This window comes from Nonomuraea sp. NPDC050022 (assembly GCF_044460705.1).
GTDB lineage: Bacteria > Actinomycetota > Actinomycetes > Streptosporangiales > Streptosporangiaceae > Nonomuraea.
Genome location: NZ_JBITKE010000004.1, coordinates 888923 through 945799, shown reverse-complemented (window position 1 = coordinate 945799; position 56877 = coordinate 888923). Strand labels below are relative to the sequence as shown.

General features: G+C 69.8%; 48 protein-coding genes and 1 pseudogene (2 of these 49 only partly in view). 29 read left to right on the top strand and 20 right to left on the bottom strand.

The features are described from left to right. The 3 genes in view from ACIBO2_RS21265 to ACIBO2_RS21255 are tightly spaced (at most 49 nt apart) and all read left to right on the top strand, a layout consistent with a single transcriptional unit that may run on beyond the window. On the top strand, positions 1-207 hold the 3' portion of the coding sequence (locus tag ACIBO2_RS21265; RefSeq protein WP_358550324.1) for a VOC family protein. 420 nt of this gene lie to the left of the window's left edge; 207 of the gene's 627 nt are visible here — the last part of the coding sequence; its start codon lies off the left edge, out of view; the stop codon is at positions 205-207. A gap of 49 nt (positions 208-256) precedes the next feature. Beyond that, complete coding sequence (lysS, locus tag ACIBO2_RS21260) at positions 257-1879, top strand: lysine--tRNA ligase (protein ID WP_397298530.1); 1623 nt, start codon at positions 257-259, stop codon at positions 1877-1879. Positions 1880-1916: 37 nt separating this feature from the next. Beyond that, entirely contained in the window at positions 1917-2459 is a 543-nt protein-coding gene (locus ACIBO2_RS21255) for an AAA family ATPase (protein ID WP_358550320.1), read from the top strand. Positions 2460-2491: 32 nt separating this feature from the next. Here ACIBO2_RS21255 and ACIBO2_RS21250 read toward each other — a convergent pair whose 3' ends face one another. Further along, positions 2492-2983, bottom strand: a complete 492-nt coding sequence (locus ACIBO2_RS21250) for an Lrp/AsnC family transcriptional regulator (RefSeq protein WP_358437727.1) — start codon at positions 2981-2983, stop codon at positions 2492-2494. A gap of 113 nt (positions 2984-3096) precedes the next feature. Here ACIBO2_RS21250 and ACIBO2_RS21245 point away from each other — a divergent pair, with 113 nt between their 5' ends. From ACIBO2_RS21245 to ACIBO2_RS21235, 3 genes are all read left to right on the top strand, one after another. Then, positions 3097-3561 (top strand): DUF2000 domain-containing protein, encoded by a 465-nt coding sequence (locus ACIBO2_RS21245; RefSeq protein WP_358550318.1) that lies wholly within the window; start codon positions 3097-3099, stop codon positions 3559-3561. Positions 3562-3682: 121 nt separating this feature from the next. Then, positions 3683-4405, top strand: coding sequence for a glycosyltransferase family 2 protein (locus ACIBO2_RS21240; RefSeq protein ID WP_358550316.1), 723 nt, complete (start codon positions 3683-3685; stop codon positions 4403-4405). Between the two features lie 19 nt (positions 4406-4424). Further along, entirely contained in the window at positions 4425-5396 is a 972-nt protein-coding gene (locus tag ACIBO2_RS21235; protein WP_358550314.1) for a 2-dehydropantoate 2-reductase N-terminal domain-containing protein, read from the top strand. Here ACIBO2_RS21235 and ACIBO2_RS21230 read toward each other — a convergent pair. After that, complete coding sequence (locus tag ACIBO2_RS21230) at positions 5362-5889, bottom strand: DUF6886 family protein (protein ID WP_358550307.1); 528 nt, start codon at positions 5887-5889, stop codon at positions 5362-5364. The genes ACIBO2_RS21235 and ACIBO2_RS21230 overlap by 35 nt on opposite strands. A 106-nt stretch (positions 5890-5995) precedes the next feature. Between ACIBO2_RS21230 and ACIBO2_RS21225 the strand changes: the two genes are divergently transcribed. Together ACIBO2_RS21225 and ACIBO2_RS21220 are read left to right on the top strand one after the other, a co-directional pair. Next, positions 5996-6478 (top strand): hypothetical protein, encoded by a 483-nt coding sequence (locus ACIBO2_RS21225; protein ID WP_358550305.1) that lies wholly within the window; start codon positions 5996-5998, stop codon positions 6476-6478. Positions 6479-6593: 115 nt separating this feature from the next. Then, the gene (locus tag ACIBO2_RS21220; protein ID WP_397298526.1) at positions 6594-8489 is read left to right on the top strand and encodes a nitrate- and nitrite sensing domain-containing protein; all 1896 of its coding nucleotides are present in this window, start codon (positions 6594-6596) and stop codon (positions 8487-8489) included. 47 nt (positions 8490-8536) lie between these two features. On the opposite strand, the gene ACIBO2_RS21215 is transcribed toward ACIBO2_RS21220, so the two are convergent. Together ACIBO2_RS21215 and ACIBO2_RS21210 are read right to left on the bottom strand one after the other, a co-directional pair. Next, positions 8537-9277 carry an MBL fold metallo-hydrolase gene (locus tag ACIBO2_RS21215; protein ID WP_358550301.1) on the bottom strand — a complete coding sequence of 247 codons (741 nt, stop codon included), beginning with the start codon at positions 9275-9277 and terminating at the stop codon, positions 8537-8539. A gap of 9 nt (positions 9278-9286) precedes the next feature. Then, positions 9287-9430 (bottom strand): hypothetical protein, encoded by a 144-nt coding sequence (locus ACIBO2_RS21210; RefSeq protein ID WP_357653584.1) that lies wholly within the window; start codon positions 9428-9430, stop codon positions 9287-9289. Positions 9431-9877: 447 nt separating this feature from the next. Between ACIBO2_RS21210 and rho the strand changes: the two are divergent. The 3 genes and pseudogenes from rho to ACIBO2_RS21195 all read left to right on the top strand — a co-directional run. Further along, positions 9878-10930 (top strand): annotated as a pseudogene (gene rho, locus ACIBO2_RS21205) (transcription termination factor Rho); the annotation flags it as partial. A 43-nt stretch (positions 10931-10973) separates the two neighbouring features. Then, positions 10974-11990, top strand: a complete 1017-nt coding sequence (locus ACIBO2_RS21200; protein ID WP_358550299.1) for a putative RNA methyltransferase — start codon at positions 10974-10976, stop codon at positions 11988-11990. A gap of 141 nt (positions 11991-12131) precedes the next feature. Next, positions 12132-13898, top strand: a complete 1767-nt coding sequence (locus tag ACIBO2_RS21195) for a prolyl oligopeptidase family serine peptidase (RefSeq protein WP_358550297.1) — start codon at positions 12132-12134, stop codon at positions 13896-13898. An 88-nt stretch (positions 13899-13986) separates the two neighbouring features. Here the strand turns inward: ACIBO2_RS21195 and ACIBO2_RS21190 are convergent, their stop codons facing one another. Beyond that, complete coding sequence (locus ACIBO2_RS21190; protein WP_358550295.1) at positions 13987-15531, bottom strand: GAF domain-containing SpoIIE family protein phosphatase; 1545 nt, start codon at positions 15529-15531, stop codon at positions 13987-13989. Positions 15532-15651: 120 nt separating this feature from the next. On the opposite strand from ACIBO2_RS21190, the gene ACIBO2_RS21185 reads away from it, so the two are divergent. The 4 genes from ACIBO2_RS21185 to ACIBO2_RS21170 all read left to right on the top strand — a co-directional run bounded on the left by ACIBO2_RS21185 (position 15652) and on the right by ACIBO2_RS21170 (position 22723). Beyond that, positions 15652-19827 (top strand): HAMP domain-containing protein, encoded by a 4176-nt coding sequence (locus tag ACIBO2_RS21185; RefSeq protein ID WP_358550293.1) that lies wholly within the window; start codon positions 15652-15654, stop codon positions 19825-19827. Positions 19828-19830: 3 nt separating this feature from the next. Continuing rightward, positions 19831-20460: a response regulator gene (locus ACIBO2_RS21180; RefSeq protein WP_357957483.1), complete on the top strand. Its 630-nt coding sequence runs from the start codon at positions 19831-19833 to the stop codon at positions 20458-20460. Between the two features lie 164 nt (positions 20461-20624). Continuing rightward, entirely contained in the window at positions 20625-21275 is a 651-nt protein-coding gene (locus ACIBO2_RS21175) for an IS607 family transposase (protein WP_358550291.1), read from the top strand. Further along, positions 21272-22723, top strand: coding sequence for a hypothetical protein (locus tag ACIBO2_RS21170; RefSeq protein ID WP_358550289.1), 1452 nt, complete (start codon positions 21272-21274; stop codon positions 22721-22723). Before ACIBO2_RS21175 ends, ACIBO2_RS21170 begins: the two co-directional genes overlap by 4 nt. A gap of 32 nt (positions 22724-22755) precedes the next feature. Here ACIBO2_RS21170 and ACIBO2_RS21165 read toward each other — a convergent pair whose 3' ends face one another. Then, entirely contained in the window at positions 22756-23970 is a 1215-nt protein-coding gene (locus ACIBO2_RS21165) for an NYN domain-containing protein (protein WP_358550386.1), read from the bottom strand. A gap of 205 nt (positions 23971-24175) precedes the next feature. Beyond that, positions 24176-27610: a sigma factor gene (locus ACIBO2_RS21160; protein WP_397298521.1), complete on the bottom strand. Its 3435-nt coding sequence runs from the start codon at positions 27608-27610 to the stop codon at positions 24176-24178. Positions 27611-27806: 196 nt separating this feature from the next. Here ACIBO2_RS21160 and pyrE point away from each other — a divergent pair, with 196 nt between their 5' ends. Further along, positions 27807-28340 (top strand): orotate phosphoribosyltransferase, encoded by a 534-nt coding sequence (gene pyrE / locus ACIBO2_RS21155; protein WP_358550285.1) that lies wholly within the window; start codon positions 27807-27809, stop codon positions 28338-28340. Here the strand turns inward: pyrE and ACIBO2_RS21150 are convergent. Both ACIBO2_RS21150 and ACIBO2_RS21145 read right to left on the bottom strand, forming a co-directional pair. After that, the gene (locus ACIBO2_RS21150; RefSeq protein WP_358550283.1) at positions 28315-28716 is read right to left on the bottom strand and encodes a hypothetical protein; all 402 of its coding nucleotides are present in this window, start codon (positions 28714-28716) and stop codon (positions 28315-28317) included. The genes pyrE and ACIBO2_RS21150 overlap by 26 nt on opposite strands. Positions 28717-28815: 99 nt before the next feature. Next, positions 28816-29508 carry a DedA family protein gene (locus ACIBO2_RS21145; protein WP_357957488.1) on the bottom strand — a complete coding sequence of 231 codons (693 nt, stop codon included), beginning with the start codon at positions 29506-29508 and terminating at the stop codon, positions 28816-28818. A gap of 115 nt (positions 29509-29623) precedes the next feature. Here ACIBO2_RS21145 and fbaA point away from each other — a divergent pair, with 115 nt between their 5' ends. The 3 genes from fbaA (at position 29624) to ACIBO2_RS21130 (ending at position 32473) form a co-directional block, all read left to right on the top strand. Next, positions 29624-30646: a class II fructose-bisphosphate aldolase gene (gene fbaA, locus ACIBO2_RS21140; protein ID WP_358437675.1), complete on the top strand. Its 1023-nt coding sequence runs from the start codon at positions 29624-29626 to the stop codon at positions 30644-30646. Positions 30647-30680: 34 nt separating this feature from the next. Continuing rightward, positions 30681-31091 (top strand): DUF3151 domain-containing protein, encoded by a 411-nt coding sequence (locus ACIBO2_RS21135; RefSeq protein WP_358437672.1) that lies wholly within the window; start codon positions 30681-30683, stop codon positions 31089-31091. A gap of 98 nt (positions 31092-31189) precedes the next feature. After that, positions 31190-32473: an adenylosuccinate synthase gene (locus ACIBO2_RS21130; protein ID WP_358550281.1), complete on the top strand. Its 1284-nt coding sequence runs from the start codon at positions 31190-31192 to the stop codon at positions 32471-32473. Between the two features lie 121 nt (positions 32474-32594). Here ACIBO2_RS21130 and ACIBO2_RS21125 read toward each other — a convergent pair whose 3' ends face one another. Then, entirely contained in the window at positions 32595-33245 is a 651-nt protein-coding gene (locus ACIBO2_RS21125) for a GNAT family N-acetyltransferase (protein WP_358550279.1), read from the bottom strand. A gap of 87 nt (positions 33246-33332) precedes the next feature. On the opposite strand from ACIBO2_RS21125, the gene ACIBO2_RS21120 reads away from it, so the two are divergent. Both ACIBO2_RS21120 and ACIBO2_RS21115 read left to right on the top strand, forming a co-directional pair. Next, entirely contained in the window at positions 33333-33749 is a 417-nt protein-coding gene (locus ACIBO2_RS21120; protein ID WP_397298516.1) for a GNAT family N-acetyltransferase, read from the top strand. A gap of 71 nt (positions 33750-33820) precedes the next feature. Then, positions 33821-34729: a glycerophosphodiester phosphodiesterase family protein gene (locus tag ACIBO2_RS21115; RefSeq protein ID WP_358550276.1), complete on the top strand. Its 909-nt coding sequence runs from the start codon at positions 33821-33823 to the stop codon at positions 34727-34729. A gap of 30 nt (positions 34730-34759) precedes the next feature. On the opposite strand, the gene corA is transcribed toward ACIBO2_RS21115, so the two are convergent. Continuing rightward, complete coding sequence (gene corA, locus ACIBO2_RS21110) at positions 34760-35869, bottom strand: magnesium/cobalt transporter CorA (protein WP_358550274.1); 1110 nt, start codon at positions 35867-35869, stop codon at positions 34760-34762. Between the two features lie 372 nt (positions 35870-36241). On the opposite strand from corA, the gene purD reads away from it, so the two are divergent. From purD to ACIBO2_RS21085, 5 genes are all read left to right on the top strand, one after another. After that, positions 36242-37462 (top strand): phosphoribosylamine--glycine ligase, encoded by a 1221-nt coding sequence (purD, locus tag ACIBO2_RS21105; protein ID WP_358550272.1) that lies wholly within the window; start codon positions 36242-36244, stop codon positions 37460-37462. After that, complete coding sequence (locus ACIBO2_RS21100; RefSeq protein ID WP_358550270.1) at positions 37459-38295, top strand: phosphoribosylaminoimidazolesuccinocarboxamide synthase; 837 nt, start codon at positions 37459-37461, stop codon at positions 38293-38295. Before purD ends, ACIBO2_RS21100 begins: the two co-directional genes overlap by 4 nt. A 78-nt stretch (positions 38296-38373) precedes the next feature. After that, positions 38374-39639, top strand: coding sequence for a UDP-N-acetylglucosamine 1-carboxyvinyltransferase (gene murA, locus ACIBO2_RS21095; RefSeq protein ID WP_358550268.1), 1266 nt, complete (start codon positions 38374-38376; stop codon positions 39637-39639). 201 nt (positions 39640-39840) lie between these two features. Next, positions 39841-41130, top strand: coding sequence for a GTP cyclohydrolase IIa (locus ACIBO2_RS21090; RefSeq protein ID WP_225300073.1), 1290 nt, complete (start codon positions 39841-39843; stop codon positions 41128-41130). A 259-nt stretch (positions 41131-41389) separates the two neighbouring features. After that, on the top strand, positions 41390-42325 hold the full coding sequence (locus tag ACIBO2_RS21085; RefSeq protein ID WP_358550266.1) for an EamA family transporter: 936 nt from the start codon (positions 41390-41392) through the stop codon (positions 42323-42325). Between the two features lie 35 nt (positions 42326-42360). Here the strand turns inward: ACIBO2_RS21085 and ACIBO2_RS21080 are convergent, their stop codons facing one another. Both ACIBO2_RS21080 and hisC read right to left on the bottom strand, forming a co-directional pair. Beyond that, positions 42361-43197, bottom strand: a complete 837-nt coding sequence (locus ACIBO2_RS21080; RefSeq protein WP_397298512.1) for a nitroreductase/quinone reductase family protein — start codon at positions 43195-43197, stop codon at positions 42361-42363. A 375-nt stretch (positions 43198-43572) separates the two neighbouring features. Then, positions 43573-44634 (bottom strand): histidinol-phosphate transaminase, encoded by a 1062-nt coding sequence (gene hisC, locus ACIBO2_RS21075; RefSeq protein WP_358550262.1) that lies wholly within the window; start codon positions 44632-44634, stop codon positions 43573-43575. Positions 44635-44747: 113 nt separating this feature from the next. Here hisC and ACIBO2_RS21070 point away from each other — a divergent pair, with 113 nt between their 5' ends. Further along, entirely contained in the window at positions 44748-46118 is a 1371-nt protein-coding gene (locus tag ACIBO2_RS21070) for an ATP-binding protein (protein ID WP_358550260.1), read from the top strand. Between the two features lie 147 nt (positions 46119-46265). Then, entirely contained in the window at positions 46266-47180 is a 915-nt protein-coding gene (locus ACIBO2_RS21065) for a MerR family transcriptional regulator (protein ID WP_397298509.1), read from the top strand. Here the strand turns inward: ACIBO2_RS21065 and ACIBO2_RS21060 are convergent, their stop codons facing one another. After that, on the bottom strand, positions 47181-48632 hold the full coding sequence (locus ACIBO2_RS21060; protein WP_358550257.1) for an SDR family oxidoreductase: 1452 nt from the start codon (positions 48630-48632) through the stop codon (positions 47181-47183). Continuing rightward, positions 48629-49102 carry a sigma-70 family RNA polymerase sigma factor gene (locus ACIBO2_RS21055; RefSeq protein WP_358550255.1) on the bottom strand — a complete coding sequence of 158 codons (474 nt, stop codon included), beginning with the start codon at positions 49100-49102 and terminating at the stop codon, positions 48629-48631. Before ACIBO2_RS21055 ends, ACIBO2_RS21060 begins: the two co-directional genes overlap by 4 nt. A 117-nt stretch (positions 49103-49219) precedes the next feature. Between ACIBO2_RS21055 and ACIBO2_RS21050 the strand changes: the two genes are divergently transcribed. Then, positions 49220-50470 (top strand): cryptochrome/photolyase family protein, encoded by a 1251-nt coding sequence (locus tag ACIBO2_RS21050; protein WP_397298506.1) that lies wholly within the window; start codon positions 49220-49222, stop codon positions 50468-50470. Positions 50471-50509: 39 nt separating this feature from the next. On the opposite strand, the gene ACIBO2_RS21045 is transcribed toward ACIBO2_RS21050, so the two are convergent. From ACIBO2_RS21045 to ACIBO2_RS21025, 5 genes are all read right to left on the bottom strand, one after another. After that, the gene (locus ACIBO2_RS21045; protein ID WP_397298504.1) at positions 50510-51172 is read right to left on the bottom strand and encodes an NUDIX hydrolase; all 663 of its coding nucleotides are present in this window, start codon (positions 51170-51172) and stop codon (positions 50510-50512) included. A 53-nt stretch (positions 51173-51225) separates the two neighbouring features. Continuing rightward, on the bottom strand, positions 51226-53010 hold the full coding sequence (locus ACIBO2_RS21040) for a DUF4434 domain-containing protein (RefSeq protein WP_358550249.1): 1785 nt from the start codon (positions 53008-53010) through the stop codon (positions 51226-51228). Positions 53011-53068: 58 nt separating this feature from the next. After that, positions 53069-54157, bottom strand: coding sequence for a glycosyltransferase (locus ACIBO2_RS21035; RefSeq protein ID WP_358550247.1), 1089 nt, complete (start codon positions 54155-54157; stop codon positions 53069-53071). Positions 54158-54176: 19 nt separating this feature from the next. Continuing rightward, positions 54177-55439: a nucleotide sugar dehydrogenase gene (locus tag ACIBO2_RS21030; protein ID WP_358550245.1), complete on the bottom strand. Its 1263-nt coding sequence runs from the start codon at positions 55437-55439 to the stop codon at positions 54177-54179. 115 nt (positions 55440-55554) lie between these two features. Next, a protein-coding gene (locus ACIBO2_RS21025) for a glycosyltransferase (RefSeq protein ID WP_358550243.1) crosses the window boundary here: on the bottom strand, positions 55555-56877 show its 3' portion. It continues 264 nt past the right edge of the window; the window shows 1323 of its 1587 coding nt (coding positions 265-1587); its start codon lies off the right edge, out of view — the gene reads right to left on this strand; the stop codon is at positions 55555-55557.

Here is a 56877-nt window from a genome sequence, read left to right as displayed (position 1 = left end):
CTCATCGACTGGGGCGGCACCACCCACCCCGCGGCCTCGGGACTGCCCCGACTGGGCCTGGCCGCCTTCAGCGCCGTACACCCGGAGCCCGCCGCGCTCCGCCGCGACCTGACCGCGCTGGGCGTCGAGCTGGACATCGCCGAGGGCCCGGAGATCGCGTTGCGGGCGGTGCTGGACACTCCCCTCGGCCAGGTCACCCTGGCCTGAACCGCGCATTTCGTTGGCTTGATCGCTGGCTAGCCGCAAGAATGGCGCGATGGCTGACACTACGGAGACCGACTGGGTCTCCAGGTTCGCGGATGAGGTGATCTCCGAGGCGGAGCGTCGTGCCCCGGGGAAACCGATCGTCTGCGCCTCGGGATTGAGCCCGTCCGGGCCGATCCACCTGGGCAACCTGCGGGAGGTCACGACTCCGCACCTGGTCGCCGACGAGATCCGCCGCCGCGGCCTCGACTGCGTGCACCTGCTGTCGTGGGACGACTACGACCGCTTCCGCAGGGTGCCCGCGGGCATCGACCCGTCCTGGGCCGACCACATCGGCAAGCCCCTGACCTCGGTGCCCGCCCCGCCGGGCAGCCCGTACGCGAGCTGGGCCGAGCACTTCAAGGCGCCGATGATCGAGGCGCTGGCCGACCTCGGCATCACCTACACCGGCATCAGCCAGACCGAGCAATACTCCGCCGGCACCTACCGCGAGCAGATCCTGCTCGCCATGCGCGAGCGGGAACGGATCAACGCGGTCCTGGCCCGCTACCGCACCAAGGAGACGGCCCGCACCGAGACGGTGGATTACTACCCCTACAGGCCCTATTGCGAGCTGTGCGAGCGGGATCTCACGACGGTCACCGCCTATGACGACGACAGCACCGAGCTGGCGTACGTGTGCGAATGCGGGTTCGGGGAGACCGTGCGCCTGGCCGAGCACGACCGCGGCAAGCTGGTGTGGAAGGTCGATTGGCCGATGCGGTGGGCGTACGAGGGCGTGGTGTTCGAGCCCTCGGGCGTCGACCATCACTCCCCCGGCTCGGCCTGGGTCGTCGGCGGGCAGATCGTGGGCGAGGTGTTCGGCGGCGAGCGGCCGATCGGCCCGATGTACGCCTTCGTCGGCATCACCGGCATGGCCAAGATGAGCAGCTCCAAGGGTGGCGTGCCGACTCCGGCCGACGCGCTGGAGATCATGGAGGCTCCGGTGCTGCGCTGGCTGTACGCGCGGCGCAAGCCCTCCCAGTCCTTCAAGATCGCCTTCGACCAGGAGATCCAGCGGCTCTACGACGAGTGGGACAGCCTGGGCCGCAAGGTCGCCACCGACGCCGCTCAGCCCGCCGAGCTGGCCGCGTACGAGCGGGCCGTACGCACGGCCGAGGGCCCGCTGGCCGCCACGCCGCGGCCGGTGCCGTACCGAACGCTGGCCTCCGTCGTCGACATCACCACGGGCGACGACGACCAGACGCTACGGATCCTGCGCGACCTCGACGGCGAGCTCACCTCGCTCGACGAGGCCCGGCCCCGGCTCGACCGCGCGCAGCGCTGGGTCGACACCCAGGTCCCCGCCGACCAGCGCACCCGCGTGCGCGAGTCGCCCGACGCCGAACTGCTCGCCACGCTCGACGAGGACGAGCGTGACTCGCTGCGGCTGCTGGTCGACGGGCTCGACGAGCACTGGTCGCTCGACGGGCTGACCACGCTGGTCTACGGCGTGCCGAAGGTACGAGCCGGGCTGGCGCCCGACGCCAAGGCCACGCCCGAGCTGAAGACGGCGCAGCGAGCCTTCTTCGCCCTGCTGTACCGGCTCCTGGTCGACCGCGACACCGGCCCGCGCCTCCCCACCCTCCTCATGGCCGTCGGCGCCGACCAGGTCCGGAAGCTGGTCGGCGCGTGAGCAACGTCCTGGCCGTAGGCGGCGAACCGGTCTGCGCTTGAGCGCCGTCTTCCTCATCACCGGCATCTCGGCCGCGGGCAAGTCGACGGTCGGGCAGGCGCTGGCCGAGCGGCTGCCCCGGTCGGCGCATGTCCGGGGCGACCTGTTCCGTCGCATGGTGGTCAACGGGGGCGTCGGCATGACACCGGATCATGACGAGGAGGCGCTCCGCCAGCTTCACTTGCGCTACCGCATCGCCGCCGCCGCGGCCGACCTCTACTTCCAGGAAGGTTTCACGCCGGTCGTCCAGGATGTGGTGCTGGGCGCGGACCTGGAGCTGTTCGCCGGGCTGATCCGGAGCCGTCCGCTACACGTGGTCGTGCTGGCCCCTGACGCCGCCGTGGTCGAACGGCGGGAGGCGGAGCGCGCCAAGACGGGCTACGACGTCTGGACGGCGGCCCAGCTCGACGAGGCGCTCCGGCGCGACACCCCGCGCCTCGGCCTCTGGCTCGACACCTCGTCCCAGACGCCCGCCGAGACGGTCGACGAGATCCTCGCCAGGGCCGCGGAGTCCGTCGTCCACGTGGAGCCCGCCGCCTGACCGACGCGGTCTGACGGTCGCCCGTCGTGCGGTCACTTGCGGCCGGTGCGGGGTGGGCTGGGGCGTTCGGGTGGCAGCACCTCGACCGAGGTCTTGCGGATGTGGTCGTAGACGAGCGACGTACGCACGTCGGCGATGTTGCGGTGCCGTGAGACGTGGTCGAGCACGAAGTCACGCAGATGCCCCGTATCGCGCACCGCCACCTGGATGATGAAGTCGTCCCCGCCCGACACCACGAAGATCGCCAGTGTCTCCGGCAGCGTGGCCACGTAGTCGCGGAACCCCTCGACCGACTCGCGGATCTTGGGGTGCAGCCGTACGTGGATGAGCGCCTGCACCGGACGCCCGATGGCGGCCAGGTTGATCTCGGCGTGGAAGCCTTCTATCACCCCGTTGCCACGCAGCGACCGCACGCGTTCGAGGCAGGTCGAGGGCGCGATGCCGATCCGCTCGGCGAGCTCGCGGTTGGTCTGGCGGCCGTCGCGCTGCAACTCGACGACGATGGCCGTATCAAGTTCGTCCACAACCACATCCTGACACGAATCTCCGAATTTTCTTCGGAATCTGCCACTCCAAGTTGTTGATACAGCAGAGAAAAGTGCAATCTCCCCTCATAAGTTCGGAGAAGGAGAGAAGGATGACCGCGCTCGCAGACTGGATCGACAGCCTTGACCACCGTAGCGACCTGCCCACCCGGGAGCTCCCGGTGAAGTGGGTGATGGTGATGGACCGCGACCTGCCCCGCGGCCTCCAGGCGAACGCCGCCGCCTGCCTCGCCGCCTCCGTGGGCCGTACGGTGCCCGCGATCCTCGGCTCGGGCGGCACCGACGCCGGCGGCAACACGCATGCCGGGCTGCCGTGGATCGGCTGCACGGTGCTGGCCGCGCCGGCCGCGATCGTCAGCCGGGTGCGGGCCGAGGCCGCCGCCGAGCCCGACCTGGTCGTCACCGACATGGCGGCCATCGCCCAGCGGACGAACGTCTACGACGACTACTTGGCCGAACTCGCCCGCACCGAGGACCCGCCCTACTACGCGGTCAGCCTGCTCGGCCCGCGCGCGGTGGTGGAGCGCCACACCGGACGGCTTCCTTTGCTCCGCTAAATATCCGGGTGCCTCAGTTACGCGAAAACCCGGGACTATATAAGCGGACATATGCATATATCCGCAATCGATGCAAGAAGCTGTCAAGCGGCTTGCATGCGGGCCAGCGCACCTTCGGGGCATGAACAAGCCCTTCGCCGTGAGCGTCACTGTAGTCGTTCCTGCGATGAACGAGGCCGGCAATCTCCCTCACGTCTTCGCGACGCTGCCCACCTGGATCGACGAGGTAGTCCTTGTCGACGGCAACTCGACCGACAACACGGTAGCCGTGGCCCGGCGGCTCCGGCCCGACCTGCGCGTGGTGGCGCAGTCGGGACGCGGCAAGGGCAACGCCCTCATTGAGGGATTCGCGGCGGCACGTGGCGACATCATCGTCATGATCGACGCCGATGGGTCGACCGACGGTGGAGAGATTTTCTCCTTCGTCAGCACCCTGGTTCAAGGCGCCGATTTCGCCAAGGGCTCCAGGTACGCCCCCGGCGGTGGCTCCGACGACATCAGCCCGCTGCGCTCGCTCGGCAACAAGGTCCTCACGGGCCTGACGAACCTGCTGTACGGCACCCACTACACCGACCTGTGCTACGGCTACAACGCGTTCTGGGCCCGCCACCTGGACGCGATGGCACTGGATTGCGACGGTTTCGAGATCGAGACGCTGATGAACGTCCGGGCCGCCCAGGCCGGACTCCGCATCAGCGAGGTGCCCAGCCACGAGCACTCCCGCATCCACGGCGAGAGCAACCTGCACGCCGTACGCGACGGCTGGCGCGTACTCAAGACGATCCTCCGGGAGCGCACCAGAGGAGCGGTGGCTCCGCACGCCCAGGTGGCGCTCGCCGAGTGAACGGTGACATTCTCGGACGATGCGCTACATAGTCATCGGAGCAGGAGCAGTTGGCGGCACTATCGGGGCACGGTTGTTCCAGGGCGGGCACGAGGTCGTGCTGGTCGCGCGCGGCGCCCACTATGAGGCGCTGAAGAGCGGCGGGCTGCGCCTGATCACGCCCGACTCCACCGAGACCCTGGACGTGCCCGCCGCCGATGGCCCCGTGCCGACGCGCGACGACGACGTGCTGATCGTGGCGACCAAGTCGCAGGACACGATCAGCGCGCTCGACCCGTGGCCCAGGCACCTGCCGGTGGTGTGCGCCCAGAATGGCGTCGACAACGAGCGGACCGTCCTGCGGAGGTTCGAAAAGGTTTACGGCATGTGCGTGTGGCTGCCCGCCTCGCACCTGGAGCCCGGAACGGTCGCGGCCTTCGGCCACCCGTACTCGGGCATGCTGCATGTGGGACGTTATCCACAGGGTGTGGATGAAATCTCCCGGCAGCTCGTCACCGACCTCAACAAGAGCGGCATGTACGGGCTCGACGCACCAGACGTCATGCGCTGGAAGTACGCCAAGCTGCTCGGCAACCTGAACAACGCCGTCGACGCGGTCTGCCGGAGCGGTTCCGGTGGCGAGGCGCTCACCGAGCAGGCCAGGGCCGAGGGCATGGCCGTGCTGGAGGAGGCGGGCATCCCCTACGCCACGCCGAGCGAGCAGGCGGAGGTCCGCGGCAACAAGGTGGACGTGCGGCCGATCGAGGGCATCGAACGCGGCGGCGGATCCTCCTGGCAGAGCCTGGCCAGGTCCAGCGGCTCGATCGAGGCCGACTACCTCAACGGCGAGATCGTGCTGCTCGGCCGCGAGTACGGGATCCCGACCCCGGCCAACGAGGTGCTCCAGCGCGAGGCCAACCGCCACGCGCGCGAGAAGCTGCCGCCCGGCTCGATGTCGGCCGCCGAACTGGCCGCGCTCATCGACGAGCGTTCCGCAGCCGTATCCCGCTGAAGCCCAGCGTGCTGGCCGTCACCTCGTTCCAGAACGGCCAGAGGTTGTCCAGCACGCGCAGCTGGATCCCGGCCTCCTCGTGCAGGTCCAGGAGATCCGGCACCGGCTCAGCGGGGCCGAGCGGCTTCACCGGCACCTCGGCCACGAGCGCGTGCCCGTCGTCGCCGATGGCGCGGAAAGGGCCGGCGGGCAGCCGGTAGGCGTATAGACCGACGTCCATGAGCGCCTTGAGCCAGCCGTACTCGATGGCGTGCACCCGGTCGCCGCTGCCCGCGCCGATGATCCGGTCGGCGTCGGCCGTGGTGGTGCCGGCCGTTCTCCAGGCCATGGCCCGCGGGCAGGCCCGCGGGAACCAGTAGTCGGGACAGCGCTCGTAGCCGACCGCCCAGACGTACGGCTCGCGCAGGGCGGAGGTCGGCGCCACGTGCGGCACGAAAAGCTCGATCGTCGGATCCTCGGAGAAGTGCAGCACTTGGCCGGGCTCAGGTCTCATGATCTCCATGATGACCGGGAACCCCGGCCAGATCGGCGATTGCGCGGCATAGTCCGCCCGAGCCGGGGCAGTAGGGACTCGCTCTGACGACAGGGAGTGAGCTGAAATGATCTTGCTGGGTCTACTCCTGGTCCTGCTCGCCGGTGGCGCCATCGCCTTGGTGGCCGCCGAGGAGACCTCCAGGTACATTCTGTTCGGCTACACGTTCGAATTCAATTCGTTCGGCATGTTCATCGCCGGTGCCGTGACCACGGCCGTGCTGCTGCTGGGCATCGCGATGATCAGCTCCGGTTCCCGCCGGTCGGCCAAGCGGCGCCGCCAGAAGCGCGTGGCGCGCGCCGAGGCCTCCAGCCGGGTGGCCCGGCTCGAAGAGGAGAAGCGCGAGCTGGAGCGGAAGCTGCAGCACGAGCACGCCGCCACGCGCGAGCCTGAGCACGCGGGCGAGCCGGACCTGGGCGAGACGCAGAACCTGCGTGTACCCGAGCAGCTGCGCGCGCCTGAGCACGCACGCCGGCCCGAGCCTGTGCACGAGTCCGAGTCGACCGACCGGCTCGTGGCCGGTGGCGCCGAGAACACCAGGCGGCGGTAGCCCTGAGCGCGGCAGGCGCGGGGGCGTCAGGGCCCTCGCGCCGAGCCGTCGCCAGAAATCCCGGCAAAAGGGGGTGTACTCTGCGAGGCGATCTCATCATGCCTCCGGAGGTCGCATGCCCCCCACGCGTGGCCGTCCCATCGCCATCAAGCTCCTCATCCTGCTGATCGTCCCGCTCACGTCATTGGTCGGCCTGTGGGCCTTCGCGGCGACACTGACCGGCGGCGACGGCCTGCGCCTGCTGGAGATCAACGATCTGGTGACGAACCTGGCCGACCCGTCCGAGCAGATCAACGTCGAGCTCCAGAACGAGCGGCTGGCCTCCGTCGAGTTCCTGACGACCAAGCGCGGCACCACCCAGCTGGCCAGGCAACGCGCCCAGACGGACAAGGCCATCGCGGACTTCCGCAAGCTGGCCGGCGACCAGCAGGCCATCTCGTCCGGGATGGCCGTGCAGCTCAGAGCGCTGTACGACCAGCTCGACGCGCTACCCGCGATCCGCCGCCAGGTCGACGGCGGGAACCCCGCCCCGCTCGACGTGATCGACGGCTACAGCCAGATCGCCGACGCCTCCTTCCGCATGTACGACGCGATGATCCTCATGCCGGACATGACGCTCTATCGGCAGGCCCGCGCCGTCACCATGCTGGGCGAGGCCAAGGACCTGCTGTCGAGAGAGCGGGCGATCATCGCGGTAGTGCTGGACAGGGGCAAGGCGACCCCCCTTGAGCGCCGGGAGTTCACCGGCATGGTCGCCACCAGGCGCCTGCTCTACACCCAGGCGCTGTCCCACCTCGACTCCGAGCTGCGCGGGCCGTACGAGCAGCTGGTCTCCTCGCCCGCCTACCGCGAGTTCATGCGCGCGGAGGACGCCATCATGGGCCAGGCCACCACGAACGGCCTGCCCGCCACGGCGGCCACCTGGCCCGTCGACGCGAGCAACCTGTGGACGGCCGTCGATCGCAACCAGCGCCAGGCCGTACGGGAGATCACGCAGCGCGTCACGCCCACTGCCGTCAACGTGCTGATCAAGATCGGCGTGGCGGGCGGCGTCGGCCTGCTCGCGGTCCTCGCCTCCATCCTGCTGTCACTCCGCTTCCGCGGCCGCCTGGTACGCGAGCTCGCCGGGCTCCGCGACGCCGCCACCGAGCTGGCTGAGGTACGCCTGGTGGCGCTGGTCAAGCGGCTGCGTACGAACGTCGGCGCGCCGACGCCCGACGAGCTGCCGCCGCTGGAGGTGAAGACGGACACCAGCGAGGTGCTCGACATCGTGCAGGCGTTCAACAACGTTCAGGCCACGGCCGTGACGGCGGCGCTGAGCCAGGCCAGGCTGCGGCACGGCGTCAGCCAGGTCTTCGTCAACCTGGCCCGGCGCAACCAGACGCTGCTCCACCGCCAGCTGCTGCAGCTCGACAGCATGGAACGCGGCGCGGAGGAGCCCGAGACGCTCGGGGACCTGTTCAAGCTCGACCACCTCACGACCCGCATGCGCAGGCACGCGGAGAGCCTCATCATCCTGTCCGACCAGGCGCCCGGCCGGGGCTGGCGCAACCCGGTGCCGATCCACGACGTGCTGCGCGCGGCCGTGGCCGAGGTCGAGGAGTATCCGCGGGTCGAGGTGCTGCAGCCGCCGCCCGTCTCCCTGGTCGGCTCGGCGGTCACCGACGTCGCCCACCTGATGGCCGAGCTGATCGAGAACGCCACCCTCTTCTCGCCGCCGCAGACCCGGGTGGACCTGCGGACCACGATCACCCCGCACGGAGTGATCGTCGAGGTCGAGGACCGCGGTCTCGGCCTGACCAGGGTCGAGCTCGACGAGCTCAACACGCGGCTGGCCGAGATGCCGGAGTTCGACCTGGCGCAGAGTGACCAGCTGGGGCTGTTCGTGGTGGCCAGGCTGGCGGCCAGGAACGGGATCAAGGTCACGCTGGACGTCTCGCCGTACGGGGGGCTCACCGCGCTCGTCAGCCTCCCCGCCGACCTGCTGGCCGACCAGCCCGTACCCGCCTGAGGACTCTCCTACGGGGAGCTGAGGTCCAGGAACGGGTCTACAGGGAGCTAAAGGTCCAGGAACGGGTCGCTGAAGTGGGCGGTGGCCAGGACCGCGCGCTCGGCCCGCAGCGCGCCGAGCACCTCGGCGCGGGTGGCGGCCGCCGCCGCCTGGTCGTCGTCGTAGACGTAACGGACGCTCGGATCGGCCAGCTGCGCCGGGTGCAGCACCAGGTCGCCGGTCATCGCCAGCTCGCCCAGCCGGACGATCTGGTGGCCGGGGGTGTGCCCCGGGGTGAGCTGCACGCGTACGCCCGGCGCGACCTGGCAGTCGCCGTCGACCACCTGCAACTGTCCCTTGATGGGAGTGACGATCTGGTCGAGCATCGCGCCATGGGCCGCGTCGACCTCGGCTTGCTGGAGAACGTACCTGGCGTTCTCGAACAGCGGCCGGCCGTCCGCGACCGCGCCACTGGCGTGGTCGCTGTGCAGGTGCGTGAGGATCACGGTGCCGACGTCGGCCGGTTCGACCCCGGCGGCGGCCAGCTCACCGGGCAGTGTCCCCGGCACCGGCGCCCAACTCGACGCCGGTGAGTCCGCGGCGCCGATGCCGGTGTCGACCAGGGTGACCCGGCCGGCCCGGTCACGTAGCAGGTAACAGTGGAAGTGCAGGATCCACGGCTCGTCCGCGAGCCCTCCCCCCGGGAACATCTCGGTGAGCGGGCGGCGGATCGCCGGGCCCATGGGACCCACGGCGTCGCAGAGAGGCGTCACTTCGACGCCGGAGATCGTGCGCGGTTTGTGTGGCATTCGCCCAGATTAGGCGGCCACGCGCTGGCGCGGAACGTACTCGTTCTCGACGTCGGCGGCGTAGACGGCGCGGCTGCAGTGGGCGCACCGATAGATGATCGGGCCCTCGTCGAGCTCGTTGTGACACCGCGGGCAACGGGTGCTGGTCTTCATCGTGATCCCCCCAAGGAGTTCGTGGTTCTATGAAAGCCTCATCGGATTGCAGCGGCCCTGCATCTCACTTGACAGGTTGCCGGTGCGTTGATGGGCGATCTGTGTCGTCGTGCACACCTGCTGCGGGTAATTCGCAGCACTCCGGCACCGAGAAGAACTTTGTGAGAGGAACATTGTTACGCCGCACCGCCGGCGGCGAGGCGGAAGAGCCGAGAACCCCCCGGGAATAGCCCAAGCGGGCTAGGTGTTGTATGGGCCGGAACGTGTGATACGTTGCCAGCGGCGTTGAGCTTCCAGCTCCGCCACTTCCCTCATAGCCCGCCCCGGTTTCCCGGGCCCGGCTCATTCTTCACACTCGCCGGCTTTCTTCGGCGGTGCCCTCAAGGAGGGTTCATCATGTCTGTTCAAACCATTCCCAAACCGCGCTCCGGTGCGCCCATTCGGCAGGTCAGTGGCCTGCTCGACGTGCGGGAGAAGGGCGCCTTCATCCGCGCCGGACACCTGCCCGGCCCCGATGACGTCCGCGTGCCGCCCGACCGGGTCAGGCAGCTCGGCCTGCGCCCCGGCGACCACGTCGTCGCCACCGTCGCGGGCGGCAAACCGGTCGAGGTCGAGTCCGTCAACGGCACCGCCGACTGGCGGCACCGCCCGCACTTCGCGGACCTGATCCCGATCCACCCCACCGAACGCCTGCGCATCGAGACCGAGTCGCTCAGCACCCGCGTCATCGACCTGTTCGCGCCCATCGGCAAGGGCCAGCGCGGGCTCATCGTGGCCCCGCCCAAGGCCGGCAAGACCATGGTCATGCAGGCGCTCGCGGCGGCCATCGCGCGCAATCACCCGGAGACGCACCTCATGGTCGTGCTCGTCGGCGAGCGGCCGGAAGAGGTCACGGAGATGCGCGCCTCCATCAAAGGCGAGGTCTTCTACTCGACCTTCGACCACCCCGACCGCGACCACACCGCCGTCGCCGAGCTGGCCATCGAACGCGCCAAACGCCTCGTGGAGAACGGCGAGGACGTCGTGGTGCTGCTCGACTCGCTGACGCGGCTCGGGCGCGCGTACAACAACCTGGCCCCCGGCGGGGGCCGCGTGCTCACCGGTGGCATCGACGCCACCGCGCTCTACCCGCCGAAGCGCTTCTTCGGCTCCGCGCGCAACGTAGAAGGCGGCGGCTCGCTGACGATCCTGGCCACCGTGCTGGTGGACACCGGGTCGCGCATGGACAACAGCCTGTACGAGGAGTTCAAGGGCACCGGGAACATGGAGGTGCACCTGGCCCGCGACCTGGCCGAACGACGCCTGTTCCCCGCGGTAGACCTGGGCATCTCCGGTACCCGCCGAGAGGAGATCCTGCTGCCGGCCGGCGAGCGGCAGGTGATCTGGAAGCTGCGCCGGATGCTCGGCGCGCTCGATCGGCAGCAGGGGCTGGAGCTACTGGTCGGCAAGCTCCGCGAGACACCCTCCAACGCGGCCTTCCTGCTTGAGGCCGGCGCCTGACCCCCTGGCGCGTCAGGTCCCCCCGGGCCATGACAATGGGCGCATGCTTGCTGACATCATCAAATACCTGGCCTGCCCCGTCTGTGCCCGTGAGATGTGGTCGGCGGGTGACACGCTCCGCTGCGCCGAAGGCCATGCGTACGACGTGGCCAAGCAGGGCTACGTGAGCCTGCTGGTCGGCTCGCGGACGCCGGGAACGGCGGACAGCGCGGCGATGGTGGCGGCGCGGGCCGAGTTCCTGGGGACCGGACACTACGCTCCGCTCGCCGACGCGCTCGCCGAGAGTGTGCGGTTGAGGATATTCGGCGCCAATGGCCGGGAAGACGATGCTTTCCGTAGGGATAGGTTCTCGGCACTGCCGGACGCGGCGGCCGAGAAGGCGTACCGTAGTGCCGCAGTGGCTCGTGGAGCAGGGACGGCGTGGCAGGGCGCCGATCACGCGCCGGAGCCCGTGATCGTTGATGCCGGAGCCGGGACCGGCTACTACCTGGCGACGGTGCTGAGAGCGGTGGACCGTGGCATCGGGATGGCATTCGACGTTTCCAAGCACGCCGTGCGGCGTGCCGCTCGGTCACATCCGAGGGCGGGGGCCTTCGTGGCCGACGTGTGGCGGCCGTTGCCCATCAGGGACGGGGTGGCCGACGTGGTGATCGACGTGTTCGCGCCGCGGAACGGTCCCGAATTCCGGCGCATTCTGCGGCCTGGCGGCGCGGTGATCGTCGTGACACCCGCTCAGGCACATCTGAGCCCGCTCGTCGAGGAGTTGGGGCTGCTCTCCGTCGACGAGGAGAAGGAGCGGCGGCTGGCCAGGAGCCTGGAAGGCTTCGAGGAGACCGAGCGGCGGCCGGTCGAGTTCGATCTGGAGCTGGGTCCCGACGAGGTCGCCGGCGTGGTGGGGATGGGGCCGAGCGCGTGGCACACTGAGCCGACCGAGCTGGCGGAGCGGATTTCCAGCTTTCTGTCACGGTTTCCTGTGAAAAAGCGGGAAAAAGTGGCGGCCAAGGCCGCGTTCCACCTGTCTATCTTCGAGGCCCTGCCGCGATCAAGGGCTGTTCCTTGACGGACATCTGGGACTCGTGTTAATGATGGGGCATTTAGTCCGAAATTCCCCCACATTCCCGGAGTATTTCCGCGAGACAAGCGCAATACTGGACGGCAACCCACGCCCGGAGGCGGGGCGAGAGGGAGGGGGGCGCGCCGGATGAAGGCCGAGGAACGCTGGCAGGCCAGGTTCCGAGCGTCGCGCATGACGTTGCCCTCCTGGGCACGGCTGGCCCCGAACCGCTCGATCTATCGCTCCAACGCCACCGGCACCTGGGAGGTCTACGCCTGGGACCGCGCCAGCGGCGCCAACCGCCAGGTGACCGACCGGCCCAAGGGCACGGCCCACGCCGCGATCGACCCCACCGGCCAGTGGATCTACTGGTTCGCCGACATCGAGGGCGACGAGTTCGGCGTGTGGTGGCGCCAGCCGTTCACCGGCGGCCCAGACGAGCAGGTCGCTCCCGACCTGGAGCCCGGCCAGCCGGGCGGCATCGCCCTGTCCATGGCGGGCCACGCGGCGATCAGCCTGGCCAGCGAGGGCTCGTTCAGGATCCATCTGGTACGGCCCGGCGAACCGTCTCGCCTGCTGTACGAGCACGCCGAGGCGGCCTGGGTAGCCGACATGTCCCTCGACGGCTCACTAATCGCGATAAATCATGCCGAGTATGGCGACTTCCGTCATCCGGCGCTCCGCGTCGTACGTCCGAACGGCGACGTCGTCGGCGAGCTCTACGACGGCCCCGACAAGGGCGTGATCGGCCTCAAGTTCGCCCCGGTGCCGGGCGACCGCCGCATGCTCGCCCTGCACGAGCGCCGCCAGCGTCAGGCGCCCCTGGTCTGGGACCCGGCGACCGACGAGCAGCGCGAGATCTGGATGAAGGACTCCGGCGAGCTGACCGCCAGCTGGTACGACGACGGCCGCGGCCTGCTGATCCTGCGCGACAACCGCGCCCGCAGCTACCTGCACCGCTACGACCTCGCGGGCGGCGGGCTGACCCTGCTCGAGACGCCCCACGGCGTGATCGACGCCGCGGCCCCGCGCCCCGGCGGCAACGTCGAATACTCCTGGTCCAGCGCCTCCCGGCCACCGGTGATCCGCTCCAGCAACGGCCAGGTCGTGCTCAACTCCAGCGGCCCCTCGGCGCCGCCGAGCGTGCCCGTCGAAGACCTCGACGTGCCCGGCCCCGGCGGCAGGATCCACGCGCTGGTCTCCCGCCCCGAGTCCGGCGCCGCGCCGTTCCCGACCGTCTTCCTGCTGCACGGCGGCCCGACGACGCACGACCGCGACGCCTTCTCCCCCGAGGTCGCGGCCTGGGTGGACGCCGGCTTCGCGGTGGTGCGGGTCAACTACCGCGGTTCGACCGGCTACGGCTCGGCCTGGCGCGACGCGCTCCACAGCGACATCGGCCACATCGAGCTGGCCGACGTCGCCGCCGTACGCGAGCACGTCGTGGAGCGCGGCATCGCCGACCCCGCCAGAATGCTGCTGACGGGCACCGCCTGGGGCGGCTACCTCACGCTGCTCGGCCTCGGCACCCAACCCGAGCTGTGGACGGCCGGCATCGCGGCGGTGCCGATCGCCTGCCACGAGACCTCCTACGAGGACGAGGCCGAGAGCCTGCGCGCCTACCACCGCGCGCTGCTGGGCGGATCGCCCGACGAGCAGCCCGAACGCTATGCGGCCAGCTCCCCGATCACGTACGTGGACCGGGTAGAGAGTCCGGTGCTGATCCTGGCCGGCGAGAACGACAGCCGCTGCCCGCTGCGGCAGATCGAGAAGTATGTGGCGAAACTGGCCGAGCACGGGCGGGAGCATGAGGTTTACGCCTACGACGCCATCCGCGGCTCGCTGGTCATGTCCGAACGGATCGCGCAAATCGCGCTACAGCTTGAATTCGCCCGCAAGCATGTAAATCCACACTGATAATCGACAATTCGCCAAGTCGGCAGTCAACCGAAAAGGCGCATGAGGGTCAGTGGCGCGCCCATATCAGTGAGCGCGCCCATCAAGATCAGCGGGCGCGGAGGACCACGATCGCGAGGTCGTCCGCGCTCGGCTCCGTGGCGAAGTCGGCCGCCCCTCTGCGGATCCGCTCGGCCACCGCGCGGGCCGACAGCCCGGCGCACTCGGCGAGCAGCTTGGCCAGCCCGCCGTCGTCGTCGAGCAGCCGCCCGCCCGAGCGCCGCTCCGTCACCCCATCGGTCACCGCCAGCAGCACGTCACCGTGGTCGAGATGCAGCGTGTCGGCCTCGAACACCACCTCGTGGAAGACCCCGAGCAGCGACTGCGGGGTCGTCACCGTCTCGACCACGCCGCTCGGCTTGAGGCGCAGCGCCTCGGGATGGCCGGCCGACACCAGGCGTACCTCCAGACCGGTCGGCACCGGCGTGATGTCGCCGTGCAGCAGCGTGAGGAACCTGGCCCGCTCGCCCTCCTCCAAGATCGCCTGGTTGAGCCGGCCGAGCACCGCCGCCACCCCGTAGCCCTCGCGGGCGAGCAGGCGCAGCGTGTGGCGGGCCAGGCCCGTCACGGCGGCGGCCTCCGGGCCGGTGCCGCACACGTCGCCGATCGCGAACCGCCAGGAGTCGTCGCCGGCCTTGAACAGGTCGTAGAAGTCGCCTCCGACCTCGTTGGCCTCGCCGGCGGGCTCGTACACGACGCCGTAGTCGAGACCGGGCACCTCGGGCTCGTTCGGCGGGAGCAGGCTGCGCTGGAGCGCCCGGTTGGCCGCGGCCTGCTGGGCGTAGACGCGGGCATTGTCGGTGGCCAGCGCGGCCCGCCTGGCGATGTCCTCGGCGAACTGGATGACCTCGTCGGGGAAGCGGTCGGGCCGGCCCAGGCACATCATGCCCAGGCCCCGGCCGCGCGCGGTCAGCGGGACCGCGAGCACCTGCGAGTCGGCCAGGTGAACGGTGGAGGTGACGTGGGCGTCGGCGATCATCGTGTCCATGTCGCCCAGCTGCTCGCGCAGCCCGTCGATCCTGGCCTCGTCGGCGTGCCAGAGGTAGACCAGCCGCAGCGGCCCGACAGCGGTGTCAGAGGTGTAGACGGCGCACCAGCTCGCCAGTCGCGGCACCACGATCTGGGCGATGATGGCGGGCACCATGTCGGGGTCGAGAGTGCCGGCGAGCAGGTCACTCGCGTCAGCCAGGAACCCCAACCAATGCGGTCCTCTGGCGCTCTCCTCCAGCCATTCGGATGCCACTCTGTCCGTCGAGCCGGGTAGCGTGAGTCTTGCCCAATGGACACGAGAATCACCTGCGAAGGTGATTCCCCACTCCTCCACCCCCACAGACGGAGCCTTCGGGTCGCCCTGTGAGGTGCTCCGCTGTCTCAACTCGACCTGCACGGCGTCACCAAAATGCTTCCAGATGACTTCGAACGGCTCGTCCACCACCTGTTGTGCCAGGTCACCCGCGACCTGCTCGGCCAGATGCAGCACGCTGCCGACCGCCCAGGCGGTCATCACCTCACGGGTGAACCTCATCGCAGCCGTCACGGCGGTGTCACCGGGCGCGAACGTAGCGGCCAGCACCGCATGGGGAGTAGCAGTCATCGCATCGTGCCTACCACACTTCCTGCTGACTTGGGGTAAATCCAAGGACGCGACTATGAGCTACTCATCGTGACAGACTTGACTCACTCGCGGTGGCACCCCGGGAGTGAAGGAGGCCCCATGACAACGGCCAAGACCGCACTGAGCTCTGAGGAGAGGACCTACACCGAGTCGGATCTCGTCCCGATCCTGGAGACCCTCTTCTCCTGGCGCGACGGCGACTTCCGCCGCCGGGTCCCGCATGCCCCGGCCGGCATCCTCAGTGAAGTGCGGTTGCTGCTCAACGAAGTGGCCGACCGTCGCGAACATCTCGCCAACGAGCTGGTGCGCGTACGCAAGGAAGTTGTCAAGGAGGGCCGCTTCGGCGAGCGGCTGACGCCGGGGCCGGGAGTCGGCGCCTGGGCGGAGAGCGTCGAGTCGGTCAACATGTTGATCGACGCCCTGGTGAGCCCGGTGAGCGGTGCCGCCGACGTGATCGACGCGGTGGCCAAGGGCGACCTGTCGCGGCGGATCGACCTCGATCGCTCGGCCCGCGGCGAGGTGCGCCGCCTGGGCAAGGCGATCAACGGCATGGTCGACCAGCTCGCGCTGTTCAACTCCGAGGTCACGCGGGTGGCCAGAGAGGCCGGCACCGAGGGCCGGCTGGGTGGCGGCGCCAACCTGCGCGGCATGTCCGGCAGCTGGCGCGACCTGACCGAGGCCGTCAACACGATGTCCTCCCGGGTGGCCGCGCAGGTGCGTGACATCGCGGTCGTGACCACCGCCGTGGCCAAGGGCGACCTGAGCCGCAAGGTGACGGTCGACGCCGTGGGCGAGATGTTCGAGCTCAAGAACACCGTCAACACGATGGTGGACCAGCTGTCCGGCTTCGCCGAGGAGGTCACCCGAGTCGCCCGCGAGGTCGGCACGCAGGGCCAGCTCGGCGGCCAGGCCCGGGTGTCGGGTGTGTCGGGCGTCTGGAAGGACCTCACCGACAACGTCAACTTCATGGCCAACAACCTCACCAGCCAAGTACGCAGCATCGCGACCGTGGCCACGGCGGTGGCCCAGGGCAACCTGTCGAAGAAGATCACCGTCGACGCGGAGGGCGAGATCCTCCAGCTCAAGGACACCCTCAACACGATGGTCGACCAGCTGTCGTCCTTCGCCGACGAGGTGACCCGAGTCGCCCGCGAGGTCGGCACCGAGGGCAAGCTGGGCGGACGCGCCGAGGTGAAGGGCGTGTCGGGCGTCTGGAAGGACCTCACCGACAACGTCAACTCCATGGCGTACAACCTGACCTATCAGGTGCGCAACATCGCCCAGGTGACGACGGCCGTGGCCAACGGCGACCTCACCCGCAAGATCGACGTGGACGCCCAGGGCGAGATCCTGGAGCTCAAGTCGACCATGAACACGATGGTCGAGCAGCTGTCGTCGTTCGCCTCCGAGGTGACCCGAGTCGCCCGCGAGGTGGGCACCGAGGGGCAGCTGGGCGGCCAGGCACAGGTACGCGGCGTCTCCGGGGTCTGGAAGGACCTCACGGAGAACGTCAACTCCATGGCCAACAACCTGACCTCCCAGGTGCGCCAGATAGCGGCGGTCTCCTCCGCGGTGGCCCAGGGCGACCTGTCGAAGAAGATCACCGTCGACGCGCAGGGCGAGATCCTCCAGCTCAAGGACACCCTCAACACGATGGTCGACCAGCTGTCGTCCTTCGCCGACGAGGTGACCCGAGTCGCTCGCGAGGTCGGCACGCAGGGCCAGCTCGGCGGCCAGGCCCGGGTGCAGGGCGTGTCGGGCGTCTGGAAGGACCTCACCGACAACGTCAACTTCATGGCCAACAACCTCACCTATCAGGTGCGCAACATCGCCGAGGTGACCACCGCGGTCGCCAACGGCGACCTCACCCGCAAGATCGACGTGGACGCCCAGGGCGAGATCCTGGCGCTCAAGACCACCATCAACCGGATGGTCGACCAGCTGTCCTCGTTCGCCTCCGAGGTGACCCGAGTCGCCCGCGAGGTGGGCTCCGAAGGCCAGCTCGGCGGCCAGGCGCGGGTCGAGGGCGTGGAAGGCACCTGGAAGCGGCTCACCGAGAGTGTCAACGAGCTGGCCGGCAACCTCACCACGCAGGTACGCGCGATCGCCACCGTGACCAGCGCCGTGGCCAGAGGCGACCTGACCCGTTCGATCGCCGTCGAGGCGCAGGGCGAGCTGGCGGAGCTCAAGGACAACATCAACTCGATGGTGGCCAACCTCCGCGAGACCACCCAGGCCAACCAGGAGCAAGACTGGCTCAAGTCCAACCTGGCCCGTATCTCCCGGCTCATGCAGGGCCACCGCGACCTGTTCGAGGTGGCCAAGCTGACGATGAGCGAGCTGACGCCGCTGGTGTCGGCCCGCTATGGCGCCTTCTACGGCGTCGATCCCGAGGGCGAGCACGAGCTGCTGCTGATCGGCGGCTACGGCGTACGCCCCGACCGGGGCCCGCGCCAGCGCTTCGCGGTCGGTGAGGGCATCGTCGGCCAGGCCGCGGCCCAGGGCCGGCACATCGTCCTCGACGACGTGCCGCCGCGGTTCATCACCATCGACAGCGGCCTCAGCCAGTCGACGCCCGCGCAGATCGTCGTACTCCCGATCCTGTTCGAGAACCGCGTCCTGGGCGTGCTGGAGCTGGCCTCCTTCACCCCGTTCGGCGAGGTGCACCTCGACTTCCTGACCCAGCTCGTCGAGACCATCGGCGTCACGATGAACACCATCATCGCCAACTCGCGCACCGAAGACCTGCTGACGGAGTCGCAGCGGCTCACCCGCGAGCTGCAGGAGCGCTCCGACGAGCTGCAGCGCCAGCAGGAGGAGCTGCGCAGGTCCAACGCCGAGCTGGAGGACAAGGCGGCGCTGCTGGCCAAGCAGAACCGCGCCATCGAGATCCAGAACTTCCAGATCGAGCAGGCCCGCCGCACGCTGGAGGAGCGCGCCGAGCAGCTGGCCGTGTCCTCGCGCTACAAGTCCGAGTTCCTCGCGAACATGTCCCACGAGCTGCGCACGCCGCTCAACAGCCTGCTGGTGCTGGCCAAGCTGCTGACCGAGAACGCCGAGGGCAACCTGACCTCGCAGCAGGTCGAGTTCGCCAGGACGATCCACGGCGCGGGCTCCGCGCTGCTCCAGCTGATCAACGACATGCTCGACCTGTCCAAGGTCGAGGCCGGCCGAATGGACATCCATCCGATCCAGGTGTCGCTGCCGAAGATGGTCGACCTCCTGGAGGCGGCGTTCGCGCCGCTGGCCCAGGACAAGGGGCTGGCGTTCGCCGTCGAGGTGGACCGCGACGTGCCGCAGGAGCTGCGCGCCGACGAGCAGCGCCTGCAGCAGGTGCTGCGCAACCTGCTGTCCAACGCGGTGAAGTTCACCCCGAAGGGTGAGGTGAAGCTGCGGGTCACGCCGGTTTCGGCGGGGGTCCAGTTCGACGACGACACCCTGCACAGCGCCCACGACCTGCTGGCCTTCCAGGTGATCGACACCGGCATCGGCATCGCGCCCGACAAGCGCGAGGTCATCTTCGAGGCGTTCCGGCAGGCCGACGGCACCACCAGCCGCAAATACGGCGGCACCGGGCTGGGCCTGTCGATCTGCCGCAAGATCGCCAGGCTGCTCGGCGGTGAGATCCACGTCGACAGCGAGCTGGGCAAGGGGAGCACGTTCACCCTTTACCTGCCAGCCTCCTACACCGGCCCGCTGGCCGAGACCGACAGCGACGCCGTGGTCGAGCGCAGGCAGCTGCTCGCCGTGCCGGTCGAGGAGACGGCGGCCGCGCTGCACGAGCCGCCGATGCCGCTCGACCTGCCGCTGCCCGAGCTGATCGAACCGCCCGCCGAGACCAGCCAGTGGCACGGCGACGACCCGCTCAACGGCGCGAAGATCCTCATCGTCGACGACGACATCCGCAACGTGTTCGCCCTCACCAGCGTCCTCGAACGGCATGGCTCCACGGTCGTCTACGCTGAAAACGGCCGGGAAGGAATCGAACAGCTCGAACGGAACGAGGACGTCGCTCTCGTGCTGATGGACATCATGATGCCGGAGATGGACGGCTGGGCCACGACCTCGGCCATCAGGCGCATGCCGCAGTTCGCCGATCTCCCGATCATCGCGTTGACCGCCAAGGTCATGCGGGGCGATCGCGAGAAGAGCATCGCCTCGGGCGCGTCCGACTACGTACCCAAGCCCGTCGACGTCGACCGGCTGCTCGAACGGCTGCGCGGTTGGCTCGGCCGCGGGCGGTCGACCGGCGAGTCCACCGCCGAAGGGGCGTGATCCATGCCGGATCGTGCCAAGATCCTCCTGGTCGACGACCGCGAGGAGAATTTGATCGCCCTCGAAGCGATCCTGAGCTCGCTCGACCTGGTGCCCGTACGCGCCAGGTCCGGCGAGGAGGCGCTCAAGGCGCTGCTCAACACGGAGTTCGCGCTGATCCTGCTCGACGTGCGGATGCCGGGCATGGACGGCTTCGAGACGGCCGCCCACATCAAGCGGCGGGAGCGGACCCGCAACATCCCGATCATCTTTCTCACGGTGGTCGACAGCGCGCCCGACTACGCCTTTCGCGGCTACGCGGCGGGCGCCGTCGACTACCTGACCAAGCCGTTCGACCCGTGGGTGCTGCGGGCCAAGGTGTCGGTGTTCACCGAGCTGTACAACATGAACAAGCGACTGGCCGAGCAGGCGTCGATGCTGCGCGAGCGGCTGAGCGGCGAGCTGCCGCCGGGCGCGGGTGACCAGGCGGCGATCCTGCCCGAGCTGTCGCGGCGGCTGACGGCGGTGGAGGACGAGCTGGGCAGGGTGCGGGAGCTGGCCAACAAATCGCACGACCCGACGCTGTCCGTCCCGCTCGCCGACCTCGCCGACCGACTCGCCCACCTGCGCTCCGGCTTCGACGCCCTGTCGTAGGCCGCCGCGCCGTCTCTTGTCCGTCCCCGAGGCGCTGAGATCGTTCTCAGAGGCGCGCTGGCGTCTGGACCGCAGCGGGGAAAGGAACTCCGGGCTCAGAGCGGGTCAGGGTATGAGCCGCTTCTCATATTCGCTATGAAAGGCTAACTTTCAGCTATGATCTCTTGCTGGCCTTGTTGAGGTTGGCGGCGGCGGCCAAACGTCTGGGTGTGCACCCGACTACGCTGCGCTCGTGGGCCGATCAGGGCCAGATTCGCTTCGTCTGGGTGGGCAAGGCGCAACCTGAGCGCCGCTTCGACGAAGCGGACCTGGATGCCTTCGCCGGTGTTGCGGCCTCTTCGGTGCGGGAGCGGGTCGAGGTCGCCTACGTACGAGTGTCCGGGGCCGCCGGGCAGGAGACGTTCCTGGCGGCGCAGGAAGATGAACTGCGGCGTACTAGCCGGACCGGGATCGTGAAGGTGTACCAGGACAGGGCCTCGGGGTTGCGGGAGAATCGCCCTGGCCTGAACAAGTTGCTGGCCGATGCCGTGGCGGGGAAGTTCACCGTGGTCCGTATCACCCATCAGGATCGGCTGGCGCGGTTCGGGGTGGCCTGGATCAGCGCGCTGCTGGCTCGTGACGGGGTGAGCGTGGAGGTGCTGCACGCCAAAGGCAGCGCCGGTGGCGTAGAGGAACTCCTGGCCGACTTCATGGCGCTGACCGCGACCTTCGCCGGCCGCATGTACGGCATCCGGTCGCGCGAGGCGCGCAAACGGCTGCTGGCACAAGCCGATACCCGCATCAATGCGGCCTCACCGCCTGAGGCGGGCGTGTGAGTATCCTCACCGCCACGGCCATCTGCACCGCCCATGGCGCGATCGTGGACTCGACGGGCCAGGTTGTTGCTCAGCGGTTGCTGGCGCAGCGGGTGAGCTGGCTGACCGCTCTGACGGCCGGTCTGACTGACGATCTGGTCACCACCCGGTGGACGGCGGCGGATCTGCAAGCGTTGGCGGCCGGGGTGGGGTTGGACGGGCGGGCGTTGCCGGCCAAGGGCTGGATGGCCGTGCGGCGACTGGGCTGGGGCCTGGCCCCCACGCCCGGCCTGCAGGTGTGTGATCGCGTGCTGCGCTGCGCCCAGGAACAGGCCGGGCGCACCCTGCGACTCGCGCTGTACCGGCGCGCGCTGGTGCAGGCCATTGTGGCGACCTGGCCACAAGATCCGCGGGCACGCACCGACGCCGAATGGGAGGCGCTGCGCGCGCTGCTGCCGAAGGCGGTGGGCGTGGCGGAGATTCGCAACCGTACCCGGCAGATCCGCGCCAGCCTCGATGAGCAGGGCGTGTTGCGGGCCGATCTGACCGATCTGGAGCAGGCGCCGGCCAGTGCGGCGCAGATCGTGCTGGCGGCGGCCGACCGGCAACTGCTCACCCTGGAACGCACCGGCGAGCGCGGCGCCCGGCTACGGGTGAAACTGCCCCTGGTCGCCTCACCCACCCGCCGCGCGGACTGGGCCTGGCACGTGCTGCCCATCGCCTTGCCACCAACCGTGGCCGCGCAGGCGAAACTGTGCGCGCCCACCCTGCGCGTGCACAAGGGCCGGGTACGCGTCGATCTGCCGTTCCAGACCCCGATCGCCTTCGCGCCCGCCACCGGGCACGTGCGCGGCTGCGGCTTCGATTGGGGCGTCAACAAACTCCTGACCGGCGTGACCGGGAGCCTGGCCGACGGCGCCGACGGCCAGGTGATCTCCGATGGGCGGCCGCTGACCTATGACGCGAGCGGCGTGTCGGCCAAGCTGGGCCGGCTGCGGGCCGAGCGGGAGTACCTGGCCACCAAACGCGCCCATCAGCAACGCCTGCTGGCCGGAATCACGCCCGCCGATTCCCGCTTCACCGAACTGGACACCGCGCATGAGGTCATCTGTGCCACCCGGGCGGCCCGGCGCGCCCGCCGCACCCAAACCGACCTGCACCCCCGCCCAGCGGCGCGAGACAGATCCAAGAACCGTCCCACCCCCAAACGACCCACCCGCCCCACACGCGCCTCCAAGACCTCCAGCCGTGTGCCCGACCGGCGCACGGTGCCGCCCCACTCCCCACAAGGAACGGACAGCGTCCGGCGGGCCATGCACCCCAGCCGGGACGGCACACGCCGTACCGGACAGGGCATGTCAGGAACTCACCACCGGACCGGCTTCCACCACGCCAAAACCACCCCTGTACTCGCGCTCACCGCACACAGGGGCGGCCCAAGCCAGGCCACGCCCACCCGACTTACCTGATCCCTTCAGGCAACCACAGAGAATTCAAGACGCTAGTGCCTGGCGCGCTCCAAGGCGTCCCAGAAGCCGCGGCGCAGCGCGTGGCGTACCTCGTCGTGCAGCAGGAAGTCGATCGGCAGGGACGATCCCTGGAGTAGGCGAGCCTCCAGGTCGGAGGGCATCCGCGGCTTGCGCGCGAGCACGGCCTCCAGCCACAGGGCCGGCGCGTCGCGGGCCACGGACTCGCCGAAGTCGTGCCCCTCGCGATGGGCGGCCTTGACGGCGTCGGACAGCGTGGTCGCCCCGGCCGTGGCGGCCGAGGGCTGGGAGACCGGCGCGGGCTGCGGGCCGGTGTAGGCGCCGAGCTGCGAGGGCTGGTACGTGCCGCTGGACTGCGGCGGCGGGGGCTGATAGGTGCCGTTGGACTGCGACGGCGGCGGTTGGTAGGTGCCGTTGGACTGCGACGCGAACTGCCCGGTCGTCGGCGCCTGCGGCTGCTGCGGGATGGGTCCGGTCACCGGGGCGGCCGACGGCGTCGGATCGGGCTGATAATTGGCGTAGCTGGGCGGCGACTGCTGGCCACGCCCCGCCGACGGCATCGCGCCGTTGGCACCGGACTGGCTCGCTCTGTCGGCGGCGTGGCTGCCCCCGCTCGGCTGGGCGGGCGGCAACTCCCGCTGCGCGTGGCCGTTACTGGCCGACTGGTGATGTCCGTTGGACGCCTCGATGGCGCCGGCCACCATGTTGACGTAGGGGCGCAGGTGGACGCCGCCCAGCTCGATGATGTCGTCGCTCTCCTGCATGAGCGTGCGGGAGGCCGCCCAGCTGCCGTCCACCGCGATGTGCACCACGGTCACCCGGACGCCGAGGTCCTGGGCGTCACTGACGACCTGGGCGAGGTCCTCGTCACCGCTGACCACGACGGCGTCGCAGATGGCGCTGTTGCGGGCGAGGGTCATCAGGTCGCGGTGCACCTGGGCATCCACGCCTTCGCGCCGACCGGGACGGATGCGCGAGAGACGGAGCTTGAGGCCGGGGATGTCGGCGAGCACGTCGTGCTCCGGAGTACGGCGGGCTTCGACGGTCGCCTCGTACCAGTAGCACCGCAGCATCGGCAGGCCGGTGCGCTCGCGCGAGAGGTTCGACAGGAGCTGCAAGAGCCCTGGATAGTCCCAGGCCACGGCTTCACGATGGCGGGTGCCATGCACGGCCATCGCGCCGTCGGCCAGCAGATAGCCAGCGTCCACGAACAGCGCGCAGCGATCCACTGACACGGCCCCTTTCCTGGTGGTCCGACCTAGCAGACTGTGCACCGTCAGAGCCGGATTCGCGGGCGGCCCTCTCTCAGGGTAATGAAAGCGGGTGATCGCGCGAGGTTAATCCCGACGATTCGCCCCTGCCCCGACCATACGCCGGTGCGTCCGGGCTGACCGTACCAATATGTCGGACTTTGGTCACTATCGTGCACATACGTCACGACCGTGCACGCACGCTGACGGCGGCGATCGCGAACAACACCACATCCTTCCGCGTATCGATGGCCAGCGCCGGGTCATGGCCGAGTTCACCGCCGAACGTGTCGACGTCGACACCGAACGTCATCCCCTTGGCGCCGTTGGACGAGCCGTCGAAGACGTTGTCCGCGTCACGGTCGCCTCCCACGGGGGCGAGCGGCCCCGCGCCCAGAGAGAGCCGGTCACCGTCGAGATCGGCATCGCCTCCCCAGGTCACCACCTCGATCCGAGCAGGCACCAGCCCGCCCGACGAAACCCGCCTGGACGAGCCTCCAGAGGCCGGGCGTCTCCTCGGGACTCCCGCGCGCACGGCCGCAGGAGCCACGCGCTTCCGCGGACTCCGCGCGGACAGGGCCCCAGGAGCCACGCGCTTCCCCGGACTCCGCGCGGACAGGGCCCCAGGAGTCACGCCCTTCTGCCCGCTCCGCGCGGACGCGGCCGCAGGTGAGGTCGCACCGTCCCGCAGGCTCCGCGCAGGTACGGCCGCGGGAGCCACGTTCTCTCGGGGGCGTCCCGGGCCTCGGGCGAGTTCGGGTGCGGCGACCAGCCCGTCCAGTGGGATCCGGGCCTGACCCGCCTCGCCGCCGATGACGGTCGGCGTGTCGAGCACCACGGCGTGCCCGTACGGCTCGGTCGGATCGGTCGCGATCACCACCAGGCTCCATCCGGCGTGCTGCGCGACCCCCTCCCCCATCGGCGGGTCGGCCGCCCACCACGTGCCCTCCTGCCTGACACTCCCGACCAGCCCGGTCACGTCGGCGAACGCCTGGTAGGCGGGCCCTGAGGGCAGCTCGCGGACCGTCACCTGCTCGGGCCTGATGAACGGGTAACGCCGCCGACCCGGCGGCCGCAGTCTGATCGGCCCCGTGTTCTCCCCACTGGCCGACCAGTAGAGGCCCGCCCACACGACCCGACCGCCCGGGGGCAATCGCAGCGTGGCGCCGCTGGAGGCGTACGTATCCGGCACCCCATCCCCGTCGACGACCGCCATGGGCCACAGCTCGTCGTCACGTCTGTCGCCCTCCCGCCGCCGGGCCTCCGCGCAGCCGTCACGCTCCAGCGGGCAGCTCAGGAGCGAGTTGCCGACCGCCCTGACCGTCACCTGGCCGTCGGTGGCGAACCTGGCGGGCATGCCCTCCCGCCGTACCCCGGCCGCTGACCGCGCCCCGATCCGCAGCGAACCGGACGTGATCCGCACAGCGGGCCCGTCACCCTGGGGCGCCTGGGCGGCCACCTGAACGCGCAGAAACACGGCAGTGCGGCGACGCGCCTCAAGCGGCCCCCTGGCACACACAGCGCCGTGCCCGGCCGGGCGACAAGTCCAGCCATCCAGGGTCCCAACGGGCGTAACCACCGCAGCACCATGACCGTAGCCACCGGGCTGGATCGGCGCCCCACCCGCCGCCGCACTGTGCTCGTAGGCGCCCTGCTGGATCGGCATCTCGCCCGCCGCGACACTGCGCTTGTAGCCACCCGGCTGGATCGGTGCGGCGCCGTGGTCGGAATCGTGCGGGCGGGTCAGGGTCACGCCTGCGGCGGTGCCAGGACGGTTATCGCCCGACGGGATCAGTGTGACGCCTGCGGGGAGGTCCACGGTGGCCGTGAGTTCGGCGGTCGGGGCGTTGCCCGAGTTGCGGAGTCGTAGCCCGATGATGCCGGGCTGGTCGCGGACCAGTGCGCCGAGCACGCCGATCGTGGCGTGCAGGCGCGCCCGGTGCCCCCTCGCCGCCGACGGGGTGTCCGGCCGACCGGGAGGAACCCGCGTGGGCTTGTCGGCCGGCCGTACGGGCGGCGGCCCCGCTGACGCGACGGGCTTGGCGACCGGCCTCGGCATCGGCTCCTCGGCCGAGACCAGCGTGAACGCGGCGGCGGCCGCGACAGCGGCGGCGGTACCACCCGCCACCGCCGCCTGTGCGTACGTGGGCACGCGCCGAACCCAGCCGAACACATGCCTGGGCACGCCCAGAACCCAGCCGAGCGCGGGCCTGGCCAGGCCCCGGACACAGCTGAGCACGTACCTGGGCAGGCGCCAAAGCTGGCCGAACGCACATCTGGGCGCCCGGCGCATCCGGCTGAGCACCTGCCCGGACGCTCGCCACACCCAGCCGAACACGGGCCCAGGCGCCTGCCACACCCGACCGAGCATGTTCACGGCCACCCGCCGCGCCCGATCGGACACCTGCCCGTCCACCCGCCCAGACCCCTGCCCGGAGGCCTGCCCAGCCTCCCGCCCAGACCCCTGCCCGGACGCCCACCGCGCCCTCCCCAACAGCCGCCCAGGCGCCCGCCCCAAGCGGCCCAGTGCGCCGGGGAGGCCATCCGGGCCGTCGCACGAGGTTCTCTCCTTGGCCAGTGCCGCCGCGTACCCAGCGAAGACCGGGCCGGTGATCAGGGGGCCGATGATGACGCGTAGCCCCCGGCTCACGTCCGTCAGCTCCAGCAGGACCGCGCGGCATTCGGGGCAGCCGCTCACGTGCTCGTCCACTGCCTTTGAGTCACGCCTGGCCAGCACGCCACGGACGTAACGGCTCATCCTGCCCAGCGCCAGTCGGCACGTGTGGGGCGGTGGCGCCGCCAGGTGCGTCTGCAGGTACGCCTGGCGCAGGCCCGCGAGAGCCCGGCGGGCGAGGTCGGTGACGCCGTTGGCTGACAGGCCGAGCAGCGGGGCCACGTCGGCGGGCGGCAAGTGCTCGACCTCGGTGTGCCAGAGCACCGCCCGCCACCGCTCGGGCAGCGACAGGAACGCCTTGGCGATCAGCGATCGTTCGAGGCCGATGAGTGCTGGGTCGATGAAGGGCACACCGGGATCGACCTGCTCGATCCCGCCCATAGCCGCCTGCCACTCGGCCCCGCCCACGGCCGCCTGACCCCCGGCTCCACCCACGGCCGCCCGCCGCTCTGTCCCGCCTATGACCGGCTGGTCCTCGCCCCCGCTCGTGGTCACCTGCCGCACGGTTCGGCTCACGGCCGCCTGGCCCTCGGCCTTGGCCACGGCCGGCTGCTGCTCTGTCCCGCCTATGACCGCCTGGCCCTCGATTCCGCCCAGGATCACCTGGCGTTCGATCCCGCCCGTGGCCGCCTGCCGTTCGATCCCGCCCAGGGCTATCTGGCCGTCGGCCACCCGCGTACGGTCACAGACGGTGCGTCGCACAACCGTCAGCAGGTACGTCCTGAAGCCCGCCGAAGGACCGCCGCCACGGCCGACGAGGTCGAGGATCTTGGTGAACGACTCGGCGACCACGTCGTCGGCCTCGGCCTCGCCCCTGACGAGCTGGCGGGCCAGCGAGCGCGCGGCGGCCACGTGGCGGTCGTGGAGCTCGCGGTAGGCGGTGGCGTCGCCGGCTCGGACCGCGTGGAGAAGATCCGCATCACTCTGCGGCGATTCTGCACTCATAGTGACCTCACGATTACCCAGAGTTTACCTCCGAGCATTCCGCAGCCACCGTGCCGGCTAAACCGAAGGGCCGCGTTTACCTTCCCACGGCCCTCCCGGGCCTTCCGACAGCCGCCCCCGGCGACCCGTAGGCGGCCCCCCGGCCAGCCGTAGGCGGGACCTCCTGGACGTACGCGAGGACCCTAAGCTGGGACCCATGACAGACCGCGACAACCTGCTCGCCGAGATCAAGAAGAAGGCCGTCGTGCACGGCAAGGTCGTGCTCTCCTCGGGTCAGGAGGCCGATTTCTACCTGGATCTGCGCCGGATCACGCTCGACGGGGTGGCCGCGCCCCTGGTCGGCAGGGTGATGCTCGACCTGACCAAAGATCTGGAGTACGACGCCGTGGGCGGGCTGACGTTGGGCGCCGATCCCGTCGCGACCGCGATGATGCACGCCGCCGCCACGCAGGGGCGCCCGCTCGACGCGTTCGTGGTGCGCAAGGCGCAGAAGGCGCACGGCATGCAGCGCAGGATCGAGGGTCCGGAGGTCAAGGGCCGTCGCGTGCTGGCCGTCGAGGACACCTCCACGACCGGCGCCTCCCCGCTGACGGCCGTCGAGGCGCTGCGTGAGGCGGGCGCGGAGGTGGTCGCCGTGGCCACGATCGTCGAGCGCGGCGCGGCGCCCCGGATGGCCGAGGAGGGGCTCGACTACCGCTCCGCGTTCACGCTCCAGGACCTCGGGCTGTGAACGCCTCCCGCGCGCCGGCCTTGCCCTGCGCGCGGGGCTTGCCGTTCTCGGTCACCACGACCGTGGCGGCGTCGCTGAGCACCACGTCGAGCTCGGGTTCGAAGTAGCTGACCTCTTCGCCTCTGCTCATGTCGCGATATTGCAGCACATCACCGCCCGGCACGCGGACCGTGACGAGGGGGCAGGTGTCCGCTACGCACTCGATGCGGACGGTCGGCACCTGGGCGCTGGCCTGCGGCTGGGCCGCGACCTTCCCGCGTTCGGGCTGCTGCTGCCGCGTGTCGAGCGAGGTGAGCAGCGCACGACCGCCGACGACCAGGAGCGTCACCACGGCCACCGCCGCCAGAACGGCGAGCGCGAGGCGGGCGAGGCCCATCGGATCTGACCTGTGGCGTCCCACAAGGGGGAGCGTACTCGTAGGCGGGGTCGATCTCGATCACCAAAAGATCGCTAAAACTCGATCGCTGAACGATCGTCAACGCACGCGGTGGTGCTTGCCGTTGGGCTCCGGTAGTTGCTTGCCGGCCCTGCGGGTCTTCACGACCTCAACGATGATCGGGATCAGCGAGATGAGCACGATGAGGAAGACACCGGGCAGGATGTACTTGTCGATCTTGGTCGGATCGACCTGGTTGCCCAGGAAGTGGCCGATCAGCAGCATGCTCTCGACCCACAGCACGCCACCGACCACGTTCCACAGGAAGAACGTGCGGGCCGGCATCTCCAGGACGCCGGCGACCGGATTGAGGAATGTGCGGACGATCGGTACGAAGCGGGCGATGATCACCGCTCTGGCCGGGCCGAACTTCACGAAGAAGTGCTCGGCCTTCTCCACGTACTCCCTCTTGAACAGCCGTGAGTCCGGCTTGTCGAAGAGTCTCCTGCCGATCTTGACCCCTATGAGGTGGCCGAGTTGGGCGCCCGCCACCGCGCACAGCGGCGTGGCGATCAGCAGCACGGGGAAGGACAGCGGCTCGATGCCAATCCCCTTCGCCGCGGCGGCGGAGCTGAAAATGCCCGCGGCGACGAGCAACGAGTCACCGGGCAGGAAGAACCCGATGAGCAAGCCCGTCTCGGCGAAGATGATCGCCAGGACGCCGACGGTCGCGAAGGCGCCGAGCATCGTCAGCCACCACGTCGGGTCCAGGAGATTGGAAAGCCAGTCCACGGGGTGAGCCTACCCGTCGCGAACGGCCTTGGCCGCCGCGCGTTGTCTCTACCACGCGGGGTAGCGGACGGGGATACTGGGCTGCGCGAAGCCGTACTTCTCAGGGAGATGAAGCATGCCTATAGCAACCCCAGAGGTCTATGCCGAGATGCTCGACCGCGCGAAGGCGGGCGGATTCGCCTACCCGGCGATCAACGTGACCTCTTCCCAGACGCTCAACGCCGCGCTCCGCGGCTTCGCCGAGGCCGGGAGCGACGGCATCGTCCAGGTGTCGACCGGCGGTGCGGAGTTCCTGTCCGGCGCCACGGTCAAGGACATGGTGATCGGTGCGACGGCGCTGGCCGAGTACGCCAGGGTGATCGCCGCCAAATACCCGGTGACGGTCGCGCTGCACACCGACCACTGCCCCAAGGACAAGCTCGACGGCTTCATGCGGCCGTTGATCGACATCTCGCTGGAGCGGGTCTCCAAGGGTCTCGACCCACTCTTCCAGTCGCACATGTGGGACGGCTCGGCCGTACCCCTGGAGGAGAACCTGGAGATCGCCAAGGAGCTCATCGACAAGTGCCACCGCGCCAACATCATCATGGAGATGGAGATCGGCGTCGTCGGCGGCGAGGAGGACGGCGTCGTCGGCGAGATGAACGAGAAGCTCTACACCACGACCGAGGACGCGCTGGCCACGGCCGAGGCCGTGGGGCTCGGTGAGAAGGGCCGCTACCTGCTGGCCGCCACGTTCGGCAACGTGCACGGCGTCTACAAGCCGGGGCATGTCAAGCTGCGGCCCAGCGTGCTGAAGGAGATCCAGGACGCCGTCGGCGCCAAGTATGGCAAGGACAAACCGTTCGATCTGGTCTTCCACGGCGGTTCCGGGTCGGCGATGGAGGAGATCCACGAGGCGATCTCCTACGGCGTGGTCAAGATGAACGTCGACACCGACACCCAATACGCCTTCACCAGGCCGATCGCGGACCACATGTTCCGCAACTACGACGGCGTACTCAAGGTCGACGGCGACGTCGGCAGCAAGAAGGCCTACGACCCGCGCGCCTACGGCAAGGCGGCCGAGGCCGGCATGGCGGCCCGCGTCGTCGAGGCCTGTGAGCACCTCAAATCCGCTGGGACGAAGATCTCCTAGCCACTTCGGCGGCTCGGCGGGTATGACTTGTCCTATGGATAACCTTCTCGCCGGGCCGCCCCCGACTCAACTGCCGGACCTGCCCGAGGCCAGGGAGGCGCTGGAAGCCGGCGCCAAGGCCGCCGACGTGGCGGCCCGTTTCCCCGCCTACCCGGCGGCCTGGGCCACGCTCGCGGAGGAGTACTTCGCGCAGGGCCACGCCGTCACCTCCTACGCTTTCGCGCGCACCGGCTACCACCGCGGGCTCGACCAGCTCCGCCGGAGCGGCTGGAAGGGGCACGGTCCCATCCCCTGGGAGCATGAGCCGAACCGCGGCTTCCTGCGCTGCCTCTACTCGCTCTCCAGGGCCGCCCAGGCGATCGGTGAGAAGGACGAGGCCGAACGATGCTTGCAGTTCCTCAGGGACAGCAGTGAGGACGCCTATGACGCGCTGGCCAAGAACTAGCACTTGGGACGAATAGGCCGACTCGGGTAGTCTCTCTACGCAAGAGCCCCTGTCGCACTTGCGCCAGGGGTTTCGTTTTGTGCTCGGGAGACTGAACCATGCCGGCTGCCGTTCTCGTTGGTGCCCAATGGGGCGATGAGGGCAAGGGCAAGGCCACCGACCTCCTCGGTGGCGACGTCGACTACGTCGTCCGCTACCAGGGTGGCAACAACGCGGGTCACACCGTGGTCATCGGTGACCAGAAATACGCACTGCACCTTCTGCCCACCGGAATCCTGTCGCCGCACGTCGTGCCGGTGATCGGCAACGGGGTCGTGATCGACCCCGGCGTCCTGCTCAGCGAGATCGACGGGCTGGCCGCGCGCGGCATCTCCGCCGAACGCCTGCTGATCTCCGCCGACGCGCACTTGATCATGCCCCACCACAAGGCGCTCGACAAGGTGACCGAGCGCTACCTGGGCAAGGCCAAGATCGGCACGACGGGCCGGGGCATCGGCCCCGCCTACGGCGACAAGATCTACCGGATGGGCGTACGCGTCCAGGACCTGCTCGACCCCGGCATCCTGGCCAAGAAGATCGAGGTCGCGCTGACCGAGAAGAACCAGGTGCTCACCAAGGTCTACAACCGGCGCGGCATCGAGGCCGAGGCCGTCGTGGAGGAATATCTCGGCTACGCCGAACGCCTCAAGCCGCACATCGCCGACACCTCACTGGTGCTGAGCCGGGCGCTGGACGAGGACAAGTTCGTGCTGCTGGAGGGTGGCCAGGGCACGCTGCTCGACATCGACCACGGCACCTACCCGTTCGTCACCTCCTCCTCGCCGACGGCCGGCGGCGCCTGCGCCGGGTCCGGCATCCCACCGATGCGGATCACGAAGGTGATCGGCATCCTCAAGGCGTACACCACCCGCGTCGGTTCGGGCCCGTTCCCCACGGAGCTCGAGGACGAGATGGGCGAGTGGCTGCGCCAGACCGGCGGCGAGTACGGCGTGACCACCGGCCGCAACCGGCGCTGCGGCTGGTTCGACGCGGTCATCGCCCGCTACGCGACCAGGATCAACGGGGTCACCGACTTCTTCCTCACCAAGCTCGACGTACTGTCCGGGCTGGAGCGGATCCCGGTGTGCGTCGCCTATGACGTCGACGGCACGCGGCACGACGAGATCCCGATGACGCAGACGGACTTCCACCACGCCAAGCCGGTGTACGAGGAGTTCCCCGGCTGGCAGGAGGACATCACCGGCGCCAAGACCTTCGACGACCTGCCGCCCAACGCGCAGTCGTACGTGCGGGCGCTGGAGGAGATGAGCGGCGCGCCGATCTCCGCGATCGGCGTCGGCCCCGGCCGAGACCAGACGCTGGTGCTCCGCTCGCTCGTCTGACCCAAGCGGTTCACGGGTACGGCCGGCACCGCGTCGCCGGCCGTACCCCGAGTGAGCCTCGGGAAGCGGTCAGGACCTCAGGCCGCCGGCTCAGGAGGCGTTCAAGAAGCCCCTCAGGACGTCAGGAGGCGGCCAGGACGGCGGCGGTCATCGGGGTGCGGGTCGTCCAGCCGATGCTCCGGTAGAGGGCCTGACCGGCGGGAGTGGCCACCAGGATGCCCGTCCTGGCGCCGCGCGAGGCGGCGATGTCGGCCAGGGCCGTCATGACCACGCGCCCCAGGCCGCGGCGGCGGTGGTTCGGGGCGGTCTCGACCTGGTCCACGACCGCCGTACGCCCGGTGACCGCGATCTGCCCCCGGGCCGCGATCTCGCCCGCCGCCGTGAGCAGGCGGGCCACGGTCACGTCCGACCGGGTGGTGACGGCCAGCGTGTAGCCGTCGGGAGCCTCGGCCCGGCCCCGCGACAGCGGCCCCGTCATCATGAACTCCGGCTCGTCGATCGACCAGGCCGGCGTGAGCCAGGGGACGACCGCCTCAGCGGGTGCGCAGAGCTTGAGCCAGGTGCCCGGCGTGCTGATCGTCTCGGCCAGCAGCCGCAGGTCGCCGGGGGTGGGCGCGGGCAGCACGTGGCGGGCGACGTGGCCGGGGCGGCCGACGTCCACTCGCAGGCCCCATGGCTCCCGTACGGGCCGAGGGGCGCTGCGCGAGACCACCCAGCCGTCGACCCAGGCCTGGACGATTTCCGGCCGGACCGTTTCGAGTGCCTCCGTCATGACCGCCAGCTTATTGCCACAGAGTCGCATTTATCGACCTAATAAATGCCGTGCGTGGCGCGGCGACCTGCGCTTACTCTCCGGGGCATGGACATCCGTCGTGCCACCCGGCCCGAGGTCGTCGAGGCGGCCGGTCATCTCTTCGACTCCGCTCCCCTGCCGGAGGCCACCGCGAGGTTCCTGGCGGACCAGCGCCACCACCTGCTCATCGCCTACGTCGACGACACCCCGGCCGGGATGATCACCGGGGTCGAGACCACCCACCCCGACAAGGGGACCGAGATGTTCCTCTACGAGCTCGGCGTGGACGAGCCCTTCCGTGGCCGGGGCATCGCCAGGGCGTTGGTCGCGGCCCTGGAACGGCTCGCTCGCGAGCGCGGCTGCCACGGCATGTGGGTGGCGACGGACGGGGGCAATGAGGCGGCCCAGGCCACGTACAGCGGCGCGGGCGGGGTGCCTGAGAAGGACCAGGTGGTCTATGTGTGGACGTTCGGCCAGGAATAGCCATACTCACCACAAAAAGGGCGCGGCGTGGCACGTCGTGCTCGTGGCGCGCGGCAGGTAGTGTCCCCGGTGTGCGCGTTGAGATTCACGGTCATCGGGGAGCGAGGGGCCTCTGGCCCGAGAACACTCTTCCGGGGCTGAGCCGCACGATGGAGCTCGGGGTGCACGCGCTCGAGTTCGACGTCGCGCTCACCGCCGATCGGCGGCTCGTGTTGACCCACGACCTCACGGTCTCGGCCGTGACCAGTGCCGACACGCGGCCGATCGCGAAGGACGACCCCCACTTCCCCTATGTCGGCAAGCCGATCAACTCGCTCGGGCTGGCGCAGCTGCGCATGCTCGACGTGGGTGTGCGGCTGCCCCGGCACGCCGACGATCCCTTCGCGCTGACGCAGCGGCCGATGCCGGAGACCCGGATGCCCACGCTGGGCGCGGTGCTCGGGCTGGTCAACGCCTACGAGGCCGAGGACGTACGCCTGCACGTCGAGCTCAAGTCCGACCCGACCAGGCCGGAGCTGACGGCCGATCCCGAGCTGTTCACCGAGATGGTGCTCGAGGAGTTCGACCGGCACGGCAGGCTGGACAACGCGGCGATACTCAGCTTCGACTGGCGGATCATCGGCCACGCCGCCCGGCTGGCGCCGGGCACGCGGCGCTTCGCGCTGATCGAGCTCGACACCCTGCACTGGAACGGCCCGCTGGGCGACGACATCCCGGCCGCCGCCCGCGAGGCGGGGGCCACGACGCTGTCGCCCGAGCACGTGATGGTGAATGAGGACCTGATGGCCCAGGTGGCCGCGGCGGAGCTGGACGTGGCGGTCTGGACCGTCAACGACAAGGCGCTGGCGGCTCGGATGCTGGACCTGGGGGTGGCGGGGATCGTCACCGACTACCCCGATCGGATGCGCGAGCTGTGGCGGGAGCGCGGGCTGCGGCTGCCCGACCCCGTCGGCCCGCTCAAGCGGCCCGTCGGGGTTTGACGCCCGCGCGACACACCATCCAGAAGCCGGCTAAAGCCAGCCGTTGCGGCGGAAGCCGCGGTGCAGCAGGACACAGGCCGTGATCATCACACCGAGGACCGCCGGATAGCCCCACACCTGGTTGGTCTCGGGCATGAAGTCGAAGTTCATGCCGTAGATCCCGGCGATCATCGTGGGCACGGCCATGATGGCCACCCAGGACGAGATCTTGCGCATGTCCTCGTTGGCCAGGGCGTTCGAGCGGGCCAGCGCCGCCTGCAGGATCGAGCTGCACAGCTCGTTGGACGACTCGACCTGCTCGCACACGCGGGAGAGGTGGTCGCCGACGTCGCGGAAGTATTCGCGCATCTCCGACGGGATCACCCGGCGCTGCGGCAGCGCGGCCAGCGGGGCCTGGAGCGGCGTGACGGCCCGCTTCAGCTCCAGCATCTCCCGCTTGAGCTGGTAGATGCGGTTGATGTCGCGGGAGCTGACGTCGGCGAAGACGGTCGCCTCGACCTCTTCGAGTTCGAGCTGCATGAGGTCGGCGACCTGCAGGTAGCGGTCGACGACGTGGTCGGCGATGGCGTGCAGCACGCCCGCGGGTCCGCGGTTCATCAGCTCGGGCTTGTCCTCGAGCCGCTCGCGCACCTCGGTGAGGGGACAGTGCCGGCCGTGTCGTACGGTCACCACGAAGTCGACGCCGAGGAACACCATGATCTCGCCCGTGGCGATGATCTCGCTGGTGGCGGTCAGCTCGTCGTGGTCGAGGTAGGCGATGGACTTGAGCACCATGAACAGGGAGTCGCCGTAGCGCTCGACCTTGGGGCGCTGGTGGGCTTTGACCGCGTCCTCGACGGACAGCGGGTGCAGGCCGAACACGCCGGCCAGCCACTCGACCTCGGGGGCGGCGGGCTCGTGCAGGCCGACCCAGACGAACGCCTTGGCGCCGTCGGAGCGGCTGTTGTGCTCGCGGACCAGGTCGAGCGACTCCTCGATGCCCGGAGCGAAGACCTTCTCGCCCTTGATGTAGGCGCCGAACTCGACGATGGAGTCAACGGGAGGCACGCAGACCTCACGCACCGGCTTGGTGAGCTGGCGCGAGACATGCGGCTGTGCGGGGTGACGGGTGGTGCGACGGAAAAGCGTAGACGTGCGCATGGCAGTCCCTTTCCGCCCGACCTGGCACGCTCCACGCGCGACGAAAAGTCACCTCAATCAACGAAAGTACGTGGAGGCACGATCAGGCTGCCGGATTGGAGTGGTCGGGGGCATACAGGGTGTACGTGGGTGAGCACGTACTGCTGGGATCACCAGGTTTCATCCCGGACCACCTCCAATCACAAGAGATGCCATAAAGCCGCCCTAAGTTACCACAGGCGGATGGACCCGACTGACGATACTCTCCGACGGGTCCTGACAGCAGGTAGAACTCCACAAAGATTCCCGCCTATTCCCACATTTCGAGTGCCCACGCTGGTCTGACGCGGGTGCGCCGGGTGGCCGTCCGGCCGTCCCTGCCACAATGGGGCGGTGCGCGTTCTAGTCATCGGCTCCGGCGGGCGTGAACACGCCCTGTGCCGCTCACTCATGCTCGATCCCCAGGTCACCGAGCTCCACAGCGCCCCCGGCAACGCGGGCATGGAGGAGATCTCGGCCCCGCATCCGGTCACGGCCACCGACCCCGCCCAGGTGACCGAGCTGGCCCTACGACTCGGCGCCGATCTGGTGGTGGTGGGCCCCGAGGCGCCCTTGGTGGCGGGCGTGGCCGACGCGGTGCGCGCCGCGGGCATCGCCTGCTTCGGCCCGTCGAGCCGGGCGGCGATGATCGAGGGCTCCAAGGCGTTCGCCAAGGAGATCATGACGGCCGCCGACGTCCCCACGGCCAGGGCGCGGGCCTGCGTCACGCCCGAGGAGGCCGCTCAGGCCCTCGACGAGTTCGGCGCCCCGTACGTGGTCAAGGACGACGGGCTGGCCGCGGGCAAGGGCGTGGTCGTCACCGGCGACCGGGAGCAGGCGCTCGCGCACGCGGCGGCGTGCGAGCGGGTGGTGATCGAGGAGTTCCTCGACGGGCCCGAGGTCTCGCTGTTCGCGCTGTGCGACGGCAAGACTGCCGTGCCGCTGCAGCCCGCCCAGGACTTCAAGCGCGCCTACGACGGCGATGAAGGCCCCAACACCGGCGGCATGGGCTCCTACACCCCGCTCACCTGGGCTCCCGAAGGGCTCACCGAGCAGGTCATGCGCGAGGTCGTCCAGCCGACGATCGACGAGCTGGCCCGGCGCGGCAGCCCGTTCCAGGGCGTCCTGTACGTGGGCCTGGCCCTGACCGCGAAGGGGCCGAAGGTGATCGAGTTCAACGCGCGCTTCGGCGACCCGGAGACCCAGGTGGTGCTCGACCGCCTGGAGACGCCGCTGGCCGGGCTGCTGGCGGCCTGCGCCACCGGGCGGCTGAGCGAGCATCCGGCGCCGGTGTTCCGCGCGGGGTCGGCGGTCGCCGTGGTGGTCGCGGCCGAGAACTACCCCGACGCCCCGGTCAAGGGCGACGCCATCGAAGGGCTCGACCCCATCGGTGGCGCCTACGTCCTCCACGCCGGCACGAAGCGGGTCGACGGCCAGGTGCTCTCCGACGGCGGGCGGGTGCTCAACGTGGTCGGCACCGGCCCCGACCAGGAGACGGCCCGCCGCAACGCCTATGAGCTGGTCTCCCGCGTACGACTGCGCGGCTCGCACCACAGGACGGACATCGCCCGATGAAGCACCTGCACTCCGGCAAGATCCGTGACCTCTACCAGACCGACGACGGTCAGCTGCTGATGGTCGCCTCCGACCGGATCTCGGCCTTCGACTATGTGCTCGAATCCGAGATCCCCGACAAGGGGGCCATCCTCACCCAGATGTCGCTGTGGTGGTTCGAGCAGCTGGCCGACCTGGTGCCCCATCACCTCATCGGGCCGGGGCCCGACTCCCGCAGCGTGCTGTGCCGGCCGCTGTCGATGGTGCCCGTCGAGTGCGTGGCGCGCGGCTACCTGACCGGCTCGGGCCTGGTCGACTACCGCCGCGAAGGGGCGGTCTCGGGGATAGAGCTGCCGCCGGGCCTCGAAGACGGGTCCCGGCTGCCCGAGCCGATCTTCACGCCCTCGACCAAGGCCCCGGTCGGACAGCACGACGAGCCGATCTCCTTCGAGCGGGTCGTCGGCGACGTGGGCGCGGAGACGGCCGAGGAGCTGCGCCGGATCACGCTCGCCGTCTACACGCGCGGCGCCGAGATCGCCCGCGAGCGGGGCATCATCCTGGCCGACACCAAGATCGAGCTGGGTCGCGACGCCGACGGCGTGCTCACGCTGGGAGACGAAGTCCTGACGCCCGACTCATCACGATTCTGGCCGCTTGACCAGTGGCAGCCGGGACGTTCCCAACCGTCATTTGATAAGCAATATGTAAGGGATTGGTTGTTGTCGCCCGAATCGGGATGGGACAAAAGCTCCGGAACTCCCCCACCTCGCCTTCCCGACAAGGTAGTGGAACAGACCAGACAGCGTTATCTGGAAGCCTACGAGCGCATCACCGGAGCTCCCTTTAGGGGATGATTCGGCTGGGGCAGCAGTGGTTAGCGGCTACTCTTGGCCCGGTCCAGCTCAGACCGAGACCTCCGAGGAGCCGCACGAATGGTCCGTTACCGCGTGCGCGGTGGCAACCCACTGCGTGGAACCGCCTTCATCCAGGGCGCGAAGAACGCCGTGCTGCCTATGATCGGTGCGGCCCTGCTTGCCCCCAAAGGCCGCACTGTCCTGCGCAACGTACCGATCATCGAGGACGTGCGGCGGGCGGTGGAGCTGGCCGAGGCCATCGGCGCGTACGTCGAGCTGCACGAGGCCGAGCGCACGCTGGTGATCGACGCCTCCCGGCTGACCAGTCCGGTGCTGCCCGCCGACATCGCCAGGCGCTTCCGCGGCTCGGTCCTGTTCACCCCCGCCCTGCTGCACCGGCTGGGCGAGGCGATCGTGGAGGGGGTCGGCGGCTGCAATCTCGGCAGTCGCAACCTCGACTTCCACTACCTGGGCTACAAGCGGCTGGGCGCGGTCGTCGACGAGGGCGAGACGGTCATCCACGTCAAGGCGTCCGGCCTGACGGGCGCGACCCTCTACCTCGACACCCCCTCGCACACCGGCACCGAGAACCTCATCATGGCCGCCGCCCTGGCCAAGGGCACCACCGTGATCGAGAACGCGGCGCTGGAGCCCGAGGTGCTCGACGTCATCGACATGCTCACCAAGATGGGCGCGCGGATCAGCGGCGGCGGCACCGGCTTCATCACCGTCGAGGGCGTCGACGAGCTGCAGGCCGTGGAGCACACCGTGATGCCGGACCGGCTCGACGCCGGTGTGTTCGCGATGGGCGCGGCGATCACCGGCGGCGACCTCAGTCTCGTGGGCACCGGTCTCGACCTGGGCGTCGTCCGCTACAAGCTGGAGCAGATGGGCGTCGACTTCGCCCGGCCCGGCGCGGTTCTCCACGTACGGTGCGAGCGGCCACTGCGGCCGATCAACATCATCACCGACACCTACCCCGGCTTCGCCACCGACCTCCAGTCGCCGATGATGACGGTCGCCGCCCTGGCCGACGGCACCAGCTACATCCACGAGCGCATCTTCGACGGCCGCTTCGCGCTGGCCGGCGAGCTGAACAAGATGGGCGCCGACGTGGAGGTCGAGGGCAGCAGGGCCATCGTCAGGGGCGCCACCCCGCTGAAGGGCACCCGGGTGACGGCGCACGACCTGCGTTCCGGAATCGCGCTGGTGCTGGCCGGACTGGCCGCCGAAGGCGAGACCGTCATCGAGTCCGGATACCTCATCGACCGCGGGCACGCGCATCTCGCCGAGCGAATGCGGGCGCTGGGGGCGGACATTACACAAGAGATTTCCGACCGCTAAAAAGCGTTAGGAATACCTGCTTGAGCTGCTGATATACCTTCACAGCGAGTCAAGCAGAACGACTTTCCGGAAAAGTCGGGCGTGACATTATGGTCCCCGCGAGCGATCGTTCCAAAAGAGAGCACTGCAACAGACAGCAGGATGGGACGAACATTGGTCGAGAGGGCCGAAGAAACTCCCCGAGTGTCACGCCCGGGTGCCATGACACCGGACCTAACCATTGGTGTGGTCGGACCCCACGATCTGGTCGAGCGGGTCATGCTGATGGGGCACGCTGCCGCGCCACTTCCGTGCCGTTTGGTGGCGGCCGCCTACCGCGATGAGCAGGAGGCGCCCGACAAAGTGACGCGGCTCGGTCCCGGCGTGGACGCATGCCTGTTCGCCAGCCCGGTCCCCTACGACCTGGCCAGGCGCTCGGGTGTGCTGACGATGCCCGCGACCTACGTGCAGCTCGGCGGCGCGGCGCTGGTCGCCGCGCTGGCCAAGGCGGCGTTGGACTCGCGCATCGATCCGCAGCGGGTGAGCATCGACGTGGTGGCCAGGGCGGACGTCGAGGAGGCGTACACAGACCTCGGGATTGCCGCAACGGATGTCCACAGCCGCGACGAGCCGGGCGCCACCGGCACGATCGCGGCTTACCACGAGCGCCTGGCCCGCCAGGGATCCACCACGGGCGCGCTCACGTGCCTGCCGGCGGTCGCCGAACGCCTCCAGGCGTCCGGTGTCCCGGTCATCAGGATCAGGCCGACCTCCGCGGCCGTGCGCACCGCGCTGCACACCGCAGCGCTGCTCGGTGCGCACCACCGCCTGGAGGAGTCGCAGCTCACCGTGGTGCTGGTCGAGGTGCCGACGTTACGCGAGCCGGTACGCCGCGCCGCGCCGCGTTACTGGCGCGACGAGCTCCGGCTGTCGCTGCACCGGCTGCTGGTCCAGGAGGCGAACCGCATCAACGCCACCGTCTGGCCGATCGACGATCACAGCTATCTGGTCACCGCGACCAGGGGCTCGATCGCCGCCGCGACCGACGGGTTCAGGGTGCTGCCGTTCGCCGCCAGGATCCGCGACGAGCTGGGGCTGGCGGTCGAGGTCGGCGTGGGCATGGGACGCACCACCCACGACGCGGAGTCGCACGCACGGGCGGCTCTGGCGCGTACCCAGGCCGGTAAACAGGCCCAGGGCTTCGCCGTGGACCGTGAGGGCCGAGCGCTCATCCCGGCCCCGCGGATGCCCCCTCAGGGCTCCACCGCGCTCAAGCCCAAGGGCGTGGAGGTGCTGGCCCGGCTCGCCGCCAAGCTGGAGGGCGGCGACACCGTGGTGGACGCGGAGGGCGCGGGGAAGATGCTCGGGGTGACGCCGCGTACGGCTCGGCGGTTGCTGCGCACGTTGGTCGACGAGGGACTCGCGTGGCCGCTGCCGCCCAACCGTACGCCTCAACCGGGCCGGCCGCGCCAGCTCTACCGCCTCATCGTGGAGAAGCTCGGGCCTCGCTGATCGCCCCCAGGTACGGGTCCGCCGTCCCCCCTTCCCCTTTCCTGGGGCGGCGGGCCCCCTGACTCTTCGGCCGGGTGTGTTTTTGGTCATGTGAACTAGTGATTGGCCGCGTCCGAAGAGGGTATGTATTGCGTCGCCCCCGATCGACGGGATTCGGACGGGGGCACCAAAGCCTCTTTCTCGTCAGCTCCCTCCCGCCGACTTCCTAGTCCGGGACCCGCCAGCGTTCTGTCCGGAACGCCCGCTATTGTCATGGGCTATGGCATCGGACACCCCTGACCGCCCTCCCTTGCTCGTCTGGAGCGCGCTGGTCATCGTCTATGTGGTCTGGGGTTCGACGTACCTCGGCATCAAGATCGCCGTCGAGACCATCCCGCCGATGCTCAGCGGGGCGCTGCGGTTCGTGACGGCGGCGGTGATCCTCGGCGGATTCCTGGTCGCGCGCAAGGGCTGGGCGCCGTTCCGGATGACCCGGGCCCAGTTCGGCGGGGCCGCGCTGGTGGGGTTGCTCCTGCTGACCACCGGAAACGGCCTGCTGGCCGTGGCGGAGCGGAGTGTGTCCAGCGGGCTGGCCGCGCTGCTCGTCGCCTCGGTGCCGCTGTGGCTGGTGGTGTTCAGGATCGTGGCCAGGGACCGGCCGAAGGTGCTGACGCTGGCCGGCGTGCTGGTCGGGTTCGGCGGTGTGGCGGCGCTGTCGCTGAGCGGCGGTGGCGGATCGGCGAGCACCAGCGGGATCGTGGTGGTCCTGGTGGCGTCGCTGTCGTGGTCGGTCGGGTCGTTCCTGTCGGCCCGGATCCCGATGCCGGCCAACTCGTTCGCGGCCAGCACGATCGAGATGCTGGTGGGCGGGGCCGGGCTGGCCGTCACGGGCCTGTCGGTGGGCGAACGTCTGGACGTCACGGCCGTCTCCGGCCGCTCGTGGGCCGGGCTGGTCTACCTGATCCTGGTCGGGTCGCTGGTCGGCTTCACCGCCTACAGCTGGCTGCTCAGCAACGCACCGATCTCGCTGGTGTCGACCTACGCGTACGTCAACCCGGCGGTGGCGGTGCTCCTCGGCGCGCTCGTGTTGAGCGAGCACGTGACCTGGCAGATCATGCTGGGCGGGTTGGTGATCCTGCTGGGCGTCGCCCTCGTGGTGTCCACGGAGCGACGGCCCAGAGCGAAACGGCTCACCCCTGAAGAGGTCAGGGCGTAGCGGGTCATGGCCTTCAGGATCGGGACGAGCTCCCGCTAGGGGTTCATGGCGTTCAGGATCGGGACGAGCTCCCGCTCCTCGTAATCGAGGTGCGCTTCGAGCTCGGTCACGAGCCGATCCACCTCCGCGAGCACCTTCGGGGCGGGCGCGGCCGGCTCGCTGTCCGCGAGCAGTCGCTGGAGCTCGTCGAGGAGCCGGGAGACCGTCCCGTGCTCCTCGCGCAACCGGTCCACCACCAGAGTGAGCTCGGGATGCCGCCCTTCGACCCAAGGGAACATCCCGGCGTCCTCGAACCTGTGATGCTGATGGAGCCCCTGGCACAGGGTCAGGCAGTTGACCCGCAACTGCACGCCCAGGCTTCCGGTCCCGGACGCGGCGACCTCCTTGCGGATCAGCCGCAGCTCCCGGCGGAACGCGTCGTGCACCCGCACCAGGAAGTCACCCCCTCGCGTGCCGTCCGGACCGCCGCCGCGCGGGGTCAGCGCGACCACGGGGATGACCCGGCTCGTCTTCGCCTGGTAGGCCGCCCAGCCGGGGTCCATCTCGACCGCCCGCGCGAAGGCGCTGTCGCGTTCCTCGCCTTCGAGGACGACCGCGTCAGCCGGGTAGGTGAAGATGCCGTCCTCCACCGTCACCCGCGGCGTGGCCCGGAGGTTGTGGTACCAGGCCGGGTGCTTGGGCGCCCCTCCGGCGGAGGCGATGATCAGCATGCGCTCGCCGTCGGGCAGGTAGCCGACCGGAGTGGTGTGCTGGGCGCCGGTCCTGGCGCCGGTGGTCGTCAGAAGGAGCAACCGGGCGCCGTCGAACATGGCGACCTGTCCCTGGTTGGCGCGGAACTCATCGATGATCTGCTGATTGAAGTCTTGGGGCATGCTCTGCTTGCTCTCCAGATGTGAGAAAGGGTTACGACGGGCGGGATGCGCACGGCACGCCGTACCGGCCTCGGGCGGAGAGCCTCGATGAGCACGCGAGGGGAAAGGGCGGTCAGGCGATCACCGGACCGTCGGGCAGCACAACGGTCAGGCGATGGCCGGACCGCGGGGCAGCGCAAAGGATCGCGTGCGACGGTGGTGCGGGGCACCACCGGGCATGGGGACGACGCGCGGGCGCGCGATCAGATCAGGCGCTGCCTGTGAAGTGAGAAGTCACGACATCATCCCCTACAACCGGTGCCTCCATGCCGCCGACGTCCTCCGGCCGGCGACACGCGACAAGAGGCCCATTACAGGGCCTAATCACACAAACTGTCAACCCGCCTTGAAGGCCGCCGCCGCCGCGAGGAACGTGTCGTTCGCCTCCGGGTCGCCGATCGAGACGCGGGCGCCCTCCCCCGCGAACGGCCGCACCGCCACGCCCACGGCCGCGCACGCCGCCGCGAAGTCGAGCGTGCGCTCGCCGAGCCGCAGCCAGACGAAGTTGGCCTCGGTCAGGGGGATGGTCCAACCCTGGGCGATGAGCGACTCGCGCACCCGGGTCCGCTCCTTGACCACGGTGTCGACCCGCTCCATCAGCTCGTCCTCCGCGCGCAGGGAGGCGATGGCCGCGATCTGCGCGAGGTGGTTGACGGCGAACGGGATGATCGTCTTCCGGATGGCCGACGCCACCGCCTCGTGTCCCACCAGGTAACCGACACGCAGCCCCGCCAATCCGTAGGCCTTCGAGAACGTACGCAGGACGCAGACGTTCGGCCGGTCGCGGTAGAGGGTGAGACCGTCGGGCACGTCCTCGTCGCGCACGTATTCGCGGTAGGCCTCGTCCAGGACCACCAGCACGTCGTCCGGCACCCGGTCGAGGAAGGCCACCAGCTCGGCCCGGCGGATCGCGGTGCCGGTGGGGTTGTTGGGGTTGCAGACGAAGATCATGCGCGTCCGGTCGGTGATCGCCTCGGCCATCGCGTCCAGATCGTGGTCCTCGCCCGCCAGCGGCACCCTGACCGACTCCGCCCCGGCCAGGTCGGCCAGCAGCGGATATGCCTCGAACGACCGCCACGCGTAGATCACCTCGGCGCCGGGCTCACTGACGGCCTCGAACAGCTGCTGCGCCACGGTGACGGACCCCGCCCCGAGCGCGATGTGCTCGACCGGCACCCCGAACCGCTCCGCGATGGCCTCCGTCAGCTTGATCGCCCCCGGGTCGGGGTAACGGTGGACCTGCCGCGCCCCCTCGGCGATCGCCTCGACCACGGACGGCAGCGGGTCGTAGGGCGACTCGTTGGAGGAGAGCTTGTACGAGCGGCCGTCAGGAGACGTGACGGCCTTGCCCGGCTTGTACGCCGGCATGGTGTCCAGAATCAAGCGGAAACGAGGCATGGCTTCACCTTAAAAGAAGCCGACCAGCAGGGCAGCATCAGGCGGAATCGGTTGCTGACATAGATATCGGTGATGTTTTCGTCACTGACATCGGCGTCGGTTACATTTATGCCATGAACTTCGTAGGAAGGCAGGAGCAGCTCCAGACGCTGGCGGAATGGTGGGAGGAGCCGCAGCCCCGTCCGGCATTGCTCTGGGGCCGCAGGCGAGTCGGCAAGACGGCGCTGCTCCAGCGCTTCGCCCAGGGAAAGCGGGCGATCTTCCACACCGGTGGCGGCCGCACGGCGCACCGCGAGCTGGCGGAGCTGTCCAGCCGCGTGGCCGCCACGATCGCCTCCCCCACGCGGGATCTGGCCACACGTCCTTATCAGACCTGGGACGAGGCGCTCGATCACCTCGCCCGGGAGGCCGCCGACGAGCCGCTCCTGCTCATCCTCGACGAGTTCCCCGAGCTCATCACGGCCGCTCCCGAGCTCGAAGGCACCCTTCGCGCATTCCTCGACCACGCGCACGGGCACACGCGGCTGCGCATCATCGTGTGCGGCTCGGCCGTACGCACGATGCGGTCGATCCAGGAATACCGGTCGCCGCTCTATGGGCGCTTCGACCTGACCATGCAGCTGCACCCCTTCCGCCCGCACGAGGCCGCCGCGATGCTGCCCGATCTCTCGCCGGCGGACCGCGCGCTGGTGTACGGCATCGTGGGCGGAATGCCGCTCTACCTCTCCTGGTGGCGCTCCGAGCTGTCTGTTGAGCGTAACCTGGCCCGGCTGGCCTGCCACCCCGACGCCAAGATGATTCGGGAAGGGGATCTCGTTCTGGCGACGGAGGCGGGTAAGGGCGTCCACCTGGCCGCTACGTTGCAGGCCATTGCCGAGGGCTGCACCAAGCACAATGAGATCAGCGACGCGATCCGTGCCGACCCGAGCAGGACGCTCAGCGATCTGCTGGCTCTGCGACTGATCGAACGCGTCCAGCCGATCACCGAGAACGGGCGAGGCCGCCGCAAGATCTACCGCATCACCGACAACTTCCTCGCCTTCTACCTCAGCACGCTGTCCCGCGTTCTACCGGAGATCGATCGTGGGCTGGGCGACACGGTGCTGCCGGTCCTCCTCGACTCCTTGAACGACCATCTCGGGGCGGCTTGGGAGGAGGCGTTCCGCGACCACCTCCGGCTACGTGCGGCGGAGATCCGGCCGGATGTCGTGGCGATCGGCCCCTGGTGGCAGGCTGACGGACAGCACCAGATCGACGCGGCGGTGCTGGCGGGCCGATCGCGCCGGCCGGTCATGGTCGGCGAGGCCAAGTGGGCCAAGAAGGTCGACGCCGCGCGCATAGTCACCGGGCTGGCGGCGAAGGCGGCGCACCTGACGGATGACGCTTCGGCACTGCGATACGCGGTGTGTGCTCGCGAGGAGGTCATGCACGCGCCACATGGCACGCTGTGCGTCACCGCGGCCGACGTCTTCGCGCTGCCATGAGCGCTGCGTCGTGTGGTGTCCGGCTCGGCCGAACGCGACCGGTTGACCACCAGGCCATCGCGGCGACCAGGCTGCGGGCGTTGTCTCCGGCGTGAGGCGGTTCGCTGCAACCAAGGAGTCCGATCGTTCGAAAGAATGGGCGGAGCCATGGCTGAGCATCAGGATTCGGTGGAAACGGGATATGGCATCGGTGCCGTGTCCCGGCGGCTCGGCGTGCCCGCCCCCACGTTGCGCACCTGGAACCTGCGGTACGGCATCGGCCCGAGCGGCCGCAGCCGGGGTGGGCACCGCCGCTACGACGCCACGGATCTTCTCCGCCTGGAGGAGATGAACAGGTTGATCCGGGAGGGTGTCGCACCGGCGGAGGCGGCGCGGGCGTCGCTGCGTCTGCGACCGGGGGCGGAGGAGCGCGAACCGGCCGAGCCCGCCGCTCCCGGAGCCGGGGCGACCGGGCCGGTGCCCACGACGGCGATGCTGGCCAGGGCCGCGACAAGGCTGGACGGCGGGGCCGTCGGCGCGGGGGTCACGGCCGCGATCGCGCGGCACGGCCCTGCCTGGACGTGGGAGCGGCTCGTCCTGCCCGTCTTCGCCACGATCAGCCGCCTGCAGCGCAGGACGGGGGCGGGCATCGAGGTCGAGCACCTGTTCTCCGACGGCGTCCTGGCGGCGCTGCATCCGCTGCTCGAACCGCCCGCGACGCCGGTCAACCACCGGCCCGTGTTGCTGGCGTGCGCGGAGGAGGAGCAGCACAGTCTGCCCCTGTACGCGGTCGGCGCCGTGCTGGCCGGGACCATGGGGGTGGCGGTGCGGCTGCTCGGCGCGCGGACGCCGTACGGGGCGCTGGCCGGTGCGATCCGCACGCTGGGGCCGTGCGCGGTCTTCCTCTGGTCACAGCGGGCGCTGACGGGAGATCCGGCTCCGCTGGCGGCGCTGCCGCCGGTGCGGCCGCCGTGCCGGGTGGTGGTAGGCGGTCCTGGCTGGTGGGATGGGCTGCCACGCGGAGTGACAAGGGTGGGTTCGCTCGAAGAGGCGGTGACCCGGCTGGTGGCGGCGGCGAGCTGATCAGGAGGCCGCGGTGACCAGGTTCTTCGGCAGTCGTCCGAAGATCAGCCGGTGGAAGGGGACCAGGGTCCACCAATAGAGGTGGCCGAGGAGCCCGTGCGGGTAGAAGATGGCGCGCTGCTCGTAGACGGTTCTGCCGTCCTCCTGCCGTACGGCGAGCTCGAGCCAGGCCAGGCCAGGCAGCCGCATCTCGGCGCGCAGCCGCAGCAGGCGGCCGGACTCGATCTCCTCCACCCGCCAGAAGTCGATGGAGTCACCCACCCTGAGCCTGCGCGGGTCCCGTCGCCCGCGGCGCAGCCCGACGCCGCCGGCGATCCGGTCGAGCACGCCGCGGGCCCGCCAGGCCACGGGAAGGGAGTACCACCCGTTAGCGCCGCCGATGCCCTCGATGACGTTCCACAACGCACCCGGCGGGACGTCGCAGGCCAGGGTGCGGCGGTCGATGTAGAGGCTGCCACCCGCCCAGTCGGGGTCGGTGGGCAGGGGGTCGCTCGGGGCGCCCGGGGTGGAGGCGGAGGACCAGCGGGTCGCGACGTCGGCCTCCTTGATCTTCCGCAGGGCGAGGGCGACCGCGCGGCGGAATCCGATCAGGCCTTCCGGCGGATCGGGAACGTGGACGGCGATGTCGTGCTCGCGGCAGACCGCCTCGTTTCGCAGCGACTCCACCAGGGGTCGCGCGATGGTGGCGGGGACCGGCGTGACCAGGCCGACCCAGTGGCTGGACAGCCACGGGCTCAGCAGGGGCACCGGGATGATGAATCGCGGCGGCAACCCGGCGGCGGCCGCGTAGCCGCGCATCATGTCGGCGTAGGTCAACACGTCCGGGCCGCCGATGTCGAAGGCGCGGTTGACCTCCTCGGGGATGGACGCGCACGCCCGCAGGTAGCGCAGCACGTCACCTACCGCGATGGGTTGCGTACGGCTGCGCACCCAGCGTGGCGTGGTCATCACAGGGAGCCGTTCGGTGAGGTGGCGCAGCATCTCGAACGAGGCGGAACCCGAGCCGATGATCACGGCGGCGCGCAGCACGACGGCGGGCACCCGGCAGCCCAGGAAGATCTCGGCGACCTCGGCGCGTGAACGCAGGTGCGGTGACAGGTTCTCGTCGCCGGTGAGCCCGCCGAGGTAGACGATCCTGCGTACGCCCGCTGCCTCGGCGGCGGCGGCGAAGGTCCGCGCGGCCCGGCGGTCGGCGTCGGCGAAACCCTTCCCGCCACCCATGGTGTGGATCAGGTAGTAGGCCACGTCGACGTCGTCCAGCGCGGCGCGCGTGGCGGCGGCGTCCAGGGTGTCGGCCGCCACGATCTCGGTGCTGCCCGCCCAGGGCAGGTCACGCAGGCGGGCAGGGGAGCGGACCATGCAGCGCACGCGATGCCCGGCGTCGAGGAGCTCGGGCACGAGTCGCCCGCCGATGTACCCGGTCGCGCCCGTCACCAGCGTGGGTCTGGTCATGCCGCCTCCAGCAGAGCGTGCAGGCGGTGCAGGCCGCGGGCCGTCCTGGCCTTGACAGTGCCGAGCGGGACGTCCAGCCGTTCGGCGATCTCGCGCTGGCTCAGTTCCTCCCAGTAGGCGAGCCGGATCGCCTCGCGTTGGGCCTGCGGCAGTTCGGCCAGTGCCCGGCCGATCAGGTCGCGGTTGGCCAAATCCTCGCCGTCGTCGCGGCCATCTCGCCCCGGTGGCTCGGCGACGGACTCCAGCGGCACTGTCGCCAACCGCCGTGCCCGCAGGTAGTCGACGGCGCGGCGGTGCGTGATGGTCAGCAGCCAGCTCTCCATGCCTCTGGACGGATCGTAGGCGAGCCGGCAGCGCCAGACGTCGGCGAAGACGGCCTGCGTGACGTCGTCGACGTCCTGCGTGGGGATCAGGCGTCGCAGGTAGGCGCGCACCATCGGCCGATGGATCGCGAAGCATTCCTCGATCATCACTCCTCCAGACGATAACCGATTCAAAATCTATTCAACCTCGCCATGCGGAGGACCGACAACCAAGAACACGGAGATCGTGCAACCACTCCGGCCCCTGCCCACGAAAACCTAGGAGTGGAGACGGTAATTGTGCTGTTCAACCGGGACCTGCGGGTCCACGACCATCCGGCGCTGAGCGCCGCGTGCGAGCGCGCCCGCCACGTGATCCCGCTGTTCGTACGGGATCCCGCCGTGCCCGCGGGCCGACGCGGGGAGTTCCTGACCGGGTGCCTGGCCGACCTGCGCGCCTCGCTGCGGGCGCGCGGCGGCGACCTACTCGTTCGGCAGGGCGACACGGTCGCGGAAACCTTGCGCCTGGCGGAGCGGACCGGCTCCGAGGCGGTGTTCGCCAGCACGGACGTCAGCGAGCTGGCCAGGGCCAGAGAACGTCGCCTGGCCGCCGCGGGCGCGCTCAGGCTCTTCCCCGGGGTCACTGTGGTTCCACCCGACCTGCTGCGCCCGGCCGGAGGCGACCACTACCGCGTCTTCACCCCCTACTGGCGCGCATGGCAGCGGGCGCCCCGCCGTACCGTCCTGGCCGCGCCCCGACGGGTGCCTACGCCGCGGGAGCTGGAACCGGGCCCGCTGCCCGAGGGCGGCCAGGGCGGGGAGACGGCCGCGCGGCGTCGGATGAGCGAATGGGCCGCCCGCCACCTGGACCGCTACGACGAGGGCCACGACGACCTGGCCGGTGACACCACCTCCAGACTCAGCCCCTACCTGCGCTTCGGCTGCCTGTCGCCGCTGGAGCTGTCGAAGCTGGACAACGAGGACTTCGTCCGGCAGCTGTGCTGGCGTGACTTCCACCACCAGGTCACCTTCGCCTTCCCGCGCATCAACGGGGACGACTACCGCCCGCGCGGCCATCGGTGGCGCGACGACGAGGACGCGCTCCAGGCGTGGAAGGCGGGGCAGACCGGCATGCCGATCGTGGACGCGGGCATGCGCCAGCTGCTCGCCGAGGGCTGGATGCACAACCGAGCCCGCCTCATCACCGCCTCATACCTGGTCAAACACCTCAGGATCGACTGGCGGGCAGGCGCGGCGCACTTCTTCGAGCTGCTGCTGGACGGCGACGTGGCCAACAACTTCGGCAACTGGCAGTGGGTGGCGGGCACGGGCAACGACACTCGCCCCAACCGCACGTTCAACCCGATCCGCCAGGCCAGGCGCTTCGACCCGGAAGGGAGGTATGTCCGCGCCCACGTGCCAGAGCTGGCCGGAGTCCCCGACGCGTACGTGCACGAGCCCTGGCACTCCCCCTCTCCGAGGAGGGGCTACCCGCCGCCACTGCGCCTCGCCGGGCGCGAATCGACCCTCTTCTAAGGACAGCCGCGAGCCACGCGCGCGCGAATCGACCCTCTTCTAAGGGCGGCCGCGCAGCATCGGGGGGTGGAGGAGCTCGGCGGGGCCGCGGCGGTGGAGTTTGGCCGGGCGGCCGCCGTCGCGGGTGGTGGTGGCGCCCGTCTCGACCAGGAAGCCTTCCGCCTTGGTGACCTTGCGGTGGAAGTTGCGCGGGTCCAGGGGACGGCCCCAGACGATCTCGTACACGCGCCGCAGGTCCGCCACCGTGAACTCCGGCGGGCAGAAGGCGGCGCCCAGCGAGGTGTATTCGAGCTTCGCCCGCGCCCGCTCGATGCCGTCCAGCATGATGCGCCGGTGGTCGAAGGCCATCACCGACAGGTTGTCGACGGGCTGCCAGCTCATGTGGGCCTTCTCCGAGGCCGGCAGGTCCGGGGCCAGGCCGAGGTAGGCGACGCTGACCACGCGCTGGCGGGGGTCACGGTCCGGGTAGCCGTAGGTCTGGAGCTGCTCCAGGTGCACCGGAGCGCCGGGGAGGCCGGCGCGTTCGGCCAGGATGCGCTGGGCCGCCGCGGGAAGGTCCTCGTCGAGCTGGATGAAGCCGCCGGGCAGCGACCAGCGCCGCAGGAACGGCGGGTTGTCCCGGCGCCACACGAGGGCGCACAGGGCCTGGCAGCGCACGGTGAGCACGACCAGGTCGACGCTCACCGGGATGCTCGGGACCATGGCAGGCACGTTACACGCCGACCGGCCCAGGGCGCCCTCAGCGGCGGGCGCGCTCACGCCGCGATGCGGACGTGGAGCGGCTCAGTGGTGGCCTTCCCCGTGGGGAGTTTCACGCCGACCTTGACCCATTCGTCCGGCGGCACCTGGGCCCAGTCGAACGGTACCCACGCCGTCTGCATGCCCTCCGGCAGATCCTCCAGCGGGTCCTCGTCGAGCCAGCCCACGGCGGAGACCACCAGTTCCTTCAGCTCGTCCCCGTACTGGAGGGTGACCGTGCCGTCCTTGAGGTGGTATCCGCGCACCTCCACCCCGTCCTGGATGTCGCGGGAGCGCCGGATGGCGTCCACCGCGATCGGGCGCTGCCAGTCCTGGCTGATCTGCGTCTCCAGCGAGGGGGAGCCGCAGGTCAGGAAGTCGCTCCACATGTAGGAGACTATTTTCTGAACGTACCTGCCGGCCATGGTGACGGCCTGGTCGAGGCGTTTCTTGTCGGTCTGGCCGCGAGTGCCCTGCGGGGCGCACGGGCGATCACCGGAGGGCTCGAACGCCTCGACGTTCGCCCAGAGCTCCACGTTGAAGCCCGCCTGGAGCATCTGGTCGCGGGCCGCGGACATCTCGCGGTAGTAGTCGCGCGTCGAGCCGTGGTAGGCGGTGCCGTACGTGGTCTCGCCCACGACGGAGCGCAGCCGCTCGTCGACCTCGGTGTCGCGCTGGTCGGGCCAGAACAGGCCCACCTTGCCGGTGCCGCGGCTGTCCTGCGGCGCGATGATGCCCACCCCGGTCTTGGCCAGCGCCACGAACGCCGCGGCCACCTGTTTGGGCGTCTGCCCGAAGGGGACGCGCTTGCGGGCGTCGAGGTAGGGGCTGATGAGGATGGGCTTGCCCAGCTCCTGCTCCACGATCTGATGCTGCTCGGCGTACACCTCGAGGGTGGGGTTGCCGGCGAGCGTGTCGGCCATCTGCACCTCGAACGGCTGGTAGACGCCACCGAGCGAGGCGCGCCCGGCGAAGCGCGCACCGTAGTCCTGCAGGATGCGGCGGGTCAGCGTCCGAAGTGTGTCGATGTGCTTTTTGTTGGCCCTGGTCGGGGTCACGGGGTCGCGCGGCGCGAGCGGCAGCGCCGGGAAGACCTGCACACCGAACTGCTCGCCGAGGTCGAGAAGCTGCGTCAGGCTGTCGGTGTCCGAGCCCGCGATGAGGATCATGTCGTACGGCTTGGGCTTGGTGAAGTCGCAGGTGGCGTCGTCGGAGCCGTCCATCGGGGTGAGCACCCGGAAGTACACCCGTTTGCCCACGGTGATCTTGCGTTCCATCTGGGGGCAGCGGAACAGGCCGGGCCCGAACGACTCGTCGGTGCGGTAGGCGTACGTTCGGGCGATCCGGTTCTCCGGATTCGCCTTCTTCAGGTCGCGTTCGGCCGCGTCTCGACAGCTCCGGCCGTCTTCCTCGCAGTCCTTGTACAGCGGGTCGAGCTGTCCATCCTTGGTCAGCACGCGGCCCTCGTCGTCGGTCGTGCGGAACTGCAGACCGTAGCCGATCCTGATGACCGTGTCGCCGCCGAGGTTGTGGATGTCCTCCAGCTGGTGGCGCCAGGTGCAGCGGTTGGACTTGGGGGTGATCCAGTAGCCCGTGACGGCGTAAGGGGCCTTCTCCTTGGTCTCGAACGTTCCACACTGGTCGGTGATCTCGCTCACCTTCGGCGTGGGCTCCACGCGGGTCGGCGTCGCCTTGACCTGCTGGGCCGCCTTCTTGGGAGGATCGCTCTTGGGCAGCACGACGATCACGGCCGCGACCGCGGCCAGGATCGCGGCGCCAAGGAGCACGAGAAGCCAGCGCACGTTGAGGAACCTACCGCCCTAGTGGTCTGCCGAGGATAAGCCGCTAGTTCTTGACGCCTTAGTTCTTAACGCCTGCCCACGATTCGAGCTGGGCCACGAACCTCTTGGCCGAGTTGGGCCAGTGGTGGTTCGCACGGGCCGCCGCGTAGCCGCGCGCGCCCTGCGCCCGCCGCTCCCGTACGTCGTCCCTCAACGTCAGTACGGCCTGGGCCACGGCCTTCGGGTCCTCCCACGGGACGACCACCCCGCTGTCATACCGCTCGACCAGCTCGACCGCGCGGGGAGACGGCGTCGTGATGACCGGGATGCCGTGGGCCATGTACTCGACGATCTTCGTGGGCATCGAGTGACGGTAGTTCGGCTCGTCGTGCAGCAGCGAGAGCCCGGCCAGCGCGCCGTCGAGCCGCTTCAGCGCCTCGTCGTTCGGCATGAAGTCGCGCCACTCCAGCAGGCCCTCCGTGACGGCCTGGTTGAGCATCGGCCGGCTGTACGGGTCGGCGTAGCCGATCAGCTCCACCGCCACCCGGTACGGCTGGAGCAACTTGGCCACCTCGACGGCCTCCATCACGCCCCGGGCCCTGGACAGCCAGCCCAGATAAACCACCCGGTCGTCGCCGGGCGGCGTGACCGAGTCGGGGACCCAGGTCTCGTTCGGCACGATCAGGTGGGCGTGCTTGAACCGGCCCGCGTAGGCCGTCTCGGCCAGCAGCAGGTGCAGGTGGCGCTCGGCGGTGCCCTCCAGCATGCGGGCGAGGAAGCGTACCGGGGGCCGCAGCAGCGACGGCAGCCACGGCTTGAGGGAGAGCGTCGCCGGGGTGTCCTCGTGGACGTCCCAGACCACGGGCGGGCGGTTGCGCACGCCCCAGATCGCGAACAGCAACTCCGGATCGTGGATCAGCACGATGTCGACCTTGCGCCGCATGCGCTTGAACAGCCTGCGGGCGGCCCAGACTCCGGCCATGCGCTTACGCTGCGCGGCCCTGGGCAGATCGACGCCGTTGACCCAAGGACGAGGCACGACCCCGTGGGCGGTGAACGAGGCGGCATACGTGACCTCATGACCTGCATCCACGAGGGCACGGATCTGCCTATGCAGGATCCTCGCGTCCTCGGGGTTATGCACCACCGTCATGACGAGCACGTGCACTGCGCGCAGCCCTCCGTCGCTACAGCCGCTCGACGCGTTCACCCTCGGTGAGAACACCGCGGGTGTCGAGCACGAGCCTGGCCTTAGCCTCGACCATGTCGAGGTCGAACGCGGCGTGCTGCTGCATCAGCAGCGTCACGTCGGCGCCGACCACGGCCTCGGCCAGGTCTTCTTCACGGGGCACCGGGGTGCCGTCGACCGACCACTCCTTGACATGCGGGTCCGCGAACGTGAGCTCGGCCCCCAGTTCCAGCAGCGCACGCGCCACCGGCAGGGCCGGGGTCTCCCGTTCATCGGCGATGTCCGGCTTGTAGGTCACGCCGAGCATAACCACCTTGGCGCCATTTACGGCCTTTTTATGCCTGTTGAGCAGACGCTGTACCCGTGCCACCACATAGGACGGCATCCGCTCGTTGATCTCCTGGGCCAGCTCGACGAACCTGAACGGGTAGCCGAGCTTGCGCACCGTGTACGACAGGTACGACGGGTCGACGGGGATGCAGTGCCCCCCGACGCCGGGACCGGGCAGGAACTTCTGGAAGCCGAACGGCTTGGTGGCCGCGGCCTCGATCGACTCCCACAGGTCGATCCCCAGCTCGTCGCAGAAGATCGCCATCTCGTTGACGAGGGCGATGTTGACGTGCCGGTAGGTGTTCTCCAGCAGCTTGGCCATCTCGGCCTCGCGCGTGCCGCTGACCGGCACGACCTGCTCGATGAACTGGCCGTAGAACGCCGTCGCGCGGTCACGGCAGGTGCTCGTGTAGCCCCCGACCACCTTGGGCGTGTTGCGCAGCCCGAACTTGGGGTTACCCGGGTCGATCCGCTCCGGCGAGAAGGCCAGGAAGAAGTCTTCCCCCGCGACCAGGCCCGAGGTCTCGAGAATCGGGCGGGCCACCTCGTCGGTGGTGCCCGGCCACGTCGTGGACTCGAGCACGACCAGCGCGCCCTTGCTCAGGTTGCGCGCGACCGTCCCCGTGGCGCCCTCGACGGCGGACAGGTCCGGTCGGTGGTCCTCGTCCAGCGGAGTGGGCACGCAGATGACGATCGTGTTGCTCTTGGCCAGCACGGACTCGTCGAGCGTGGCGCTGAACCCGTTGGTCAGCATGTGCTCGAGATCGGCATCGGTCAGGTCATCGATGTAGGACTGACCGGCGTTGAGCGCGTCGACCTTGCGGGGGTCGACGTCCACGCCGACGACCCGCAGACCGGCCGCGACCGCCTCCTTGGCGAGCGGCATGCCGACGTAGCCCAGGCCGATGACCGCCAAGTCGATTTCTGTCACAGCAGTGCCTTAGAGAGCCGGAAACAACACTTCATGGTCGCAAAGGTTATCTCAAGTCCACCTAGCTCACGCCTAATGCGACCGAACCCGTCACAACAGACAGCCAATCTGAAGGTCATCGTTCGGTAATGGAGCGGTAGAGAGAGCGGTAAGTTTCGGCAACTCGGCCCCAAGTGCGCTTGGCTGCCACCTCTGCACGGCCCGCCTCACCCATCGCCGCGCGCCTGGCAGGATCCTCCCTGAGCGCGGCGAGCGCCTTGGCCAATGCCTCCGGATCGCCCGGCGGCACCAGCAGCCCGGCGCCGTCGGATCCGACCAGCTCCGACAGCGCGGGCAGGTCGCTGAGCACGACCGGCTTGCCGAGCGCCATCGCCTCGACGGGCTTCAGCGGCGTGACGAGCCGGGTCACCCGCAGGTCCTCGCGGGGACAGGAGAAGATGTCGATGGCCGCCTGGGCCTGCAGCGCCTCGTCCGGGCCCACCCGGCCCGGCAGGAGCGCGCTCATCAGCCCCAGCTCGCCGACCAGCTCCAGCAGGTTCTCGCGCTCGGTGCCGTCGCCCACGATGAGCACCCGCACCGGCGTGCCCTCGTCGCGCAGCAGCGCCGCGGCCCGCAGCAGCGTCGCGAACCCCTCGTAGCCCACGATGCTGGACACCGACCCGACGACGATCTCGTCCTTGCCGATGCCCATGCCCGCTCTGAACGCCTCGCCGTCGTAGGAGGCCGTGAGCAGCGAGTCGTCGACCGCGTTGGGCGCAAGGAAGATCCGCTCCCTGGGCACACCCCGCTCGACGATCTCCGTGGCCATCGTCTCGGCCAGCGTGACGACCGCGTCGGCCTCGCGCATCAGGAACGCCTCGCGCTCGCGCTGGAGCACATGGCGCTCGCTGCCGATCCGGCCGGGGTCGCGGGAGGCCCAGGTCTCCTCCAGGAAGCCGCGGACCTCGTAGACGAACGGCGTGCCGGTCCGCTCGCGTACGGCGTGCGCGATGGAGCCGTTGCGGTGGTCGGTGGCGGCGTGCAAGACCTGGGGCCGCAGCTCCGCGACGAGCTTGGTGACGCCCTCGGCGCCCTTGATGATCCGCCCGCGGGTCTCGAACGGCATCTCGCCGTGCCCGTCGGGCAGCAGCCGGTAGTAGGGGATCCCGTCGAGCTCCTCGAACGGCGGCGCGTCGGCGTGCCCCTGCAGCATCGGCCAGCCCCAGCTGGTCACCACGTGCGGGTCCAGGCCCTTGGCCTGCTGCGCCATGACGATGCGGTGCGTACGGACCGTGTAGCCCGCCTGTGTGTACGGCAGGGCGTTGGTCACGCAGTGCAGGACCCGCCCGGCCACCCGATCCACGACGGCCACCTTGGGCTGCGGCGGGATCGGGTCGGGGCTGATCGCGGCCAGCTCACCCCGGTAGTAGGCGGCCCTGCGCTTGACGAAGGGGTATTT

Bases quoted from the DNA above. Each gene is read 5' to 3' on its own strand.
- ACIBO2_RS21070 (WP_358550260.1), top strand. From the start codon at position 44,748: ATGAACTTCGTAGGAAGGCAGGAGCAGCTCCAGACGCTGGCGGAATGG.
- ACIBO2_RS21245 (WP_358550318.1), top strand. From the start codon at position 3,097: ATGACCGCGCTCGCAGACTGGATCGACAGCCTTGACCACCGTAGCGAC.
- corA (WP_358550274.1), bottom strand. From the start codon at position 35,869: ATGCGCACGTCTACGCTTTTCCGTCGCACCACCCGTCACCCCGCACAG.
- ACIBO2_RS21215 (WP_358550301.1), bottom strand. From the start codon at position 9,277: ATGCCACACAAACCGCGCACGATCTCCGGCGTCGAAGTGACGCCTCTC.
- ACIBO2_RS21125 (WP_358550279.1), bottom strand. From the start codon at position 33,245: ATGACGGAGGCACTCGAAACGGTCCGGCCGGAAATCGTCCAGGCCTGG.
- ACIBO2_RS21190 (WP_358550295.1), bottom strand. From the start codon at position 15,531: ATGACTGCTACTCCCCATGCGGTGCTGGCCGCTACGTTCGCGCCCGGT.
- ACIBO2_RS21230 (WP_358550307.1), bottom strand. From the start codon at position 5,889: ATGAGACCTGAGCCCGGCCAAGTGCTGCACTTCTCCGAGGATCCGACG.
- ACIBO2_RS21045 (WP_397298504.1), bottom strand. From the start codon at position 51,172: ATGGTCCCGAGCATCCCGGTGAGCGTCGACCTGGTCGTGCTCACCGTG.
- ACIBO2_RS21185 (WP_358550293.1), top strand. From the start codon at position 15,652: ATGACAACGGCCAAGACCGCACTGAGCTCTGAGGAGAGGACCTACACC.
- ACIBO2_RS21065 (WP_397298509.1), top strand. From the start codon at position 46,266: ATGGCTGAGCATCAGGATTCGGTGGAAACGGGATATGGCATCGGTGCC.
- ACIBO2_RS21235 (WP_358550314.1), top strand. From the start codon at position 4,425: ATGCGCTACATAGTCATCGGAGCAGGAGCAGTTGGCGGCACTATCGGG.
- ACIBO2_RS21085 (WP_358550266.1), top strand. From the start codon at position 41,390: ATGGCATCGGACACCCCTGACCGCCCTCCCTTGCTCGTCTGGAGCGCG.
- ACIBO2_RS21180 (WP_357957483.1), top strand. From the start codon at position 19,831: ATGCCGGATCGTGCCAAGATCCTCCTGGTCGACGACCGCGAGGAGAAT.
- ACIBO2_RS21240 (WP_358550316.1), top strand. From the start codon at position 3,683: ATGAACAAGCCCTTCGCCGTGAGCGTCACTGTAGTCGTTCCTGCGATG.
- ACIBO2_RS21135 (WP_358437672.1), top strand. From the start codon at position 30,681: ATGGATAACCTTCTCGCCGGGCCGCCCCCGACTCAACTGCCGGACCTG.
- ACIBO2_RS21220 (WP_397298526.1), top strand. From the start codon at position 6,594: ATGCCCCCCACGCGTGGCCGTCCCATCGCCATCAAGCTCCTCATCCTG.
- ACIBO2_RS21100 (WP_358550270.1), top strand. From the start codon at position 37,459: ATGAAGCACCTGCACTCCGGCAAGATCCGTGACCTCTACCAGACCGAC.
- ACIBO2_RS21195 (WP_358550297.1), top strand. From the start codon at position 12,132: ATGAAGGCCGAGGAACGCTGGCAGGCCAGGTTCCGAGCGTCGCGCATG.
- ACIBO2_RS21120 (WP_397298516.1), top strand. From the start codon at position 33,333: ATGGACATCCGTCGTGCCACCCGGCCCGAGGTCGTCGAGGCGGCCGGT.
- pyrE (WP_358550285.1), top strand. From the start codon at position 27,807: ATGACAGACCGCGACAACCTGCTCGCCGAGATCAAGAAGAAGGCCGTC.
- ACIBO2_RS21055 (WP_358550255.1), bottom strand. From the start codon at position 49,102: ATGATCGAGGAATGCTTCGCGATCCATCGGCCGATGGTGCGCGCCTAC.
- lysS (WP_397298530.1), top strand. From the start codon at position 257: ATGGCTGACACTACGGAGACCGACTGGGTCTCCAGGTTCGCGGATGAG.
- hisC (WP_358550262.1), bottom strand. From the start codon at position 44,634: ATGCCTCGTTTCCGCTTGATTCTGGACACCATGCCGGCGTACAAGCCG.
- ACIBO2_RS21060 (WP_358550257.1), bottom strand. From the start codon at position 48,632: ATGACCAGACCCACGCTGGTGACGGGCGCGACCGGGTACATCGGCGGG.
- ACIBO2_RS21160 (WP_397298521.1), bottom strand. From the start codon at position 27,610: ATGAGTGCAGAATCGCCGCAGAGTGATGCGGATCTTCTCCACGCGGTC.
- fbaA (WP_358437675.1), top strand. From the start codon at position 29,624: ATGCCTATAGCAACCCCAGAGGTCTATGCCGAGATGCTCGACCGCGCG.
- ACIBO2_RS21080 (WP_397298512.1), bottom strand. From the start codon at position 43,197: ATGCCCCAAGACTTCAATCAGCAGATCATCGATGAGTTCCGCGCCAAC.
- murA (WP_358550268.1), top strand. From the start codon at position 38,374: ATGGTCCGTTACCGCGTGCGCGGTGGCAACCCACTGCGTGGAACCGCC.
- ACIBO2_RS21150 (WP_358550283.1), bottom strand. From the start codon at position 28,716: ATGGGCCTCGCCCGCCTCGCGCTCGCCGTTCTGGCGGCGGTGGCCGTG.
- ACIBO2_RS21090 (WP_225300073.1), top strand. From the start codon at position 39,841: ATGACACCGGACCTAACCATTGGTGTGGTCGGACCCCACGATCTGGTC.
- ACIBO2_RS21210 (WP_357653584.1), bottom strand. From the start codon at position 9,430: ATGAAGACCAGCACCCGTTGCCCGCGGTGTCACAACGAGCTCGACGAG.
- ACIBO2_RS21200 (WP_358550299.1), top strand. From the start codon at position 10,974: ATGCTTGCTGACATCATCAAATACCTGGCCTGCCCCGTCTGTGCCCGT.
- ACIBO2_RS21225 (WP_358550305.1), top strand. From the start codon at position 5,996: ATGATCTTGCTGGGTCTACTCCTGGTCCTGCTCGCCGGTGGCGCCATC.
- ACIBO2_RS21130 (WP_358550281.1), top strand. From the start codon at position 31,190: ATGCCGGCTGCCGTTCTCGTTGGTGCCCAATGGGGCGATGAGGGCAAG.